The 57,671-nt window shown below is 66.2% G+C and carries 42 protein-coding genes (2 of these 42 cut by a window edge); 26 read left to right on the forward strand and 16 right to left on the reverse strand.

What is annotated here, in order from left to right:
- From ABD732_RS04390 to ABD732_RS04425, 8 genes are all read left to right on the forward strand, one after another.
- On the forward strand, positions 1-230 hold the 3' end of the coding sequence (locus ABD732_RS04390) for an ABC transporter permease (protein ID WP_344780968.1). 607 nt of this gene lie to the left of the window's left edge; only the last 230 of its 837 coding nucleotides appear in the window; the start codon falls outside the window, past its left edge; it ends in the stop codon at positions 228-230.
- On the forward strand, positions 227-1,057 hold the full coding sequence (locus tag ABD732_RS04395) for an ABC transporter permease (protein ID WP_344780970.1): 831 nt from the start codon (positions 227-229) through the stop codon (positions 1,055-1,057). The genes ABD732_RS04390 and ABD732_RS04395 overlap by 4 nt, the downstream gene beginning before the upstream one ends.
- A gap of 232 nt (positions 1,058-1,289) precedes the next feature.
- Complete coding sequence (locus ABD732_RS04400; protein ID WP_425552983.1) at positions 1,290-8,153, forward strand: amino acid adenylation domain-containing protein; 6,864 nt, start codon at positions 1,290-1,292, stop codon at positions 8,151-8,153.
- A gap of 13 nt (positions 8,154-8,166) precedes the next feature.
- Positions 8,167-20,697, forward strand: a complete 12,531-nt coding sequence (locus tag ABD732_RS04405) for a non-ribosomal peptide synthetase (RefSeq protein WP_344780974.1) — start codon at positions 8,167-8,169, stop codon at positions 20,695-20,697.
- Positions 20,697-20,933 carry an MbtH family protein gene (locus ABD732_RS04410; protein ID WP_344780976.1) on the forward strand — a complete coding sequence of 79 codons (237 nt, stop codon included), beginning with the start codon at positions 20,697-20,699 and terminating at the stop codon, positions 20,931-20,933. The genes ABD732_RS04405 and ABD732_RS04410 overlap by 1 nt, the downstream gene beginning before the upstream one ends.
- A 303-nt stretch (positions 20,934-21,236) precedes the next feature.
- Entirely contained in the window at positions 21,237-21,542 is a 306-nt protein-coding gene (locus ABD732_RS04415) for a hypothetical protein (protein ID WP_344780978.1), read from the forward strand.
- 149 nt (positions 21,543-21,691) lie between these two features.
- On the forward strand, positions 21,692-22,849 hold the full coding sequence (locus ABD732_RS04420; RefSeq protein ID WP_344780980.1) for an ATP-binding protein: 1,158 nt from the start codon (positions 21,692-21,694) through the stop codon (positions 22,847-22,849).
- On the forward strand, positions 22,846-23,937 hold the full coding sequence (locus ABD732_RS04425) for a hypothetical protein (protein ID WP_344780982.1): 1,092 nt from the start codon (positions 22,846-22,848) through the stop codon (positions 23,935-23,937). Before ABD732_RS04420 ends, ABD732_RS04425 begins: the two co-directional genes overlap by 4 nt.
- Before the next feature lie 39 nt (positions 23,938-23,976).
- On the opposite strand, the gene ABD732_RS04430 is transcribed toward ABD732_RS04425, so the two are convergent.
- The gene (locus ABD732_RS04430) at positions 23,977-24,495 is read right to left on the reverse strand and encodes an MTB12 C-terminal domain-containing protein (RefSeq protein ID WP_344780984.1); all 519 of its coding nucleotides are present in this window, start codon (positions 24,493-24,495) and stop codon (positions 23,977-23,979) included.
- A 61-nt stretch (positions 24,496-24,556) separates the two neighbouring features.
- Positions 24,557-25,312 carry an acetoacetate decarboxylase family protein gene (locus ABD732_RS04435; RefSeq protein WP_344780986.1) on the reverse strand — a complete coding sequence of 252 codons (756 nt, stop codon included), beginning with the start codon at positions 25,310-25,312 and terminating at the stop codon, positions 24,557-24,559.
- 252 nt (positions 25,313-25,564) lie between these two features.
- On the opposite strand from ABD732_RS04435, the gene ABD732_RS04440 reads away from it, so the two are divergent.
- The 10 genes from ABD732_RS04440 to ABD732_RS04485 all read left to right on the forward strand — a co-directional run bounded on the left by ABD732_RS04440 (position 25,565) and on the right by ABD732_RS04485 (position 32,023).
- Entirely contained in the window at positions 25,565-26,197 is a 633-nt protein-coding gene (locus ABD732_RS04440) for a response regulator transcription factor (RefSeq protein ID WP_344781278.1), read from the forward strand.
- A gap of 128 nt (positions 26,198-26,325) precedes the next feature.
- Positions 26,326-27,549: a sensor histidine kinase gene (locus ABD732_RS04445; protein WP_344780988.1), complete on the forward strand. Its 1,224-nt coding sequence runs from the start codon at positions 26,326-26,328 to the stop codon at positions 27,547-27,549.
- Positions 27,546-28,595: a hypothetical protein gene (locus ABD732_RS04450; protein WP_344780990.1), complete on the forward strand. Its 1,050-nt coding sequence runs from the start codon at positions 27,546-27,548 to the stop codon at positions 28,593-28,595. The genes ABD732_RS04445 and ABD732_RS04450 overlap by 4 nt, the downstream gene beginning before the upstream one ends.
- 326 nt (positions 28,596-28,921) lie before the next feature.
- A complete protein-coding gene (locus ABD732_RS04455) occupies positions 28,922-29,287 on the forward strand; it encodes a response regulator transcription factor (RefSeq protein WP_344780992.1) in 366 nt (121 codons plus the stop codon).
- Between the two features lie 232 nt (positions 29,288-29,519).
- The gene (gene rplN, locus ABD732_RS04460) at positions 29,520-29,888 is read left to right on the forward strand and encodes a 50S ribosomal protein L14 (protein WP_344780994.1); all 369 of its coding nucleotides are present in this window, start codon (positions 29,520-29,522) and stop codon (positions 29,886-29,888) included.
- Between the two features lie 2 nt (positions 29,889-29,890).
- On the forward strand, positions 29,891-30,208 hold the full coding sequence (rplX, locus tag ABD732_RS04465; RefSeq protein ID WP_344780996.1) for a 50S ribosomal protein L24: 318 nt from the start codon (positions 29,891-29,893) through the stop codon (positions 30,206-30,208).
- Between the two features lie 2 nt (positions 30,209-30,210).
- Positions 30,211-30,789, forward strand: coding sequence for a 50S ribosomal protein L5 (gene rplE / locus ABD732_RS04470; RefSeq protein ID WP_344780998.1), 579 nt, complete (start codon positions 30,211-30,213; stop codon positions 30,787-30,789).
- A gap of 1 nt (position 30,790) precedes the next feature.
- Complete coding sequence (locus ABD732_RS04475; RefSeq protein WP_105943221.1) at positions 30,791-30,976, forward strand: type Z 30S ribosomal protein S14; 186 nt, start codon at positions 30,791-30,793, stop codon at positions 30,974-30,976.
- A 146-nt stretch (positions 30,977-31,122) separates the two neighbouring features.
- Complete coding sequence (locus ABD732_RS04480; protein WP_344781002.1) at positions 31,123-31,350, forward strand: type IV toxin-antitoxin system AbiEi family antitoxin domain-containing protein; 228 nt, start codon at positions 31,123-31,125, stop codon at positions 31,348-31,350.
- Between the two features lie 64 nt (positions 31,351-31,414).
- Positions 31,415-32,023 carry a TetR/AcrR family transcriptional regulator gene (locus ABD732_RS04485; protein WP_344781004.1) on the forward strand — a complete coding sequence of 203 codons (609 nt, stop codon included), beginning with the start codon at positions 31,415-31,417 and terminating at the stop codon, positions 32,021-32,023.
- A 25-nt stretch (positions 32,024-32,048) separates the two neighbouring features.
- On the opposite strand, the gene ABD732_RS04490 is transcribed toward ABD732_RS04485, so the two are convergent.
- The 9 genes from ABD732_RS04490 to ABD732_RS04530 form a co-directional block, all read right to left on the reverse strand.
- Positions 32,049-32,885 (reverse strand): SDR family oxidoreductase, encoded by an 837-nt coding sequence (locus ABD732_RS04490; protein ID WP_344781006.1) that lies wholly within the window; start codon positions 32,883-32,885, stop codon positions 32,049-32,051.
- A 130-nt stretch (positions 32,886-33,015) separates the two neighbouring features.
- Entirely contained in the window at positions 33,016-33,255 is a 240-nt protein-coding gene (locus ABD732_RS04495) for a hypothetical protein (protein ID WP_344781008.1), read from the reverse strand.
- Positions 33,228-35,648 carry an alpha/beta fold hydrolase gene (locus ABD732_RS04500; protein WP_344781009.1) on the reverse strand — a complete coding sequence of 807 codons (2,421 nt, stop codon included), beginning with the start codon at positions 35,646-35,648 and terminating at the stop codon, positions 33,228-33,230. The genes ABD732_RS04495 and ABD732_RS04500 overlap by 28 nt, the downstream gene beginning before the upstream one ends.
- Positions 35,649-35,786: 138 nt before the next feature.
- Positions 35,787-36,116, reverse strand: a complete 330-nt coding sequence (locus ABD732_RS04505; protein WP_344781010.1) for a cupin domain-containing protein — start codon at positions 36,114-36,116, stop codon at positions 35,787-35,789.
- Positions 36,113-37,354: an MFS transporter gene (locus ABD732_RS04510; RefSeq protein WP_344781011.1), complete on the reverse strand. Its 1,242-nt coding sequence runs from the start codon at positions 37,352-37,354 to the stop codon at positions 36,113-36,115. The genes ABD732_RS04505 and ABD732_RS04510 overlap by 4 nt, the downstream gene beginning before the upstream one ends.
- Complete coding sequence (narI, locus tag ABD732_RS04515) at positions 37,351-38,100, reverse strand: respiratory nitrate reductase subunit gamma (RefSeq protein WP_344781012.1); 750 nt, start codon at positions 38,098-38,100, stop codon at positions 37,351-37,353. The genes ABD732_RS04510 and narI overlap by 4 nt, the downstream gene beginning before the upstream one ends.
- Positions 38,101-38,107: 7 nt before the next feature.
- Positions 38,108-38,803, reverse strand: a complete 696-nt coding sequence (narJ, locus tag ABD732_RS04520) for a nitrate reductase molybdenum cofactor assembly chaperone (protein WP_344781013.1) — start codon at positions 38,801-38,803, stop codon at positions 38,108-38,110.
- On the reverse strand, positions 38,803-40,479 hold the full coding sequence (narH, locus tag ABD732_RS04525) for a nitrate reductase subunit beta (RefSeq protein WP_344781015.1): 1,677 nt from the start codon (positions 40,477-40,479) through the stop codon (positions 38,803-38,805). Before narH ends, narJ begins: the two co-directional genes overlap by 1 nt.
- Positions 40,479-44,192: a nitrate reductase subunit alpha gene (locus ABD732_RS04530; protein ID WP_344781017.1), complete on the reverse strand. Its 3,714-nt coding sequence runs from the start codon at positions 44,190-44,192 to the stop codon at positions 40,479-40,481. The genes narH and ABD732_RS04530 overlap by 1 nt, the downstream gene beginning before the upstream one ends.
- Positions 44,193-44,267: 75 nt before the next feature.
- Between ABD732_RS04530 and ABD732_RS04535 the strand changes: the two genes are divergently transcribed.
- Positions 44,268-45,329 carry a tellurite resistance/C4-dicarboxylate transporter family protein gene (locus ABD732_RS04535; protein WP_344781019.1) on the forward strand — a complete coding sequence of 354 codons (1,062 nt, stop codon included), beginning with the start codon at positions 44,268-44,270 and terminating at the stop codon, positions 45,327-45,329.
- Here ABD732_RS04535 and ABD732_RS04540 read toward each other — a convergent pair.
- From ABD732_RS04540 to ABD732_RS04560, 5 genes are all read right to left on the reverse strand, one after another.
- A complete protein-coding gene (locus ABD732_RS04540; protein ID WP_344781021.1) occupies positions 45,316-46,098 on the reverse strand; it encodes a DUF2127 domain-containing protein in 783 nt (260 codons plus the stop codon). The genes ABD732_RS04535 and ABD732_RS04540 overlap by 14 nt on opposite strands.
- Before the next feature lie 41 nt (positions 46,099-46,139).
- Positions 46,140-47,252, reverse strand: a complete 1,113-nt coding sequence (locus ABD732_RS04545; RefSeq protein ID WP_344781023.1) for a glycoside hydrolase family 6 protein — start codon at positions 47,250-47,252, stop codon at positions 46,140-46,142.
- 86 nt (positions 47,253-47,338) lie between these two features.
- Complete coding sequence (locus ABD732_RS04550) at positions 47,339-48,373, reverse strand: glycoside hydrolase family 6 protein (RefSeq protein ID WP_344781025.1); 1,035 nt, start codon at positions 48,371-48,373, stop codon at positions 47,339-47,341.
- A 1-nt stretch (position 48,374) separates the two neighbouring features.
- Positions 48,375-50,360 (reverse strand): radical copper oxidase GlxA, encoded by a 1,986-nt coding sequence (gene glxA, locus ABD732_RS04555; RefSeq protein WP_344781027.1) that lies wholly within the window; start codon positions 50,358-50,360, stop codon positions 48,375-48,377.
- Between the two features lies 1 nt (position 50,361).
- Positions 50,362-52,746: a glycosyltransferase family 2 protein gene (locus tag ABD732_RS04560; protein ID WP_344781029.1), complete on the reverse strand. Its 2,385-nt coding sequence runs from the start codon at positions 52,744-52,746 to the stop codon at positions 50,362-50,364.
- A gap of 716 nt (positions 52,747-53,462) precedes the next feature.
- Between ABD732_RS04560 and rpsH the strand changes: the two genes are divergently transcribed.
- The 7 genes from rpsH to secY form a co-directional block, all read left to right on the forward strand.
- Positions 53,463-53,861, forward strand: a complete 399-nt coding sequence (gene rpsH / locus ABD732_RS04565) for a 30S ribosomal protein S8 (RefSeq protein WP_344781031.1) — start codon at positions 53,463-53,465, stop codon at positions 53,859-53,861.
- A 15-nt stretch (positions 53,862-53,876) separates the two neighbouring features.
- Positions 53,877-54,413 carry a 50S ribosomal protein L6 gene (gene rplF / locus ABD732_RS04570; RefSeq protein ID WP_344781033.1) on the forward strand — a complete coding sequence of 179 codons (537 nt, stop codon included), beginning with the start codon at positions 53,877-53,879 and terminating at the stop codon, positions 54,411-54,413.
- Positions 54,414-54,416: 3 nt separating this feature from the next.
- Positions 54,417-54,812 carry a 50S ribosomal protein L18 gene (gene rplR / locus ABD732_RS04575; protein ID WP_344781035.1) on the forward strand — a complete coding sequence of 132 codons (396 nt, stop codon included), beginning with the start codon at positions 54,417-54,419 and terminating at the stop codon, positions 54,810-54,812.
- 46 nt (positions 54,813-54,858) lie between these two features.
- Entirely contained in the window at positions 54,859-55,521 is a 663-nt protein-coding gene (rpsE, locus tag ABD732_RS04580; RefSeq protein WP_344781037.1) for a 30S ribosomal protein S5, read from the forward strand.
- A 3-nt stretch (positions 55,522-55,524) separates the two neighbouring features.
- Positions 55,525-55,710 carry a 50S ribosomal protein L30 gene (gene rpmD / locus ABD732_RS04585; RefSeq protein WP_246991849.1) on the forward strand — a complete coding sequence of 62 codons (186 nt, stop codon included), beginning with the start codon at positions 55,525-55,527 and terminating at the stop codon, positions 55,708-55,710.
- Entirely contained in the window at positions 55,707-56,150 is a 444-nt protein-coding gene (rplO, locus tag ABD732_RS04590) for a 50S ribosomal protein L15 (protein ID WP_344781041.1), read from the forward strand. Before rpmD ends, rplO begins: the two co-directional genes overlap by 4 nt.
- 241 nt (positions 56,151-56,391) lie before the next feature.
- Positions 56,392-57,671 carry the 5' portion of a preprotein translocase subunit SecY gene (gene secY / locus ABD732_RS04595; protein WP_344781043.1) on the forward strand. 52 nt of this gene lie beyond the right edge of the window, so the window shows 1,280 of its 1,332 coding nt (coding positions 1-1,280); it begins with the start codon at positions 56,392-56,394; the stop codon falls past the right edge of the window.

A 57,671-nucleotide genomic window follows, 5' to 3' on the forward strand; every position in this document is an offset into this window, starting at 1 on the left:
TGATCCTCGGCATGCTGTCGACGGGATTCATTCCGCTGGCGATGTTCCCGGAGTGGATCCGCGGCTTCGTCCGCAATCAGCCGATCTCGCAGATCACCAAGGCCATGCGGGAGGCGATGGAGGGGCGGCTCATCTGGGACGGGCTGGCGCCGACGGTGTGGTGGGCGCTGGGCCTGCTGGCCCTGGCGCTCGTGCTGTTCGGATTCGCCGCACGGGAGGCGAATCGATGACTATGCAGACAGCCGTCGGCGCGGCTGATATACCGAGGTCCTTGCCTGAGAGCTCAATAGGGGCGTGGTGGAGCCAGGCGATGATCCTGACTGGTCGCCAGTTGGCCGTCGCGTTTCGGGACCCGGCAACGCTGATTCAAGTGCTAATCTTTCCGATCCTCACCATGGTGATGTTCAAGGTGGTGCTCGGTGACATCATCGGCAGGGCGACCGGGCAGGACAGCGCTTACGGAACCGTGCCGCTCGTGGTGTTGACCAGTGCGATGTTCGGGTCAGTGGTCGCAGCCACGCGACTGAACCTGGAACGCAAGACGGGGCTACTCAGCCGGCTCTACGTGCTGCCGATCAATCGCGCCGCCGACTTCACCTCCCGAGTGCTGGGCGAATCGGTACGTGCACTTCTGACGACCATCGTGCTCATCGCCTGCGGATTCGCGATCGGCTTCCGTTTCACGCAGGGCGCCGGCCCGGCGATCGGGCTATTCGCCGTCGCGGTGGCCTATGCGAGCGCCTTCGCGATGCTGGCGCTGGCGCTGGCGGTCAACGCCTCCCCCGGGGCGCCATTAGTGCCCTATTTGGGGATGCTTGCGAGCCTGATGATGTTCTTCAACTCCGGATTCTCGCCTGTGGGTGCGTATCCGGGATGGCTGCAGCCGATCGTCGCGAATCAGCCGATGACCCCGGCCATCGACCTTATGCGTGCCCTCGCCGCTGGTGGTCCAATCCTCGGCAACCTGGTCAAGGTCGTCGTGTGGACCGTCGTGGTGATCAGTCTGACGACGTACCCGGCACTGCGCGGCTACCGGAAGGCGGCGGTGGGCTCGTGACTGGGGCTTCCGATAGCACGCACGTCGCATCCGTGCGGCTCGGTGCAGCAGAGCAGGGCGGGCATCGATTGGTGATCTTACGGCCAAGCGTGGTGCGCGGCAGTGGCGGCGGAGCAGGGCGACGATTGATGTCCCGGTCGATTAGTTCTTCTCCTCCGGGTCGACGAGGCATAAAGAGTTGTAGACGTACAACGATGACTAGGTGTAAGAGGGGGACCCAGTGACGCAGCAATTGGCAGACGTTAGTGGTTCCGGAGATGCGAGGAACGGTAGGGAGCAGAGGGACCTGTTCCCTCTGACTCCTGCGCAGCGTGGAATGTGGTTTGCCGACAAGCTCGCAGCGGACTATTCAGTGAACATCGCACAGTATATCGACATCCGCCACGAGCCTGGAGACTTGGATGTCGATCTTCTGGTCGATTGCAGCTATGCAGTCGGTCGAGAACTGGAGACACCATACATTCGACTTGCCATGGTCGACGGAGTCCCTATGCAGTACGTCGACTTTGAGTATGACCAGAAGATCGACCTCTATGACCTCCGTGCCCGAGAGGATCCGGTCAAGGCGGCTCTGGCCTGGATCAACAAGGAGTTTCGGCGACCGATAGATCTGATCAACGATCAATTGATCGTGGTCGCGATCATCAAAGTCGCCGACGACCACACGATTCTCTACCAGCGTGCGCACCATCTGATCGTCGACGGCTACGCCGCGTTGACCAATCTGCGACGGGTTCTCGAGCGTTACAACGCGATGCGGCGCGGAGAGGAAGTGGCGGCGAAACCGGTTGGCACTCTCGCCGACATCGTTGCCTATGAGGAGAGCTACCGGACTAGCACCCGACGCCAGACGGATCGGACCTACTGGCAAGTACGTACTCAAGACCTGCCCGAGCGCGTGACACTCGCGCAATCGAATACCGATGCTCCGCTGTCGTTCGACAATGCCGTCGCCGGCGGAACTCTCGCCAATGCCTTGCAGCGAGATCTGGAACTCGTGGCTCGAGAGATGAACAGTTCAGTAGCAGTGGTTTTGACCGCCGCCTTCAGTGCATTCCTCGCCCGGATGACCGGGGGAGATGACATCGTACTGAGCCTCGCTGTCAGCGGCCGGACCACAGCACGAGTCCGGAACTCCGGCGGAATGGTTTCTAACGTACTACCCATCCGCCTCGGTGGCGTCCGGGCGTCGACGGTGGCTGAACTGATCCGTTCCGCACAGTTGGAACTGACTGGTGCACTGCGCCATCAGCGCTACCGCACAGAGGATATTCGCCGCGACTCCGGCCTCGAGGATTCGTCGGTGGGCTTTGGACCAGTCATCAATATGGTGCTCTTCGACTCGCCCGTCGAGATTGACGGAGCAGACCTCGACTATCGAATATTGTCCTCGGGCATTCTCGAGGATTTGCTGATCAATCTGTACCAGCCCGGGCCGGGCGAACCCCTTGTAGTGGATCTGCACGGGAATCCTCACCTCTACACGAGCGAGGACCTCGCCGGCCATCACGGACGCTTCGTAGTGTTCCTCGAGCGACTCTTGAGTGACCTCGATCGAACGATCTCGGCGATCGAGCTGGTAGGTGCTGACGAGGGGATCCGGCTAGCCCAGGCCGAACGCGGTGCGCAGGCTGTGGACCTGGGCAGCCCAGACCTGCTGACGGCGTTCACCAGACAGGCGGCGGCGGCGCCTGAAAGTACGGCGTTGGTCTCGGGCGACCGGAGTCTTACGTATCAAGAGCTCGCCACGCGGGTCGAGGTGCTCGCCACCCTGCTACGTGAAGCGGGCGTGGGACCTGAGGTGGCGGTGGCGGTGGCCCTGCCTCCTTCGCTGGAATTGGTTGTGGCGACCTACGCGATCATCTCGGCGGGAGGACAGTGTGTCCCGATCGGTACAGGGGCGCCTGGTGATCGGGCCGCCCGGATCATGTCGATCGCCGATGCCCGTATTCTCCTGGTCCACGCCGACTATCCGGGTCTCGTGGCAGCTGCGTCGGCAGAGTATGCGTCGATTCCGGTGTGGAGAATCGACGCTGCAGAGGAGGTGGACCAGACTACCCGATTCGCCATTGTGGACGAGCGAGACAAACCTGTGCCGGAGTCGGCCGTCGGTACCTTCTTCGAGCCCGGATCGGCCTCGAGTCGGCGAGGGGTCATCGTTGAACACAGAGCTGTCCTGAACCAGTTGCACTGGGGCGGTGGCGAATTCGGGTACTCGGCTGATGACGTCGTCGTGCACGCGATGCCGCCCGCTGCAGGCGGCTCGGTCGTCGGCTTGTTCGCGCCGCTAGTGGCGGGAGCAACGATGGTGCTCCCGGACGGCGACGGGGGGGCCGATCCGCAGAGTTTGCTTGACGACATCGCCCGGACCGGAGCGACGTCGGTGTACTGCGATCCTGCGACACTCTCGACAATGGTCGAGATGAAGGCTGCGGATACCGCTCTCGACTCGTTGCGGTCGATCACGGTCAGTGGTGGGGAACTGACACCTGAGGTGGCCTCACAGGCTCGGCAAGCGTGGCGATCGATCGCTCTCCGCAGGATGCGTGGTTGGGCGGAAACAGCAGGTCAGATCATCCTTCGTGAGCCGGAGTTGGATGACCTCGACACCTCGGTGGCGATCGGCACCCCGGCATGGAACTCGACGGCGATGGTGCTCGACGAGCGTCTGAAACGTGTGCCGGTCGGAGTGCCCGGCGAGCTCTACCTTGGCGGAGCGCAACTGGCGCGCGGATATGCGTCACGGCCCGATGTCACCGCCGAACGAATCGTTGCCAACCCCCACGGACGTCGCGGCGAACGGATGTTCCGTACTGGTGATCGGGTCCGGCGCCTGTCCGACGGTCGACTGGAACTTCTCAGCCGGTCGATTCCCCGTGAATTGAAGTACTGGATCGACGAACTCGATGGGCTCGAAGGGGCGGACTACTTAGGGGTGCAGCGGCAGGAGGCATCGCGTACTGCCGAGTCCCGCAGTTCTATCGAGCGTCTGCTGCCCGGCGACGCCACAGCTGAGTTGGAAGCTCTGGCAGATCGACTGCGGGTCACGCCGTTCCAACTCCTTCATGCTGCGCTCTCGGTTGTGCTTGCACGGCTTTCTGGACGTTCCGATATCGCGGTGAAGGCGACGATCGCTGGCGAGATCAGGGCGACCGATGCGGTGCAGGCTCGGCAGTTCGACGATTGTCTGGTCATCCGCACTGAGATCAGTCCAAGTACCACTTTGAACGAGGTGATCGCGGCAGGTCGCGTGCAAGTGGCGAGGGCACAGCGCTACGCCGATATCACTTTCGAAGACGTCGATGCTGCGCTGGCGTCCACTGGTCGGACTCCGATTCAGATCATGAGTCGATGGCAGCGCCGAGGCGCACAGACTCCTGTCAGGCACCGGTCCGGCCATGGTGCGACTGCCGATGTCGAGATCACCTTCACCCAAATAGACGAGCCCGATAATACGAGTATCGGAATAGGGGTTAGCTATTCGCCGGGCTTTGCGGGTGTGGTGTCCATGGAGGCCCTCGCCGGCCAGATTCTCCGTGTCGTGACCGCACTGATGGCCCAACCCACAGCAGCGGTTGGGTCCGTGGACTTAGTGTCGACCTCCACGATCCGTGATCTGACGGAGATCCGACCTGTCGGCTCGCCCGGCACACTTCGCGATTTGATCATCGATCTCGAACACCGAAAAGATCGTTCACCGGTTGCGATCTCCGGGGCCCGCCGCGTGGAGCGACCTCACTTTGAGTCTTATACCAGTCAGCTCGCACGTGAACTGATCAGCCGAGGTGTTGGCCCTGGAGTGGTGGTAGCAATTGCGATCGCCCGATCGGCAGAATCGGTAATTGCAACGGTCGCAGTGGCAAAGACCGGCGCGGCATTCGTCAGTATTGACCCGCGCTATCCGGTGGAACGCCAAACGACGATGCTGTCCGACAGTGGCGCCAAGCTTGGGTTGTGCGCGTCAGCGGCCGGGGTGACGCTCGACACGGAGTCGTGGCCGGACATGGCCTGGATCGACCTCAGTGACCCGGATGTGGAGCGGCGGATAGCGGGATACTCCGTCGCGCCGGTCGAGGACGATGAACTAACCCGACGTCCGGATATAGACGACCTCGCGTACCTTATCTACACGTCGGGCTCGACGGGAGTACCCAAAGCGGCAGCCGTTCCGAACCGGGGACTCCGCAATTTCACCGCTAACCAACTGGACAAGTTCGGCCTCACGAGTGCCGACAAGGTCGTCCACGTAGCTTCGCCGAGCTTCGACGCCTCAGTGCTCGAATTGTTGAGCGCAATCGGGTCGGGGGCTGAACTCGTAGTGGCACCCGCCATGGTGTACGCAGGCGCCGACCTGGAGTCGCTGATCACGGAAAATGGTGCGACGCACATATTCCTGACGCCTTCAGTGCTCGCGACAGTCGATCCCGACAAGGTCCCCTCGCTGCGTAACGTGATGGCCGGTGGCGAGGCTCTCCCACAGGAGATCATGCGACGATGGGCGCGGGACGACTCGAGCGGGTCGCCCCGTCTGTTCAATTGCTATGGGCCGACCGAGAACACCATTTACGCCGTGTGGTCTGACGCACTGACCGATCCCGAGGCGCAGGTGCCTCTCGGCCGCCCGCTGGATGGAGTGCGAGCTTACATCCTGGATCTGTGTCTGCGTCCGGTACCTGACGGAGTCGCCGGCCAGTTGTATCTTGCGGGCCCTCAACTCGCGCACGGGTATCACAACCGTTCGGGACTGTCGGCGACTACCTTTATTGCCGACCCATTCGTACCTGGCGACCGTATGTATGCCACCGGAGATCGCGTAGTACGTGCAGGCGGTGGTGACCTGTTCTTCCAGGGGCGGATCGACTTTCAGCTCAAGATCCGCGGTCAGCGTGTGGAGCCGGGTGAGGTAGATGCGTTGCTCGGGCGCCACCGGGACGTGATCAACTCGGTGACAGTGGGAGTCGAGGGACCTGGTGGTCACACGGCCTTGGTGTCGTATGCACAGACGCGGTCAGCGTCGAAGGTGACTCCCGACGATCTGATCAACTATCTCGTACACCGGCTGCCGGGACACATGGTGCCGCAGCGCATCCTATTGGTCGAAGACTTCGCACTCACGGCCGTCGGAAAGATCGACAGACGTGCATTGCCGGACGTCGACCTCTCCACGAACCGTGAGTACGTGGCGCCCAGGACGCCTCTCGAAGAAGTGATCGCCGAGATCTTCGCTCGGATCCTCGGAGTGAATCGGGTGAGTGTCGATGTCGGATTCTTCGAAGCTGGTGGCGATTCGCTTGCAGCGGTGAAACTTGCGACTGCATTGGCTGAGGCCACTGGACGGCGCCTTGCGGTGGAGACCTTGCTTGAGGCATCAACGATTGCTCAGATCGCGGAGCATATGGAGACCATTGCGCACGATTCCGCTGTCGATTCGGCACTGACACCGCAGCCGCGGCCGGATGTGGTCCCTGTGTCCGAGGTCCAGCGTGGAATGTGGTTGCTGAACCGGACAGACCCGGATTCTCCGGCATACAACATTGCCTTCGCGCTGCGGCTCTCTGGGGAACTAGACCCGGATATTGTGAAGGCGGCCGCGACGGACCTGGTTGAACGACAGGTTGCGTTGCGCACCTATTACCCGATGGTCGACGGGGAGCCGGCACAGCGGGAGGCATCGGTCGATGCCGTCCTCGAGGGCCTTGAACTCGACCCGGTGGATGTTTCCGAATCGCCTCTCGAAATCGTCGCACGAACTGTCGGTCGCGGTTTCGACGTTACAGCGGAACCTCCATTTCGGATGGCCCTGTTGCGGACGGGAGTAAGTGAGCACATCGTTGTTTTCGTGGTACACCACATTAGTGCGGACGGGTCATCACTGAAGGTCTTGGCGAATGACTTCCTCGGTTCGGCTGGCATGCGAATGCAGGGCCGGGCGCCGGAGTTTGTTCCGCTGAGTGTTGACTATCTGGACTTCACCTTGTGGCAGCGTGACCGCCTGGCAGTCGTCACAGAGACTGGCGAAACTGAACGGCAACGTCAGCTTGCGTACTGGAGAACGAGGTTGACAGGGGCACCGGAACAACTGAGCCTTCCCGCAGATCGCCCTCGACCGCAGACTCCATCCTTCGTCGGTGCAAGCGTTGAATTCAAGATTCCCGCAGGGTTGGTCACCCGACTCGAATCGATCGGCCGTGGCCGGAATGCAACTATTTTTGATGTGGTGCATAGTGCCTACGCGGTGTTTCTCGGGCGTATGGCGAGCACCGACGACGTCGTCATCGGCACCGCGTACGCGGGCCGGGTGGATCCTGCGTTGGAGAACCTGGTTGGCATGTTCGTCAACAGTTTGCCGTTACGCTCACAACTACGTCGAGATGAAGGTTTCGACGCCCTGGTCAGCCGGGTTCACGCGGACAACTTGAAGGATATGTCGAATGCCGACGTCGCGTTTGAGTCGATAGTCGAAGCCACGGGAATCCGGCGCAGTAGTTCAATTAATCCGGTCTTTCAGGCAATGCTTCTATTCCAGAATTTTGAGTTCCCGGTCGTCGAGCTTCCCGGCTTAACGATAACGCTGGTAGATGAAGGGTTCACGGCCGCCCAAGTCGACTTGCAGCTCACGATCTACCCATCCGACCCGCTGCAACTCGGCGCACAATCGTCGGGCGAATCGATGCGGGCAGCATTCGTATACGCCACGGACCTCTTCGACCCTGCGACCATCGAGAAATACAGTGAGCGTTTTATGTCCGTGCTTGAGGCAGTCGCGGAGGAGCCGGAAATAGAGGTCGGCGATATTTCCATTGCAGGACATGCAGACCTTGTCACAGTCCCGGACAACAGTTCGGCACCGATTTCCCTCGTTCATTTCGTTGAAGAAAAAGCGGCTGTGGAGCCTAGCCGAGTAGCAGTCAGTTACTCCGGTACCGCAATCACCTTCGGGGACCTGGCGGCGATGACTACCGTACTGACTGCGTCGCTACCGGACGCTGATTCGGCGCTGGTGACTGCTTTGATGAGCCTGATTCCGGACCTGGCCACGGCAGGCGCCGAGGCACTCGGCGAAGTTATGGCCTCGATTCGCCAGAACGAAGCCTGATACCGACGAAATGATGGGAGCAGAGTTGAACTACGCCTTCGCCCGGTTGCTCGGTCCGGAACCGGCGACCGCCGACATCCTCGCATTCGCTGCAACTGTCGCTCCGGACTCCCTGGCATTCACTGGCCCGGGCGGTGGCGTCTCATTCGAACGACTCCATGCGCAGGCTGCTCCGCTCATGGCCGTATTCGAGGCTCAGGGGTTGGGTTCGGAGGCAGCGGTCGGGGCCGCTATCACCCCGCTGCTCGTCCAGGGGGGTGTAGCAGGCGCCGATGCGGGAGAGGCGACCTCCCGTGCCATCGCAGAGGTACGGCGAGCAGGGCTGGCGATCGTGGGGTCTGACGACCTGAGCTCGCTCCCGGGCGTCTTCCGCTCGATTGCGGCGCGATTCCCGGATCGACCCGCGGTGACAGACCAGGCGGGGACCACTCTGAGTTACCGAGAGCTCGATGAGCGATCGGATGTTCTGGCGACCGCCCTCATCGCAGGTGGTGCCGGCTCCCAAACGCGTATCGGGATCTCGATGGCGCGCCGAGTCGAGCTCATCGTGGCCCTCCTCGGGGTAATGAAGACCGGCGCTGCATACCTCCCGCTTGACCGGTCCCATCCTCGTGCGCGACTATCGGCGATCGTCGAAGATGCCCGCCCGCTGATGGTGTTGACCGATAGTGAGGCATCAGCTGAAGAATGGGCCGACGTCGCGGACCGCGCCGAGTTCGAGTTCAGGATCGCCACCCTCGCTGACAGTATCGCTGGAGTGGCCGGCGAGGCGAGTGTGCGGCTTCCAGTCAGGATCTCTCCCTCACAGTGCGCGTATGTGATCTACACGTCGGGCTCGACCGGCACGCCCAAGGGCGTCGCCGTCCCACATGGCGCCCTTGTGTCGCTGCTGTCTTCGATTGGGCTCGAATACGGTTTCCGCCACAGTGACGTTTGGTCGATGAGTCATTCATATGCTTTCGACCTGTCCGTTGGTGAGATCTGGACACCGCTGGCGACTGGCGGAAAGTTGGTGATTCTAGACACCGACACCACCCGTGACCCGGCAGCATTCGTCGAGGTTCTCGATCACGAGAATGTCTCAATCGTCAATATGACGCCTTCAGCGTTCTACCAGTTCGCGTCGGCCGTTCACGGAGCGAGGAGGCGCCCGCTGCCGCAGTCTTTGCGGTCGGTGATTCTCGTGGGCGAAGCTCTCGACTTCGAGCAGGTTCGTCGCTGGTACGCGGAGAGGCAGATCGAAGGAAACGGCCCGGGCCCTGAGCTGAACAACATGTACGGGCCGACTGAAGCCACCGTGTACATGACCCGTTGCCGACTGACGCCGGAGTTGGCCGCAAAGAGGACGGGCGACATCGGTGCCGCCTTGTCCGGGTCCCGGGTGTATGTGCTGGACTCGAGACTCTCCAAGGTTCCCGACGGCGTACCCGGGGACCTCTATATCGCCGGCGATCAGCTCGCACTGGGTTATGCGGGTCGATTCGGGCTGAATTCAACTCGCTTCGTCGCTGATCCGTTCGGCTCGCCAGGTGACCGGATGTACTTGTCCGGTGATGTCGCCCGCTTCCGTGACGGCGTCTTGGAGTACCTCGGGCGCGCCGACGACCAGGTGAAGTTGCGCGGTTACCGAATCGAGCTCGGAGAGGTCGAGGCGGCGCTACTGGCGACTCCGGGCGTCGAAATGGCTGCGGCAGCAGTCAAGAAGCGTCCAGGTATCGGCGATCAGTTGGTCGGCTACGTGGTCGGCGCCAGCCTCGAAGGGGAAGCCCGTTCGGGCGGAGCCATCCGTCGAGAGGCCGTGGCAAGATTGCCCGACTACATGGTGCCGGAAGCTGTCATGGTGCTCGACGGGCTTCCGCTGAACGTAAATGGAAAGCTCGATCGCCGAGCCCTACCCGACCCTGTGTTCGAGTCTCAGGTGGACTATGTGCCGCCCGCAAGCGCGATCGAGGTGCGCCTGGCGGCAATCTTCTCTGAGGTTCTCGGTATCGAGCGCGTCAGCGTCGTCGAATCGTTTCATGACATCGGCGGTACGTCGCTACTCGCAGCACGCATAGTCGGCCGGGTCAGTATGGAACTCGACGTCGAGTTGAACCTTCGGGATCTCTTCGAAGCGCCTACTATTCGGCAATTCGCGGCCCGCGCAGCAGACGCTGCGCCGTCTTTGCCGCCAGTGACTTCGGTCGATCCCCGCCCGGATCACGTGCCGTTGTCGTTCGCTCAGCAGCGGATGTGGTTCATCAACCGCTTCGACAAGTCGTTGCCGACTTACAACATTCCGGTAGTCCTGAGGTTATCCGGGGAAGTCGACGTAGCTGCGTTGCGCGCAGCGATGGCCGATGCCGTTGAGCGCCAGGATGTCTTGCGCACGACATTTCCATCGGTAGACGGCGTCCCGCATCAGCTGGTGTGGCCGGTCGAGTCGATCGACTCCAACCTGCCGTGGCGCGTAGTCGACTCCGACGAGGAGATGCGGAGTGCGATAGCGGAGGGTTTCGACGTCGCCGAAGAGTGGCCGCTGCGAGTCGTCATTCGAACAGTCGGCCCCGATGAACTGATCCTCGCGGTGGTGGTTCACCACATCGCAGCGGACGGAGAGTCGCTCTTTCCTTTAGTCAGCGACGTGCTCCAGGCGTATGCCGCGCGCCGCGACGGTCACAGTCCGAGGTTCACGCCGCTCCCGGTGCAGTTCGCCGATTTCGCGCTCTGGCAGCACGCGGTGCTTGGTTCGGCAGACGCTTCGGACTCCGTGCTCGGGCGGCAACTCAAGTACTGGCGGGAGACGCTCGCCGATCTGCCGGAGGTGCTGGAACTGCCTGCCGATCGGCCACGCCCGGCAGTCGCATCGCACACAGGCGCAGAGCGCGACTTCACCGTGCCTGCTGAGGTCGTTGCTCGAATCGAAGCGATCGCACGCCAATTGGACGTAACACCGTTCATGGTCGTGCATGCGTCGCTCGCCGCGCTGTTGGCGAGGCTGTCCGCCTCAGACGACATCGCAATCGCCGTACCGGTCGCCGGGCGCGGTCAGGTCGCTCTGGAGCACCTAGTCGGCATGTTCGTGAACACCCTCGTGCTGCGAACTGTAATTGACCCGGGAGAGTCGTTCACCGACCTCGTGCAGCGAGTGGGATCAGCGGACCTGGATGGGTTCGCGAATGCAGACGTCCCGTTTGAGAGCGTCGTGGATGCGCTGGACCCGGTGCGTAGCGAATCCTTTGCGCCACTGGCGCAGGTGATGCTCTCGTTTGATCCTGCTGCCGAGGCAACCAGGGTCGATGCGTCAGTGGCGGGGCTGCAAGTCGCCAGATGCGAACCGCCGTTTGTTCCGGCGCAGGTGGACTTGACCTTCCGTCTCAGCACCGGCGCAGCCGACGGAGGCTGGACTGGTGCGGTGCTGTACGCGACTGACTTGTTTGATGCGGCATCTGCCCACCGCTTCGCTGAACGTTTCGTCGACCTGTTGGCGCAGGTGAGCGCAGATCCCGATATCACCATCGGTGATGTTGGTGTTGCTGGTTCGGTGGAATTGTCTGTGTTGGGGGAGTTTTCGCGGGGTCCGGTGGTGTCGGTGCCGGGGGGGTCGGTGGCTGATTTGGTGGCTGCTGGTGTGGCTGCGGTGCCTGATGCGGTGGCGTTGGTTTTTGGTGATCGGGAGGTGTCGTACGCGGAGTTCGGTGTGCGGGTTGCGGCGTTGGCGCGGGAGTTGATCGCTGTGGGTGTGGGGCCGGATTCGGCGGTGGGTGTGTGGATGGATCGCAGTGTTGAGTTGGTGGTGGCGGTGCATGCGGTGGTGGCTGCTGGGGGGCGGTATGTGCCGGTGGATGTGCAGTCGCCGGTTCAGCGTGCTGCGGTGATGTTGTCGGCTGCTGATGCGGGTGTGGTGTTGGTGGCGGCCGGTGGTGTTTCGGTGCCGGTGGCTGATTTGGCTGGTGTGCGGGTGGTTGAGGTTGATGCTGGTGGTGGGGTGGATTGGTCGGTGGTGCCGGTTACCGATGTTGATCGGGTGTCGCCGTTGCGGGCTGATCATGGGTTGTACACGTTGTTCACTTCGGGGTCGACGGGTGTGCCTAAGGGGGTGACGGTTTCGCATGTGGCGGTGGCGAATCGGTTGTGGTGGATGGCTGCCGATTATGGCTTGGCTGGTGGTGAGCGGTTCTTCTTGAAGACGCCGTACACGTTTGATGTGTCGGTGTGGGAGTTGTTCTTGCCGTTGGTGGTTGGGGCGCGGTTGGTTATTGCTGCTCCTGATGGTCATCGTGATCCGGAGTATTTGGCTGGGTTGATTGATGAGCGTGGGGTGTCGGTGGTGCATTTCGTGCCGTCGATGTTGTCGGTGTTCGTTGATGTGTTGGGGGATCGGGTTGGGGAGTTGTCGTCGCTGGAGGTGGTGTTCACTTCGGGTGAGGCTTTGGCTCCGGCGGTTGCTGGTCGTGTGTTGGGTTACTTGCCTTCGGTGGCGTTGGTGAATTTGTACGGTCCGACTGAGGCTGCGGTTGATGTCACTGCGTCGAGGGTGTTGCCGGGTGTTGAGACGGTGACGATTGGTCGACCGGTGGCCAATACGGGGGCGTATGTGTTGGATTCGCGGTTGGGGATGGTTCCGGTGGGGGTGCCGGGGGAGTTGTATCTGGCTGGTGTGCAGGTTGCTCGTGGGTATGCGGGGCAGTCTGCGTTGACGGCGGAGCGGTTTGTTGCTGATCCTTTCGGGTCGGCTGGTGCTCGGTTGTACCGGACTGGTGATCTTGTTCGTTGGAATGCTGCGGGTGAGTTGGAGTATTTGGGGCGCAATGATTTTCAGGTGAAGTTGCGGGGGCAGCGGGTGGAGTTGGGGGAGATTGAGGCGGTGATCGCGGCTTCGCCTGGGGTGGTGCATGCGGCGGCCACGGTGGTCGAGTCTGGGGCTGGTGGACAGTATTTGGTCGGTTATGTGTCGCCGGCGTCGGTTGAGCTCGATGTGGTGGGTGAGTATGTGGCGGCGCGGTTGCCGGAGTACATGCGTCCGTCGGTGTGGGTTCGTTTGGAGGATGTGGTTCTGAGTGCGTCGGGCAAGTTGGACCGGCGTGCGTTGCCTGAGCCCGATTTCGAGTCGGGGGGTGATGAGTATGTCGCTCCAGATGGTGAGGCTGAAGAAGTTGTGGCGGCGGTGGTGGCCGATCTTCTTGGCTGTGAGGCGGTCTCGGTGACGAGTTCGTTCTTCGAGCTGGGGGGTAATTCGCTGGCGGCGATGCGGTTGGTGGCGCGGGTGTCGGAGGCCCTGGGCGTGCAGGTGTCGGTGCGTGATGTGTTTGATGCGCCGTCGGTGCGTGGGCTGGTCGCGGCGGTTGCTGGTCGTTCGGCTTCGTTGCCGCCGGTGACGGTGGTGAGTCCACGGCCGGACCGGGTACCGCTGTCATTCGCACAACAACGCATGTGGTTCATCAACCGGTTCGCGCCGCAGGATGCGACATACAACATTCCCGCTGTATTGCGACTGGTCGGGGAGCTGGATGTCGACGCGCTGCATGAAGCCGTCCGTGACCTGGTCGCGCGGCACGAGATCTTGCGCACGACGTTCACCGCCATCGATGGCGTGCCTCACCAGGTACTGCACTCCGCAGAAGTCGCTGGAGAGACAGTCGACTGGACTGTGACAGACGACGACGCGGTGATCGTTGCTGCGGTGACGACCGGTTTCGACGTGACCGCCCAGTGGCCGATGAGGGTCGCGCTGAGGCGGATTTCGAACTCTGAGCACGTGTTAGCCGTGGTGCTGCACCATATCGCGGCCGACGGCGAGTCCATCCGGCCCTTGGTGACGGACCTGGTTACGGCCTATGCGGCTCGGCGACAGGAGCGGGCTCCCGAATTCGAGCCACTCCAGGTGCAGTTCGCTGACTTCGCTCTGTGGCAGCAGCGGAACCTGGGACGCAATGACGATCCGGAGTCGATCGTCGGTAGGCAATTGGTCTACTGGCAGCAGAATCTGACCGGGCTCCCGGATGTGCTCGAGTTGCCATCCGATCGGCCGCGACCGGCGGTCGCTTCGGGACGCGGGGCGACGGTCGAGTTTGCGATTCCGGGGGAAGTGACCAGCCGAGTCGAAGACTTGGCCGTGGACCGCAACTCCACTCCGTTCATGGTCATGCACGCAGCTCTCAGCGTTCTGCTGTCTCGGCTCTCGACGTCACCGGACGTGGCGATTTCGACTCTGATTGCTGGGCGTGGACAGGCGGAGCTGGACTCGCTGGTCGGGATGTTCGTGAACACTGTTGTGCTGCGGATGGCGGTCGACGGTGCAGACTCCTTCATCCAGACCGTCGATCAGGCGCACCGTATCGATTCGGAAGCGTTCGCCAACGCGGAGGTGCCGTTCGAGGCAGTCGTGGAGGCTGTTGATCCGGTACGCAGTGAGGCATTCGCGCCCTTGGCGCAAGTGTCCTTGACCTATCGGCGAGCGTCAGATGAGGTCGACACGCGGACGATCGCCGGCATCGATGTGACGCTGGAGCCGATCGAAGAAGTTCCGGCACGACGCGACCTCAGCATCGAGGTCGTGGCGGATGATGGAGACTGGCAGGGGTCGATCGTCTTCGCGGTGGACTTGTTCGACCACTCGACCATCGACGAGTTCGCTCAGCGGTTCGTTGGACTACTAGACGAGTTGACTGCGAATCCTGGGCAAGCCGTTGGTGATTCGAACCTTTTGCTTGCCGGTGAAGCGGACCTTGTCGGTAATGGTGCTCCGGGGCGAAGTGCATGGACGCACGGTCCGTCGGTACGTGTGAACGCCCCGCTGACCGCTGTCGATTTAGTGGCGCAGGCGGCACTCCGGACACCGGACGCCACAGCGGTAATCGCGGAGAACGCAATCTGGAGCTACCGCGATTTTGCCGTCCGGGTGACTGCGCTAGCCCAGACGCTCATCACCGCGGGCGTGCGTACCGACTGTGCGGTCGGAGTGTGCATGGATCGTTCCGTGGAGCAATATCTTGCCGTACATGCCATCGTCGCGGCCGGTGGGCAGTACGTTCCGATCGCCCCCGACTATCCGGAGCAACGCGTTCGGGAGATCGTGGAGACTGCCGAGATCAGCCTTCTTCTGGTGACGTCAGCAGTTCCGCGCCGGACGATCGTGGCCGCCGGAGTGGAAACTCTCACCATCGATTCAGAGGAGCCGGTAGGCGCGGTCACGGTTGAACGGACTGTCGGGGTGCATCCCGGTAACGCCGCTTACACCATCTTCACGTCGGGCTCGACGGGCCGCCCCAAAGGCGTTGTTGTCACGCACGAGGCGCTCGTCAACATGCTGAATTGGTTCACCGAGTCGAATGGCGGCGGTGACCACCGCTTCCTGCTCAAAGCCCCATTCACATTCGATGCCTCCGTCTGGGAGTTCTTCGGTCCGGTCTTCGTCGGGGCGCCGGTCGTGATCGCGGCTGCCGACGGGCACCGCGACCCGCGCTACCTCGCCCGTCTGATCGCAGAGCACGCGGTTACCACGGTGAAGTTCGTGCCGTCTGTGCTGGCAGCTTTCGTCGACGCGACAGTTGCTACGGATACCAGTGACCTCGCCTCTCTCCGCCGCATCTTCTCCGGGGGTGAGGCACTGACGCCTGCCCTTGCAGACCGCTTGCGTTCTCAGCTCCCCGACGCGCAAGTGATCAATCAATACGGTCCAACGGAAGCCGTCGTCGATATCACCTACGAACAGGTCGACGATCCGACGGCTCTGATAACGATCGGAAGACCGGTCTGGAACTCCGCGACGTATGTCTTGGACGAACGATTGCATCCCGTACCGGTCGGCGTCGTGGGCGAGATGTACCTCGGCGGATGCCAGTTGTCTCGTGGATATGCAGCGCGCCCAGGGGAGACTGCGAGCACCTTTATCGCGGACCCATTCGGCGAACCCGGGAGACGTTTGTACCGAACCGGTGACCTGGCTCGTTGGACGCCTGACGGCCGTCTGGAGTATCTCGGGAGGACCGACTTTCAGGTGAAGCTGCGGGGCCAGCGTCTGGAACTAGGCGAGGTCGAGGCCGTACTGGCTTCCGCTCCTGGTGTGTTGCTTGCCTCGGCCGACGTGGCAACTGCTCCCGCGGGTGGAGAGCACCTGGTCGCATACATTACGCCGGAGACAGTTGATATCGATTCGGTGCGCGACGTGGCGAGAGCAGCCCTGCCCGTTTACATGCAGCCGACGGTGTGGATTCCAGTGGCGAAGTTCTCGTTCACGTCGTCTGGGAAGATCGATCGCAAGGAACTGCCGAGCCCGGATTTCAGTGTGCTGGATTCCGAGTACGTAGCTCCTGACGGGGACGCAGAGGAGATCGTCGCCGCTGTGTTCGCCGATCTACTCGGTGTCGACCGGGTATCGGTTACGGAATCGTTCTTTGACATCGGGGGCACTTCGCTATCGGCGATGCGCCTGGTCGCCCGGGTGTCTGAAGTACTGGGGGTTGAGGCCGCTGTTCGCGACGTCTTCGACGCGCCGAGTGTTCGGGAATTGGTAGCCGGACTTGCAGGTCGGGAGACCGGCACGCCTTTAGTCGAAGCCGTCGATCCGCGACCGAGCAGGATCCCGCTGTCGTTCGCACAGCAGCGCATGTGGTTCATCAACAGATTCGACCCGAGTGCTGCGACATACAACACGTCAACAGTCCTGCGGGTATCGGGAGCGCTCGATGCTCGAGCTCTGTTCCAAGCGCTGGCGGATGTTGTTGTGCGGCACGAGATTCTGCGAACCGTATTCCCCGCTATTGACGGTATTCCGTACCAGCTCGTGATGCCGGCAGACGCGGTACGCGATCGCATTGATTCCTTGTGGGAGGAGGTCGATTCAGAGGCGGGTGTGGAGTCGATTCTCTCCAGGGGATTCGATGTCACCGAACAGTGGCCGTTGCGCGCATGCCTGTGGCGTATCGACGACAACGAGGCAGTAGTGGCATTGGTCGTGCACCACATCGCTTCTGACGGTGAATCCCGTCTGCCGTTGATCACCGATCTCGTGACCGCGTACGAGGCGCGCGCTGCGGGCGCGGTGCCGGTCTTCGCTCCGTTGGCGGTTCAGTTTGCCGACTACGCAATCTGGCAGCATGAAGTCTTGGGATCGACTTCCGACCCGAAATCGATTCTGGGTGAACAACTGGAGTTCTGGAAGCGCAGGCTCACAGGCGTCCCGGATGTGCTGGAGTTGCCTGCCGACCGTCCGCGTCCGTTGGTCGCTTCGAACCGGGGCGAGGTCGTCAGATTCAGTGTCCCGTCCTCGGTGGCCGATCAGATAGTGAGTCTCGCACGCGCTCACCGCGTGACCCCGTTCATGGTGTCGCACGCGGCGTTCGCGGTGCTGCTTGCGCGACTTTCAAACACCGATGACATCGTTATCGGCACGCCGATCGCGGGCAGAGGGCAGGAACAGCTGGATCGGTTGATCGGGATGTTCGTGAATACGCTGGTGCTGCGGACCCATGTTGATCCGAACCAGGCCTTCGCAGAGCTGCTCTCTCGGGTTCGATCTACGGATCTAGACGCCTTCGCGCATGCAGATGTGCCGTTCGAGGCGCTCGTTGAGGCCGTGGATCCGGTGCGGAGTGAGGCGTTCTCGCCGTTGGTGCAGGTGATCTTCTCCTTCGATCCAGCAGCCTCGGCAACCAGCGCTGGAGTGGAGGTCGCGGGACTGTCTGTGACGCCCATACAGAGCACCGACGTGCCAGCACAGCTCGACTTGAACGTGACGTTGTCGACTGCAGGGCCGGGCGAAGACTGGTCAGGAGTCATCGTCGGCGCGGCGGATTTGTTTGATGCTGGGTCGTTGGCGTTGATGGGTGATCGGTTTGTGGCGTTGTTGGGGGCGTTGACTGGGGATCCGTCGTTGGCGGTGGGGGATGGTTCGTGGTTGTTGCCTGGGGAGTGTGATCGGGTGCTGGCCGTGGGGTGTGGTTCGGAGCGGTCGCGGTCGGTGTCTTCGTTGGTTGATGCTGTGGATGAGCAGGTGGGGTTGGTTCCGGATGCTGTGGCGTTGGTGTTTGAGGGTCGCAGTGTGTCTTATGCCGAGTTCGGTGCGCGGGTGGCGGTGCTTGCTCGTGAGTTGATTGCGGTGGGTGTGGGGCCGGATGTGCCGGTGGGTGTGTGTATTGACCGGTCGGTGGAGATGGTTGTGGGTATTCAGGCGGTGCTTGTGGCGGGTGGCCAGTATGTGCCGATTGATGTGGGGGCGCCGGTTGATCGTGTCGAGTACATGGTTGTGACCGCTGGGGTGGGTCTTGTGTTGGTGGCTGCTGGTGAGCCGGTGTCTGAGGCGTTGGTGGCTTTGGAGGATCGGGTGGCGTTGTGGCCGGTGGATGCCTCGGGTGAGGTTGGTGTGGATGTTGAGCCGGTTGCGGTGGCTGAGCGTCGGGGTGTTCTACGTCCGGAGAGTGCGGCGTACACGTTGTTTACTTCGGGTTCGACGGGGCGGCCGAAGGGTGTGACGGTTTCGCATGGGGCTGTGGGGAATTTCCTGGCTTGGTTCGATGGGCTGGTTGATTTGCCGGCGGGGCAGCGGTTGTTGTTTAAGACGCCGTACACCTTTGATGCTTCGGTGTTGGAGTTGTTCTGGCCGTTGGTGTTTGGGCAGACGATGGTGATCGCTTCTCCGGAGGGGCATCGTGATCCGGCGTATTTGGCGCAGGTGATGGTGCGGGAGCGGGTGTCGGTGGTTCAGTTTGTGCCGTCGTTGCTGTCGGTGTTCCTTGAGACCGTTCCCGGTGGTGAGGCGTTTGCGTCGGTGGAGCGGGTGTTCTGTGGTGGTGAGGCGTTGTCTCCGGCGGTGTATCGGAGGTTGGTTGAGCGGGTGCCGGGTTTGTCGGTGGTGAATCTGTTCGGTCCGACGGAGTGTGCTGTGTATACCGAGTCTGCGGTGTTGCGCGGTGATTCTGCGGTGGTGCCTATCGGTGTGCCGATGCCTAATACGTCTGCGTTGGTGCTGGATGGGCGTTTGCGTCCGGTTCCGGTGGGGGTTGCTGGTGAGTTGTATTTGGGTGGTGTGCAGTCTGCTCGGGGGTATGTCTCTCGTTCTGGGTTGACTGCTGAGCGGTTTGTTGCTGATCCCTTCGGTGGGTCGGGTGCTCGGATGTATCGCACGGGTGATCTGGTGCGGTGGAATTCAGCTGGTGAGTTGGAGTATTTGGGGCGTTCGGATTTCCAGGTGAAGTTGCGGGGGCAGCGGATTGAGCTTGGTGAGATCGAGGCGGTGCTGGTTTCGGTGCCGGGTGTGGTGCATGCGGCGGCTGTGGTGGCCGGGGCTGATGGTGATGAGAGTTTGGTTGGTTATGTTGCGCCGTTGACGGTTGATCTTGAGGTGTTGGGTCGGGCTGCGGCTGCTGTGTTGCCGGGGTACATGGTGCCCTCGGTGTGGATGCCGGTTGATGAGATGCCGTTGAACAGTGCCGGGAAGGTTGATCGGCGGGCTTTGCCGGAGCCGGTGTTCGGTGACCGGGCACGGGAGTATGTGGCTCCGGTGGGTGAGGTTGAGAGCACGGTGGTGGCGGTGTTCTCCGATGTGCTTGGTGTGGACGGGGTCGGCGTGAACGACTCGTTCTTTGAGTTGGGTGGGAGCTCTCTGGCGGTAGTTCGCGTTCGGGCGCGACTCGCTGAGTCGGGCCACGAAATCGAACTCCCGTGGTTGTTCAGCGATCCGACGGCGAGAGGGCTGGCGAACAGGATCGCCGGCAACGATCAGTCGACGGGAGGCGTGCTGCTACCGCTGCGGGCCGAAGGGGCGAGAGCACCGCTCTTCGCAGTGCATCCGGCCGGCGGACTGGCCTGGTTCTACGGTGGTCTGGCGCCATATCTGGCGGATCGTCCGATCTACGGTTTGCAGGATCCGCATGTGGCGACGGGTGAAGAGTCTGTGTTCGACGCCCGCGAACTCGCCGCTAGGTACATCGAGGAGATCCGGAGGGTCCAGCCGTCTGGTCCTTACCATTTGCTCGGTTGGTCGCTCGGCGGCTACGTCGCGCAGGCGATGGCCACGCTTCTGCAGGATGAGGGTGAGTCGGTCGTCTACCTCGGTCTCCTGGACACAGGGGTTCCGGGGCTCGCTCCATCCGAGGACTCCGAGGGCGAGCCTGTTTCGGACGAAGCTCTCGATGTCCTCGGCCAGTGGCGAGAACTATTCGACATCGACTCGTACATCACCGCAGGCGATGCGGACGAAGTGGTCGCTATCATCCGGCAACAAATAGCCGACATGGACCTGTTCGCCGAAGAGCAGGTCCAACGGATCATGGAGAGCTTCGAGTCGGCACGGGTGATCGCCGAGTCCTTCGAACCGCAAGAGTTCTCTGGTGATCTCCATGTCTTCACCGCCACAGCCGACAAGGACGATCCCGCCATCATCGCTGAGAGCTGGAGACCGTACGTCGACGGCACGATCCACAACGTGGATGTCGATACCCACCACCTCGGTATGGCAAGTCAAGAATCACTTGATGTGATCGGCCGGGCGATCGAAAGAAGGCTCGCCTTACTCGACGATCAAGGCGTGAGAGAATCTGACAACAAGAGAGAGGAACGCAACTGATGACCAACCCCTTCGACGACGAGAACGGTCGCTTCTTCGTCCTGGTGAACGACGAGAACCAGCACTCGCTGTGGCCGACCTTCGCCGACATTCCGGCCGGCTGGACCAAGGTCTTCGGCGAAGACAGCCGTGAGGCGTGTCTGGCGTACGTGGAGGAGAACTGGACGGATCTGCGTCCCAAGAGCCTTATCGAGGCTATGGAACGCGATGCAGCCGAGCGGAACGCGAACGGCTGAAAGGTGGCACGCGTCGCCGCTGCTCGAATATTTGGGCGGCGGCGACAGCGTGCTTCGGTTGAAGAGGATGATCCCCAGTCACAGGGGGATCACGAATCGGCGCCGATCCCGCACGTCCCTTCGGTCTCAATAACATCACCTGCCACACTAGATGTGGAAACAGGTCATAACCGGATGGTGATCTTCAACACACTGAAAGTCAGCTATTCGTATGACGCCGGGCTTCTGGCACACTCGCTGCTGGGCCTTCAAGAGAAGGCAGACGGGTGAGGTCCGGCCCAGACGATCGACGGGTGAACGACCATGAACGCACTACTTGCACACATCGAGCAACGCGCCGAAGCCATGCCTTGGCTGGCAGCAGTGCGCTTCGACGGCCAGGTCATCACCTACGGCGACCTTCGAGAGCGAGTCGGAGACTACGACCCGGTCACTTCCCGGCAAGGTTTGTCCGCGAACGCGGCGCTATCCGCGGCCCTCGTCAGCTTCCTGCCGGACTCGGTGCGTGCGCTTGAGCCCGCCGATCAGGCCGCGTGGATCTCACAGTCGATCATCTGGCTGAGCCGCGGTCTCGATGATTCCTCTGGTCCGCTCAGTTCCGCCGTCTGACATCGATGTGGCCCTCACCGGGCCGTCTCGACGAGCAACATCACCGGTGTTGGCTTTGGCGACCTGCGGAGGAAGTTCCGGCATCCCTGGGTAAACTCCCCGACGATGAACGCCGCAGACGCCCGTCGTGAGAGACGGGGCGTGACCCCGTGAACACCTGGCGGATTCAGCGCGCGGCCGCGGTGTGTATCGGCATTCTGCTGCTGATCATGCCGGTGATGCAGTTGAGTCCGCTCCTGCGCAATACCGAGATGACCCGCCCGTGGTGGACTCCGGTGTGCATCGCCTTGTTCACGGTGTCGGGCGCCGCCTTGCTCGCCACCGCCACCGCACGGTTCCGTCGATACCTTCCTACCGCCGGTCTCGCGGCCGCTGCGGTGCAGATGGCGGTGCTCGTGCTGTGGTTTCCAGCGTGGACCGGAGCGCCCGCCGCGCCCGATGACATCGCACCGGTCTGGGTCACGGGCGGGACGGCACTCGTGGCCGTCGGAATCGCCGCCACAGTCGGGTATCTCGCGTCTCTGGCGTACACGGCGGGCACGCTGACCCTGCTCGTCTTCGTCTACAGCTACGCCCATTCCGGTCACTTGATCCTCGCCGAGGTCTTCCGCATGACCATCAGCGGTGGTCTGATCGGCGTCTTCCTCGCCGTGATGCGCGCGGGGATGATCACCGCCCGGCGGGTCGACGCCGACCGCGAGCGCGTCCTCGCGACCGCCGCGGCCGCTGCGGCCCGGACCGCTCGCGGACAGGAACGGGACCGCCTCGACGCCGTCGTGCGCGACGAGGTGATCACGGTCCTGCGCACCGTGCGGGTCGGGGAGCCCGCCCAGGTGCAGCGGGACCAGGCCGCCGTCGCCCTGGCCGCGCTGGACGACAGCGCAGCTGCGCGACCGTCGGTGATCGAGCCGTGGCAGGCGCAATTGCGGCTGCGCGAATCGATCGTCGCGCTCAGCGACGAGATCGCCGTGGCGGTGGACGTCGATGACCTCGACGCTGACTACGACTATCCGATGGAAGTGATCGACGCACTGGTCGACGCCACCGGGGAAGCGGTGCGCAACAGCCTCGAGCATGCGGGGGCTCTCGCCTCGCAGGCGGTCGTCGGACGACTGTCCGCGGAGGGCATCCGCGTGCGGGTGGTCGACGATGGCGACGGCTTCGATCCCGGCCGGATCCCGCCGGACCGGATGGGCGTCGCGATGGGCATCCGCGGCCGCATGGCGCGCTTGCCGGGCGGTGCCGCACAGGTCGAGAGCGAGCCGGGCGGCGGCGCGATGGTGTCCCTGGAATGGCGGCGGTCGTGACCGTCCGCGAGCCGGACCACCCCGGCGACCCGTCCGAGGTGCCCGATCTGCCGACACTGCTCGGACTGCGGTCACCCCTGGTCGGGTTCTCCATCGCCGTGCTGGCCGTGGCGTACGTGGTCACCGTGATCGGCACGTCCGGCCCCATGACGGGGATCGCCTGGGCCGGTCAGGCGCTGGCGTTCGTGCTGGCGCTGGCCTGCATTCACACGGTCGTGGCGATCCCCGCCGACCCGCTGCCGCGGTGGGCAGCCGTGGTGATCGGGGGAGCCTCGCTTGCGGCCCTGGGAATCGCGTGGTGGCTGGCGCCGGCAGGCTCGCAGTGGTGGGTTCAGGTGACCGCACCGCCGGCGATGACCGCGGTGGTGGCCGGGGTGTTCGCACTGCGCGGCCGCGCGGGTCTGGCCTGGCTCATGGTGCTCGGCACCATGGGGGTGGCCGCAGCGTGGGCATTGGCCCACGGCGAGAACATCGGCCTCATGATGATGATGAGCAACCGGGTGCTGAGTACCGTGCTGCCGGCCACCATCATCGCGCTGATGGTGCGGCCGATGCTGCAGCTGATGGGTGCGCTCCGCGACCGGGAGCTGGCGGCGGTCCGATTCGCCGCTGCCTCCCGAGCCACCGCCGACGAACGGAACGAGCGACTGGACGCCTTCGCCGGGGAGGTGCGGCCGATCCTGGAACGGATCGCCGCCGGACAGGAGTTCAGCGAGGACGAGGCCATGCGCGCCCGGCTGCTGGAGAGCACTCTGCGTGACGAGGTCCGCGGCCGCGGCTGGGACAGCGAGGGGGTCCGGCTGGCGGCCGCGGCGGCGCGCTCGCGCGGGGTCGCGGTCCAGCTGTTCGACGACGGCGGCGTCGACCTCGATCAGCTCACCGCGATCGACGCCGAGCGCCTGCGCGGGGAACTGATCCGGGTGCTGACCGCGATTCCGGCCGGCGCGGTGACGGCGCGGATCCTGCCGCCCGGCCGCGACCACATCGCCGTGATCAACGCCGTGGGCGATGACGTCCGCCGACGCCGAGTCTATCGGCCGGGACCGACCGGCCCGCGCTGGTACGACGACGCCGCGCCGACCACCTGAGGCGGATCGGCGCGGCGTGCGACGGGACTACCGGGCGGGTCAGCGACCGCCGGACATGCCGGCGAGCTGGGTCACGGCGTCACCGCTGAGCTTCCAGTCGCCGTCGATCTCGACGTAGGTCAGGGTGATGTCGACCGGCTCCGGGGTGTGCGGGGACGCGACTGCGACGGTCACCGTGGCGGTGTCGTTGCCGTCCACCTCGTCACCGGCCGCGACCGACTTCACGCTGTAGACGTCCGGGGTGTAGCCGCCGGCCGAGGAGCCCTTGGCGTAGCCGATGATGGCTGCCTGGGTGGCCGGGTTGCTGGTGTCGACGACGTCGGGGATCTTGTCGGCCGGGGTGTCCGGGTTGACGGCCGTGCGCAGGATCTCCTGGGCCTTGTCGTTGCTGAGTCCGTCGACGGTGGCCTTGGCCTGGTCGGTGGCCGACGCGGCGGCGCTGGCGACCGAGCTCGCGGTCGAGTCGTCCGAGTCGCTCGAGCAGCCGGTGAGAGCGATGGCGGCGCCCGCGGCGAATGCCGCGACGGCCAGAACGGGCTTGCGCAAGGTCTTCTGCATGATCTGGGTCCTCCTTTGGACGGTCAGGTGAACCTAACCTACATCGGAGGCCCGGGGTGGACTATGCCGAGTCCGGATCCAGCACGATCGACGGGTCGAAGGTCATCGCCAGGTCGGCGACCGAACTGCTGGTGAGTGCGTGGCGGGAGAGTCTGAGCGCGCGCAGCTGATCGGCGATGGGGTGCGTGCCCAGGCGCAGCGTCGCACCGCCGAGCCGGGTGCGGGTGCCGCTGGTCGACTCCAGACGCCACGGCGTGCGGCGCGTGCGGCCGTCGAGCTGCGAGTACGACTGCAGAACCGCGGTCGAGGCGCTCGAGGGCATCGGGATCCCGGGCCTCACCGTCAGGTCGGCGATCAGTCGGCCGTCGACCGATACCGCACCGTGTTTGGTCGCGCTGTCGTGGTCGACGTCGAACTCGGCCATGATCTTGGGAAAGCCCCAGATGCCGCGGCCGGCGGCCAGCGTGAACTCGCCGTCCACGGGCAGCTCGTGGATCAGCGCGTGGGCGTCGCCGCGGGCCAGGGCGCGCAGGGCCGCCGTCCGGGACGAGGTGGGGGCGGCGGGGTCGTCGAGCAGGAAGCAGACCCCGAACTCGTGGTAGGGGCCCAGGTCCCCGTCGAGGTACTCGACGAACACCAGCATGCACACGGCGCGCTCGGCGCGGATCCGCAACGGTTCGAGCCGGACGTCGCCGCGTTCGGCGATGGCGTCGCGCACGGCCCCGGCGTCGGCGGTGAAACCGGCGACGAAGCAGCGTGCGGATCGGATGCGTACGGGAAGCTCGACGGTCTGCCCGGCGATCAGATAGGAGTCCACGGTTCCTCACCCTAGGGTCCACGGCCGCAGTGGGGGCTTTTTCGGTGCCGATCATGGGATGTTCCCGGGACGAAGGCCCCGTCCGAACCGCGGAACCGGGTTGCTGTCGGTGGTGAGCACTAAGATGTCCAATGAATGCAGCGAAGTTGCGAGAAATGGCGACGACGCGCGTTTCGCGGCAGGAGCGTGAGGGGTGTGACTGTGCAAGATGACGGGGCGACGGGGGAGCCGGGGAGAATCATCCGGGTCGGCATGGTCGACGACCATCGGGCTCCGGTGTGGGGGATCGAACGCATCCTGGAGCGCCAGGACGATTTGAGTCTGGTCGCCTCGGGGACCACCGTGACCGAGCTGCTGGAGCAGACCACCGATCTGGATGTGGTGATCCTGGACCTGCGTCTGGGGGACGGCACCACGCCTCGCGAGAACGTGGCGCGGCTGGCCGAGCGCGGTATCGGGACCGTGGTCTACACCTCTGGTGAGCACCCTGACCTGCTGCGTTCGGCCGCACGCGCGGGCACTCTCGGGGTGGTGCTCAAGTCGGCCGACGAGGAGGAGATCGTGGGTGCGGTCCGCGCCGGCGGTCTCGGCCAGGAGTCGCTCACCACCGAATGGGCCGCGGCCATCGACGGCGACCCCAATCTGGACGCGGTGGAACTGAGTCCGCAGTTGCAGCGCGTGCTGGCCCTGTACGCCTCCGGCGGGACATCGATCAGCGTCGGGCACGAGCTCGGGGTATCGCCGGACACGGTGAACGAGTACCTCAAGCGGATCCGGCAGAAGTACGCCGATGCGGGACGGCCGACCCGGACGAAACTGGATCTGTTCAAGCGGGCCGTGGAGGACGGCTGGCTGCCGATGCCGGAGCGGCCACGCCCGGAATAGCGTTCGGAGACGGAATTACTCCGAAATGAGGAATTCGGCGCCGTTCCCGGGACATTCCGGGCAACAGGCGCTATGGCTTGATTCGTCTGAACGGGACCGACGCGCCGTGGCTTGAAGGGGGGCAGGGGATGGGGCCGACCGCGGTGAGCGGTGATGCCGAGACCAAGTTCTCCTCCCATCGGGAGCGCGAACGGATGCTCACGGTGATGGCGCGGTTCGTCGGTGTCGGCTATCTCGCGTACTTCCTGGTCTCCATCCCCGACTTCGGGCTGTCGTCCGAGTTGGTCGCCGGCTGGTACCTGCCGCTCGCCGCGGCGCTGGCCTTCGGCCCCGGCTTCGCGCTGCTGGCGGCGACCTTCCTGCCTGGGGCGCCGCGGACGGCCGTTCCGCTGGCCTATCTGTGCGCGGCGGGCTATCTCGCGGCCGGGCTGCTGTGGCTGGTGGCCGTGCGCGGCACGCCGGCCCCCATCGACCACGTGGCGTGGCTGACCGGCTTCGCGGGTCTGCCCAGTCTCGCCGTCGTACTGCACCGACTGCAGCCCGCCGTGCTGGTCCTGGTGCTGTGCGACGGCGTGGCCGGCCTCATGACCCTGGCTGCCGGGATTCCCGGGACCGATACGGTCGACGTCGCCTACCAGACCGTCTGGAACGTCCTGTTCACGTCCCTGTTCCTGCTCGCCATGTACACCGTGGTGCGCGCGGGCTGGATCCTCGACCGCACACGCGCCGGTGCGGTGCGCGCCGCCGCGGACTCGGCGACGGCCGCCGCCCGCAACTCCGAGCGCTCGCGCTTCGACGCGCTGATCCACGATCGGGTGATCGCGACGCTGCTGGCCGCGAAGCGGGACCCCGAGGACCCGCGCCTGCCCGACCACGCGCAAGCGGCCCTGGACGAGTTGGCCGCGCTGGCCGACGGCCCGGTCGCCGACGGGACCCGGCTGAGCGTCGCCGAGACCGTCGCGCGGCTGCGCACCCTCGCCTCGTCGATCGAGGCGGACGTCCCGGTCGGCTCGGTCGCCGACGGGGACCTGGACGTGGGTGCGCCCCGCTATCCCGAGGCCGCGGTCCGGGCGGTGTCGGAGGCGATGGGGGAGGCCCTGCGCAACTCGGTCCACCACGCCGGTGACACCGCCGAGCGCGCGATCCTGGTGGAACCGGGCCCCGACGGGCTCCTGGTGACGGTCGCCGACAACGGCGCGGGTTTCGACGTGGCGGCGGTCCCACCGGAACGGCTGGGCATCGAAGTGAGCATCCGCTCCCGCCTCCAGGAGTTGCCCGGTGGCAGCGCGCACGTGCGGAGCGCGCCCGGCTCCGGGGCCACGGTCCAGATCCGGTGGGAGGGCGCCCGATGACCGGAGTGCACTGGTGGCAGTGGTGGCGGCACCCGCCGCGCAATGATGCGTCCACCATCATCGGCATGCAGACGCGCGGGGCGGCCGTCCTCGCCGCAGTGGTCGTGGTGGTGCCCGGCGTGCTGGGCTGGGCGACCGGAGACGTCGGCCGGCCGTGGCTGTATCTGCTGGCGATGGTGCTGATCGCCGGGGCTGCGCTGGTGCTGCTCGCGGCCCCCGGTGATCCGTTGGACCGGCGTGCCACCGCCGTGGCCGTGCTGGTCCCGTCGGTGGCCCTGGTGGCCGGGGTGTACAGCGCGGCGTCGTCGTCGGCGCAGGCCGGGACCGCCGTGATCGGCAATCTGGGCGGGATCGTCCTGGCCTTCGCCTGCATCCGCGGCCGGGTGGTGACCGCGTGGGCCGGCCTGGCCCTCAGCGCCGTGGTCACCCTGGTGGTCGACGGGCTGGACGGTCCGCAGCCGGCGATGGTGGAGACCGTCCTGCCGAACGTCGCGGTGCTGGTGATGGCGACGTTCTTCGCCACCGTCGCCTGGCCGCGCGCCAAACAGATCTACGCGCTACGGCACCAGACCGAGCGGCAGAGTGCCGCCGAAGCCGCGGAGCGGGCCGCCATCGCCGTCCGCGCACAGCAGCTGGAGTATCTGGACGAGCGCGCGCGGCCCCTGCTGCTGCGGATCGCGGCCGGCCCGATCGATACGCAGGTCGTGGCCGAATGCGGTCTGGTCGAGGCGGCGCTGCGCGACGGGATCCGTGCTCCCGCCCTGGACGTGCCGATAATCACCGAGGCGGCCTGGGCGGCGCGTGCCCGCGGTGCGCGCGTGCTGCTGCTCGACGATCGCGCCCCTCGCGGCGGCGACGGCGCCGAGCCGCTGGAGGCGCTGCACGCCGCGGCCGTGGCCGCTCTGGACCGGGCCGGCGCCGGCTGCGACGTCACGGTACGGGTGCTGCCCAGCGGCCGCAGCCGCTTGGCGACGCTGACGGTCGACCGCGGAGACGGCTTGCAGCGGTGGGAATTCGGGCACGACGGCCGTTTGCTGACCGGGTAGACACTCGGCAGAGGTGCGCTCTCGCACTCCGGGTCGAGATCTGGATCACCTCGTCTGATTTGTCCACGATGTGCCCCGCCGCTGCCGTCATCCTCCCCTTGCGACGGTGACCAGCGGATACGCGGATGTCGACTGATCGAGTGATTGACATTCGGCGGGGTGCCGTGAGTTCCGGTGTCCCCCGATCTGGGTCTATACCGTTCACACATGGTGCTCATAGCCTGAGAGGAACCTGTGTGGGGGAGGCGTCTGGCGCCGAATCCACCTGGCGGAATCGGAGCTTTGAGGGTCGGGGAGACCTACTAGGGGGAAGTATTGTGACGGCGATGGCAACGGAGGTCGTGCCGGTCTCTGTGAACCGTGTCGATGTCGACATCCGGACCGGCGATGGCACCGCGACGGCCGGACTGAACACGACGGTCGCCGAGTTCGCGGACTTCCGCGGTGCGGATGTTCCGCGCCTGGTCCGTCCCGCGCTGTCGCGCCGGGAGGTGGAGGTACTGCTGGCGTGGCTGGCGGCCGATTCCAAGGAGGTCGCGGCCGCGAGCCTGTTCATTTCGGCGTCCACGGTCAGCACGCACATCTCTCGGATCCGGGCCAAGTACGCCGTCCTGGACCGGCCCGCGCCGACCAAGGCGCACCTGCTGGCCCGTGCGGTGCAGGACGGATACACCACCATCGCCGAGTGGTGAGGACCGAGTGGTGACGCTGCGGCCGCTGCGCTGATTTGGCGCTGGCCTGCGTGAACACCTACACTGAACCGGTTGCCTGCGGTGCGTGCACCGCGAGTCGGCTCGCGAACCCACTGGGATCTTCCGCGTCACGCGGAAAATGCCAGGCAGGCGCGTGTTCCGGTGGCAACAGGCCGAGTGCGTCGGGTCGGCAATCCGGCGTACATACAAGTCCAGGTCAAGGAGACCAGCAGTGATTCAGCAGGAATCGCGCGTGCGGGTCGCCGACAACACCGGTGCCAAGGAGATCCTTTGCATCCGAGTGCTCGGCGGGTCCTCGCGACGCTACGCCGGCGTGGGTGACGTCATCGTCGCCACCGTCAAGGACGCCATCCCCGGCGGAAACATCAAGAAGGGTGAGGTCGTCAAGGCCGTCATCGTGCGCACCGCCAAGGAGCGCCGTCGCCCGGACGGTTCGTACATCAAGTTCGACGAGAACGCGGCCGTCATCCTCAAGAACGAGTCCGAGCCGCGCGGCACGCGCATCTTCGGCCCGGTGGGCCGTGAACTGCGCGACAAGCGCTTCATGAAGATCGTGTCGCTCGCACCGGAGGTGATCTGACAATGAAGGTTCACAAGGGTGACACCGTGATCGTCGTCGCGGGCAAGGACAAGGGCGCCAAGGGCAAGGTCATCGAGGCCTACCCCAAGCGCGAGCGTGTGCTCGTCGAGGGCGTCAACCGCATCAAGAAGCACACCCCCTCGTCGGCCAACGAGCGTGGCGCCGAGTCCGGCGGCATCGTGACCCAGGAAGCCCCCATCCACGTCTCGAACGTGATGGTGGTCGATTCCGAGGGCAACCCGACCCGCATCGGTTACCGGATCGATGACGAGACCGGCAAGAAGGTCCGCATCTCCCGCAAGACCGGGAAGGACATCTGATTATGACCACTTCTGAGAAGGTCCAGCCGCGCCTGAAGACTCGCTACCGCGAGGAGATCAAGGACCAGCTGAACAAGGATTTCGCCTACGACAACGTGATGCAGATCCCGGGTGTCGTGAAGGTCGTCGTGAACATGGGCGTCGGCGACGCGGCCCGCGACGCCAAGCTGATCAACGGTGCGGTGTCCGACCTGGCGCTGATCACCGGTCAGCAGCCCGAGATCCGTCGTGCCCGCAAGTCCATCGCACAGTTCAAGCTGCGCGAGGGCATGCCGATCGGTGCCCGCGCCACGCTGCGCGGCGACCGCATGTGGGAGTTCCTCGATCGCCTGGTGTCGATCGCGCTTCCGCGTATCCGTGACTTCCGAGGCCTGAGCGACCGTCAGTTCGACGGCAACGGCAACTACACCTTCGGCCTGAACGAGCAGTCGATGTTCCACGAGATCGATATCGATTCGATCGACCGCCCGCGCGGCATGGACATCACCGTCGTCACCTCGGCCACCAACGACGAGGAAGGCCGCGCACTGCTCAAGGCGCTGGGCTTCCCGTTCAAGGACTCGAACGCGAAGGACAACTGACATGGCAAAGAAGGCTCTGCGGATCAAGGCCGCCAAGAAGCCGAAGTTCGCGGTGCGTGGCTACACGCGCTGCAACAAGTGCGGTCGCCCGCACTCGGTGTACCGCAAGTTCGGCCTGTGCCGGATCTGCTTGCGCGAGATGGCGCACGCCGGCGAACTGCCGGGCGTGCAGAAGTCGAGCTGGTGACCCACACCTGACCGACGCGGCGCCTCCGGGCGACCGATGACGTCTGTGCCGCACCCCCGCCTCCGATCCGGAGGCGGGGGTGCGGTGCATCCCGGCCCGCGCCGCGCGTCGTGGAACCGCCCGGGGAGACGGTGCGTCTAAGAGGCATGGGGATAGAGAACGGGGTGTTCAACCGGAACGACCTGGCGCGGATGGGGGTGAGCAAGACCGAGTTGCGGCGGTACCTGCGCGACGGCGCGCTGATCCGGCTGCGGCGCGGCTGGTACGTCCGGGCGTGCGCGCACGACCGCGCGGCCGCCGCCGCAGTGCGCAGCTTGCCCGTCCGCCACCGGTGGGCCTCCTGTGATTCGCGGCGGCTCGCCGACGGTTCCTGATCGGGCCACGCTCGGGAGACCACTGAAAGTAAACTAGCCCTCAGTATCTTTCAGGGAGGGTGCGGTGAGCGAACCGAAGCGGTCGCCGGGACGGCCGAAGGCGGCTGAAGGCCTGGACACCAGAGCCGAACTCCTCGCCGTGGCGCGGGCCCTGTTCTCGGCGAAAGGTTATGCGGGCACCTCGGTTTCCGAGGTCGGCAAGGGCGCCGGGGTGAGCGTACCGGTGATCTATCAGCGATTCGGCAGCAAAGCCGGATTGTTCGTCGCGACAGGCGAGGACGTCTACGACGTCGGGCTGGCGCGGTTGCAGGCCTCGATCGACGGGCTGGAGGATTTCGATGCGGCCCTGGAGGCGGCGCTGCGCGAGTTCGTCGCGATCTCCCGTACCGAGCCGGATATGACCGGCATGGTGGTGATGGTCTTGATCGAAGCCGAACGCAGCCGTGAGCTGGCCGCGGACCTGAAGCCGATGCTGCGCGACTTCCGGGCGTTCTGCAGCGCCATCGCGGCGCTCGCCCCCGAGTCCCGCGCGCCCGGGACGCGCGGGCAGCGGAACCTCGCCCTCGCCCTGGAGTCGATGTTCAGCGGGCTGATGGTGTCGTCGACGCTGTCCAAGCCCGCGGACTTCCGGGCCCTGGTCGACGCGATGCGCCACCTCGTCGCCCCGTCCTGACCCTCGCTGATCGGTGGACCCGAGCTCAGGCCGGCGCGGTCGCTCCGGTGCCGAGGTCCATCCAGGCCCGGTGCAGCATGCCGAAGCCGGCGAGCCCGAAGCCGCCGTCGACCTGGATCCGGCAGCCGCTGACGTAGGCGGCCAGGGGCGAGGCGAGGACGGCGGCCATCACGCCGACCTCCTCGGTGGTGCCGAAACGTCCCAGTGGCACCGCGCGGCGCCATTCGGCGGCGCCGACCTCCGCGGAGAGCCGCTCGACACCCAGGGTGCCGGCGATCGGTCCCGGCACGATGGTGTTGGCGCGGACACCGCGCGGCCCCCACTCCAGCGCCAGGTTCTGCATCAGGTTCTCGATACCGGCTTTGGCCGCGCCGGCGTGCACCTGGTTGCTGGTCGGCGCATAGGCCTGCCCCGCGGAGATGAAGGTGATCGAGCCGGAGGTCTCGGCGAGTTGCTCGAAGGCGGCGTGCGCGGCGTTGAAGGCGCCGAGGAGGTCGATCCCGACCACGGTCGCGAAGCCGTTGGCGCTGATCTTCTCCGCGGGGGCGTTGAAATTCCCTGCGGCACCGGCGATCAGCGTGTTGATCGGTCCGACGGCGTCGGCGGTGCGCTCCATCGCCGCGGCGAGTGCGTCATGGTCGCGGACGTCGGCGACACAATGGACCACCCGGGCGCCGAGTTCCTCCAGTTCGGTCGCAGCGCGCTGGAGCTTGGCGCCGTCCCGCCCGCAGATCGAGAGGTTCGCGCCCAGTGCGGCGAAGACCTTGCCGATCCCCAGATTGATTCCACTACCGCCGCCGGTGATGAAGGCGGTGGTGCCGTCCAGCAGCGTCGGCGACAGATTGCTCAGCAGATCGGACATGTCAGCTCCTCACTAGTTAATGAGCGCTAATTTATAATAGATCGGCCGTCGGGTCCAGAGCAGCGCCGATGTGCGGCGCGCAGAGCGGTGCCGCCGGGGCGGAAGAACAGTGGGGCCGGTCGGGCCGGGGTCAGCCGGCGGACAGGTCCTTCTTGCGGCCCACCAGCAGGTACGCCGCGGGCAGGACGCCCATCGAGCTCACCGTCGCCAGGGCGGCCGACCACAGCCACTTGGGGCCGTTCACCTGGTCACCGGTGCGTGTCGACAGGTCGCGGCCGGCCCACAGCCGCAGGCCCGCGTCGACGGCCGTCGCGGCCACGAGTGCACCCTTCTGTCCGTCGGTCAGTTCGGCCCACTTCTTCTTGGCCATGGTGCGGTCTCCTCGGGTCGGTCGGCAGTCGAGTCCACGGTATCGCGTTCGCGGCCGCCGGTGAGGTCGGCGATGAGCGACGGCCAGATCGGCTCTCGCATGTAGTTGCTGTGACCGCGGCCGAACGGGTAGGCCTGGGCCAGTGGCGGATCGGGCAGCCGGCGCTCGGCGCCGATCGCCAGGACGCGGGTGCGTGTGCCGCCGAGGAACTCGCCGGTCGCCGGCTCGGCGCCGTGCGCGGTGAGCATCGTGCCCTCGACCGGTGTCCCGGCGGGGTCGGGCGCCGACAGTCCCCACGAGAGCACGGGGCCGCCGACCGGGTCGGTGAACCGGATCAGATTGATCCAGCGGCCGTCGAGGGCACCGGTCAACTGCACGTGCGAGTCGAAGTCCAGGTAGTCGGGAAAGGTTCGGCCGTAAGCCCATTGGAGTTGTGAGCCGTAGGACAGCAGTGCCAGGCCGGTGACCGGCTCGGCGGTCTGCGTCAGGCGCTGCGCGGCGGCGTACATGATGAGCGATCCCTGACTGTGGCCGCACAGGACGATGCGGGTGCCCGGGTGGCGGGCCACCTCGTCGCGGACGCGCCGCACGATGTCGGTGATCACCACGGGCGCGTATGCGGGCGGAACCACCGGATGGCCCTCTCGGGGCCAGAACGAGGCCACGTCCCAGAGCACCCCCAGAGTGCGGCCGGCCCCGTCGGGATTGTTGATGGCGCGCTGGATGAGGAACCCCAGGCCGAGGACGAACGCCAGCAGCGCGAAGGCGCCCAGGACCCGGAGCGGAGCGCCGAAGTGATCGGGCGCGATCGCGGCGACGAGCGCGGCGACGACGGCGGCGGAGAAGAACCCGGCGATCGGGTACTGGACGTACCGGTTCAGGGTCGCCAGCCACACTCGCCGACGCAGGTTCCAGCGCTGCACTCCGGACAGCTCGCCGGCGCGCGACCCGCCCGGCCCGACCTCGGAGAGGCATTCGGCGATCGGGTTGCGTCCCCACCACCAACTGGTGGCGACCCCGACGGCGAACCCGGCGAGCGCCGCGCCGAGCAGCACGGTGACCAGCCCCCATTGCAGTGCGATCGTGTCGTAGACCCGCGGCAGCACGACGACCGGCGAGCCGCCCCGGCCGGCCAGGCCGATCAGGCGTGCCAGGCCCGCCCCGAAGCCCGCGCCCAGCATCACGCCGAGCCCGGTGAGCAGCAGCGGGGTGGCCCCGAACAGCCACGGCCGGTACGGCTTCGGAAGGTCCCGGCGGCGGCGGAAGGACCCGGTGAGCAGGAGCGTGCCGCACAGTGCCAGCCAGGAGAACGCGCACACGACGAGCGCGATCCAGACGGGTCCGTCGGCGCCGGCGAGCGCCCTCGCGCCGACGTCGTCGGCCGGTCTCTCCAACTGGTCGGGCAGCCGTACTCCGGCGACGGCGAAGACGACGGCGTTGGCCGCGACGACCGCACCGAAGCCGCCGATCCGCAGCGCCCACTCTCCGGCCGGGGTCCCGAGATGCGCCAGCTTCTCCCGGGGCCAGAGGTCGACGATGAGCAGCACCGCCCCCAGTAGCCCCAGCACCGCGACCGGGATCGGCCAGTACTGCGACGGCGCACCGACGACGAGGATCATCACCGTCACCGCGGTCGGTGCGGCGATGCCGTGCACCGTGCGCAGGATCGGGGCGGTGACGTCACCGTCGTAGAAGTCGGCGCGGGCCAGACCGGCGCGGGCTCCGGGATGGTCGGCCTGCTCGTCGGGCCGCAAGGCGCCCCGGGTGTCGATGTCGGAGATCCGGGTGACCAGGCCGCCGATCATCAGCACCAGCACGACGACGCCGGTGGCCGCCCAGGCCAGGGCGGTCGGGTTGTGCCGCAGGTGGTCGTCGAGGCCGAGGGGCGTCAAGCACGCCGTCTCACCGGGTCGCGCGGCCGGACCGAGGCACTGATAGGCGAGGATGTCGTAGGCGACGAGCGACAGCTGAAGGGTGAACACGACGGTCAGCGCGACGCCGAGAAGGTGCACAGCCCAGCGGGACAGGCGCGCCGACCACGTGTCGTCGTGGGCGGGCAGCATCGCGTAGGCGGTGTTGATCAGGGCGAACGGAACCAGGACGGCCCACAGGGCCTTCTTCCAGCCGCCGGAGGTCATGCGGCCCCAGTGGTAGGCCCAGACGTGATGGTTCGGGTCGTCGCCGACGGGCACCGGCTTCCGGTGGGCGTCGACCCGGTGCACGAACCCGCGGTCGGGGCTCAGCGAACCCGGTACGGCGACGACGTCCCCCGGCGGCATGGCGCCGATCTCGTCGGCCAGCACCTGCTCGGGCGGCGTGCCGCTGACGCCGTGGGTGCGGATCTCCAGAATCCGCGGCGGCACGGCGCCGGTCCGGCTGCTGTCGTGCGCCACCGGTCACCTCCGCCCGTGCGTCTGGCGAGGACGTCAGCGTACGTCCGGCGCCCGGGTCGCCGCCGCGCCTCCGGGCGATCGTGAGCACTCCGTGACCGGTGATCCCGACCGCGCTCGATCAGGTGCCGGCGGGGCGCGTCAGAGAGCGACGGTGAGGAGGACGACGGCGTCGGTGTCGGCGGTGAGGCCGTGGCGGACCCCGGGGACGTCGGCCAGCTGGCCCGCGCGCAGCGCCATCTCGGATGCCCTGTCCGGCACGGTGATCCGCACCTGCCCACGCAGCACCTGGATGGTGGCCTCGCCGGGACTCTCGTGGTCGCTGAGCTCCTGGCCGGCGACCAGTGCGATCACCGTCTCCCGCAGCCGGTCGGCGTGCCCCCGGACGGTGGTCGAGGAGCGGCCGCTGGCCTGCCCATGAGCCTGGGCGAGCAGGTCGTCGCTCAGGGCATTCAGGTCGGACACACTCATGGTGCGGATCCTTCCGCTTTCTCCGCCGGGCGCCGCGCGATCCCGAAGATGGTGAACAGGCAGGCGACCGCGGCGAAGGCCACCAGGAGGGCCAGGCCCACCGTGTACGAGTGCGCGGCCTCATCGTAGGTCGCGCCCATCACCAGCGGCGGGAAGAAGCCGCCGAGACCGCCGGCCGCACCGACCAGGCCGGTCACTGCGCCGACGCGGGCCGGCGGGGAGGCCACCGCGACCCACGCGAAGACCGAACCGGCCCCCATGCCCATCATCACGGCCATCAGCAGGAAGTCGGCGCCGGCCAGCCAGGGCATCGACGGTTTGAAGATCATCCAGACCGCGAGCACGGCGGCGCCGCCGCACGAGATCGCGGTGATCAGCCGGGGTCCGAAGCGGTCCGACAAGGCGCCGCCGATCGGCCGGGCGACCACCGCGGCGATGGCGAAACCGGCGGTGCGGGCGCCCGCCGACTTGAGGTCGGTCATCTCGTAGACGTCGTTGAGGTAGGTGGGCAGGTAGGTGGAGAAGGCCACGAAGCCGCCGAAGGCCGCGGCGTACAGGAACGACATCTGCCAGGTGATCGGCAGCTTCAGCGCATCCACCAGCTTCGGCACGGCCGGGTCGGTGTTCGGCCTGAACTCGGGGGAGTCGCGCATCCACAGCCAGCACATCGCCGCGACCACCAGGAGGGCGACGGCGATGATGATGTGCGTGGGGAAGTAGCCGAACCACTCCCGGAACCGGGGAGTGAAGAACGCCGACAGTGCGGTGCCGCCCATGCCGGCACCGAAGACGCCGGTCGCGAAGCCGCGTCGGTTGGCCTCGTACCAGTTGTTCACGAACGGGATGCCGGCGGCGAAGCTGGTGCCCGCGATGCCGAGGAAGAAGCCGACGACGATCATCATCGGGTACGACTTCACCGTGCCGGCCACGGCCACCAGGATCACGAACGGTGCCGACAGCACCAGCAGGCCGGTGAACATGACGCGGCCGCCGTACCGCGGCGTCATGACGCCGACGACGATCCGGCCCAGCGAGCCGACCAGGATCGGTACGGCGATCAGCACCGATTTCTGGGACGGAGAGAGAGCCATCTCACCGGGGCCCGCGTAGAAGACGGCGAGCGGCCCGATGAGGTTCCACGCCCAGAAGCTGATGGCGAAGGCCAGGGTGGCGAGGAACAGGTTGCGGGACTGCGCGCTCTTGGTGATCCCGGGGGGCGGGGCGTGGGTGGTCGTCATTTGTCACGGTCCTCTGTGCCGACCGGGGCCCACGCGCGGGACTGCGGGCTCGCGCCCGGAGCCTTCTGCACGTCACGGCTCCGGTACACGATGTACGGACGGAAGAAGTAATGCAGCGGTGCGGTCAGGATGTGCACCAGACGGGTGAACGGCACCAGGCAGAACAGCGCCAAGCCGATCAGCACGTGCACGTGGAAGCGCAGCGGGGCCGCAGCCATGGCGTCGATGTCCGGCTGCAGGATGAAGATGGACCGGAACCACGGCGCCACCGTCGTTCTATAGTTCACCCCCGGTCCGTCCGGATCGATCATGCCGATGACGGTGATGTAGGTGCCCGCGACCAGCGCGGAGACCAGCACCAGGTACATCAGTTTGTCGTTGTTGGTGGTGGCGGCGAAGACCGGGCCGGTGGTGCGGCGCCGATAGATCAGGATCCCGACGCCGATCAGCGTCGCGATCGCCGCGACGATCCCGCCGTACGCGGCGAAGATGTGGTACCAGTGCTCGTCGATTCCGATCGCGTTGGTCCACGACTCGGGGATCACCAGGCCGATGACGTGCCCGGCGATCACCGCCAGGATGCCGTAGTGGAACAGCGGTGAACCGATCCGCAGGAGCTTGGACTCGTACAGCTCCGAGGATCGGGTGGTCCACCCGAACTTGTCGTACTTGTACCGCCAGATGGTGCCGCCGATCAGCACCACCAGTGCCACGTAGGGGATCACCCCCCACAGAAAGATATCCATGCTCGCTTCACCTTCCCCGGGGGCCGCGCGCGGCCAGTTCCGTCGTCGTGAACAGCGGGAGTAGTCGTGGATCGCCGGGCTCGAGGCCCACGCGTTCGACAGTGGGCGAACTGCCCCGCAGCGCCAACGCCGCCGCCTTGTCCGCGGGGGACTCGCCCGGCAGCGTCGCGCAGAGTGCGACCAGCACGTCGGCGTAGACCGAGTCCCGTTCGGCCAGCGCCAGCCGGATCAGCTCGAGGGACGGGCGGTGCTCGATCAGCAGTTCGCGGCCGCCCGCGGGATCGGCGCGGGCAGCGAATTCCAGGACCATCGGCAGATAGTCGGTCAGTTCACCGCGGGTGTCGACCAGGAAGTCCGACTCCCGGTAGAGCTTCTTGAAGGCGCCGAGGGCGCTCCCGCGGCGCCGGGTGTCGCCGTCGGACCAGTACGTCAGGTACAGCGTCTGCTTCCGCGACAGGTCGAAGACCTCGACGTAGGCCTGGCGGAGTGCCTCCGGATCGCCGGCCGACAGGTGATCGGTCACGCGCAGCAGGGCCCGCGTCTCGGGGCGGTCCGGCTGCTCGGTCAGCGCCGAACGCACAACGGGCAGACGGGTCAGCAACTCGGCGTCCGGGTACGACAGCAGCCACGAGGCCGCCTGGTAGACCACCCGGTCGTCGACCTTGGGCCGGCGGGACAGGGTGGCGGCGATGCGCCCGCGCATCAGCTGTCCTTCCCCGGTCCGGCGGAGGTGGTCGGGAACATGCCCTCGGGGGCGCCGTTGCCGTCCCAGTTCAGCAGGTTCACCCGACCGCGCAGCCGGTGGTCGTCGGTCGCGGTGTCGGTGGTCTGGCGCTGCTTGAGCGCCTGGAAGGTCTCCACCGAGACCGGAGTCGGAATGCCGCTGGCCTCACCGAACGGGCCCGACTCGTACATGCCGGGGCCGTCGTCGTAGTCCAGCGAGCAGGCCATCTCCTCCAGCCGGTGCCCCTGCTCGGTGTGCGCGGTGGGGATCACGTAGCGGTCCTCGTACTTGGCGATCGCCATCAGGTGGTACATCTCCGAGATGGACTCTTCGGTCATGCCGACCGCGGCCGGGATGGACGCGTCCGGTTCCCGGCCGAGGGCGACGTCGCGCATGTACGCGCGCATGGCCGCCAGCTTGTGCAGCACCCCGTCGACCACGGAGACGTCGCCGGCGGAGAACAGCTCGGCCAGATACTCGATGGGGATCCGGAGGGTGTCGATGGCGCCGAACAGGTTGCCGGCGCTCTCGCCGTCGTGCCCCTGCTCGGTCAGCAGGTCCACGATCGGCGACAGCGGCGGCACGTACCAGACCATCGGCATGGTCCGGTACTCCGGATGCAGGGGCAGCGCCACCTTGTACCGCTTGGCCAGTGCGTACACCGGGGAGCGGCGCGCGGCGTCCAGCCAGTCGTCGGGGATGTTGTTCTTGCGCGCCGCGGCCAGCACCTCGGGGTCGAACGGATCGAGCATCAGATCCAGTTGCGCCTCGTACAGGTCGGTGTCGTTCGGCGTGGACGCCGCCTCGGTCACCTTGTCCGCGTCGTACAGGAAGATCCCGATGTAGCGCAGCCGGCCGACGCAGGTCTCCGAACAGACCGTCGGCTGTCCGACCTCGATGCGCGGATAGCAGAACGTACATTTCTCGGCTTTGCCGGTGCGGTGGTTGTAGTAGATCTTCTTGTACGGGCAGCCGGTGATGCACTGGCGCCAGCCGCGGCAGCGGTCCTGGTCGACCAGCACGATGCCGTCCTCTTCGCGCTTGTAGATCGCCCCCGACGGGCACGACGCCATGCACGACGGGTTGAGGCAGTGCTCGCAGATCCGCGGCAGATAGAACATGAAGGTCTGCTCGAAGGAGAACTTGATCTTGTCCGAGGCGTCCTTGCGGAGCTTCTGCAGGATCGGGTCCAGCTCGGCGGTCGCGGCGCTGCCGCCGAGGTCGTCGTCCCAGTTGGCCGACCACGTGATCTTCATGTCCTCACCGGTGATCAGCGACTTGGGTCGGGCCACCGGGATGTCGTCGCCCAGCGGCGCGCTGATGAGGTTCTCGTAGTCGTAGGTCCAGGGCTCGTAGTAGTCGGCGAGCGTGGGCTGGACGGGGCTGGCGAAGATGGTCGCCAGCTTCTGCAGACGGCCACCGGTGCGCAGCCGCAGCTGCCCGCGCCGGTTCAGCGTCCAGCCGCCGCGCCACTTGTCCTGATCCTCGTAGCGCCGCGGATACCCCTGTCCGGGCCGCGTCTCGACGTTGTTGAACCACACGTACTCGGTGCCGGCGCGGTTGGTCCACGCCTGTTTGCACGTCACCGAACACGTATGACAGCCGATGCACTTGTCCAGATTCATCACCATCGCGACTTGAGCCATGACACGCATCAGTAGGTCACCTCCTGGCTGCGCTTGCGGACCACCGAGACGTTGTCCCGCTGGTTTCCTGTGGGGCCCAGATAGTTGAAGGCGTACGACAGCTGGGCGTAGCCGCCGATCAGGTGGGACGGCTTCACCAGCACCCGGGTCACCGAGTTGTGGATGCCGCCGCGTTTGCCGGTCGCCTCCGACTTGGGGACGTCGATGGTGCGTTCCTGTGCGTGGTGCACATAGGTGACGCCCGCCGGGATCCGGTGGCTGACCACCGCGCGCCCGACGAAGACGCCGTTGCTGTTGACGCACTCGATCCAGTCGTTGTCCACCACGTCGATGGCGGCGGCGTCCTCCGGAGACAACCAGGCTGTCGGCCCACCCCGCGAGAGCGACAGCATGAACAGGTTGTCCTGATACTCCGAGTGGATGGACCACTTGTTGTGCGGAGTCAGGTAGCGGACGGTGATCTCCTTCTCGCCCGTGGTGCCCAGCACCGGTTCGCCGAACAGCTTGTGCATGTCCAGCGGCGGCCGGTAGACCGGCAGCGCCTCGCCGATGTCGAGCATCCAGTCGTGGTCGAGATAGAAGTGCATGCGCCCGGTGAGGGTGTGAAAGGGTTTGTCGCGCTCGATGTTCATGGTGAACGGGGCGTAGCGGCGGCCGCCGGTCTCCGAGCCGGACCATTCCGGGGAGGTGATCACCGGCTGCGGGCTGTCCTGGGTGTCGGCGAAGGTGATCCGCTTCTCCTCCGAGCCGGACGCGAGGTCGACGAAGGTCTTTCCGGTGCGTTCCTCGAGCTTCTCGAAACCGTCGACGGCCAACTCGCCGTTGGTGGTTCCGGAGAACATCAGCACGGCTTCGGCCATCTTCACGTCGGTGTCGATGGCGGGCCTGCCGTCGGCCTTGCCGCCCAGCATCACCCCGTTCTTGGCGGCGAGCTTCGGCAGCTGCGAGGCGATGTCGAAGGTGACGTTCTTGACGGTGAAGCCCAACTCGTCCGCCAGCGGTCCGACGGTCGCGAGCTTGTCGGCCAGCGCCGTGTAATCGCGTTCGACGACGGCGAAGTTCGGCAGGTTCTTCCCGGGGACCCCCGGGGAGTCGGTGCCGTACCAGTCCTCGACGATGCCGTGCGGGTTGGCGGCCTCGGCGGGGGTGTCGTGCTGGTTGGGCACGATCACCAGATCACGCACCGTGCCCAGGTGGGTCTCCGACTGCCGGGAGATCTCGCGGGCCAGCAGATGGAACAGGTCGAAGTCGCTCTTGGCCTCCCACGGCGGATCGATCGCCGGGGTGAAGGCGTGCACGAACGGGTGCATGTCGGTGGAGGAGAGGTCGTGCTTCTCGTACCAGGTGGCCGCCGGCAGCACGATGTCGCTCATCAGCGTGGTCGAGGTCATCCGGAAGTCCGCCGACAGCAGCAGGTCGAGTTTGCCCTCGGGGGCCTCATCGTGCCAGGCCACCTCCTTCGGGTGCGGCACCTGCGGATTGTCCGGAGCCATCACGTTGCTCTGGGTGCCGAGCAGATGCTTGAGGAAGTACTCGTCGCCCTTGGCCGACGATCCCAGCAGATTGGAGCGCCACAGCACCAGGGTGCGCGGCCAGTTCTCCGGGGCGTCGACGTCGCTGATCGCCGGCTGCAGGTTGCCGTCGAACAGCTGCTGCGCCACATAGTCCCCGGGGGACGACGCGGTGCCGGCGTCCACCGCGGCCACGGCGTCCTCGGCCACCTGCAGCGGGTTGGTGGAGAACTGCGGGAAGAACGGCTGCCAGCCCATCCGCGCGGACTGGGCGATGGCGTCGGCGGTGTGGTCGTGGTCGAGGGTGCCCTTGGTCAGCGGGGACGACAGCGAACTGGTGGAGTAGCCGTCGCCGCGCCACTGATCGGTGTGCATGTACCAGAACGACGTGCCCGGCTGGGTGCGCGGCGGCCGGGCCCAGTCCAGTCCGTTGGCCAGGGAGATCCAGCCGGTGATCGGACGGCACTTCTCCTGGCCGACGTAGTGCGCCCACCCGCCGCCGTTGCGCCCCTCGCAGCCGGTCAGCATCAGCAGCGCCAGGATGGCGCGGTAGGTGGTGTCGGCGTGGAACCACTGGCAGATGCCCGCGCCCATGATCACCATCGAGCGTCCGCCGGATTCTCTTGCGTTGGTGGCGAATTCGCGTGCGATGCGGATCGCCGCCTCGGCCGGAACGCTGGTGTGCTCCTCCTGCCAGGCCGGGGTGTAGGGCGTGGTGACGTCGTCGTAGCCGGCGGCCCAGTCGCCGGGCAGGCCGTCGCGGCCGACGCTGTACTGGGCCAGCATCAGGTCCAGCACCGTGGTGTAGAGCTTGCCGCCGATGCGCCGCGCCGGGACGCCGCGCCGCAGCACCGAACCGCTGCCGTCGGGCTCGTCGAAGGCGGCCACGCTGATGGCGACGCGCTCGCTGTCCGGGTCGTCGTACAGGCTCAGCCGCGGGGTCACGCCGTCCAGATCCAGGTTCCAGGTGCCCACGCCGGAGTCGGCGTAGCGGTGACCGATGGAACCGTTGGGCGCCACCAGTTCTCCGGTGGCGTCGTCGATCAGCACCGTCTTCCATTCGTCCTCGTCGGCGCTGCCCAAACCCACCTGGTCGGCGGTGAGGAACTTGCCGGGGACCAGTGTCGGCGCGCCGTCGTACTCGAATTCGTCGAGGCCGATCAGGAACGGCAGATCGGTGAACTTGGCGACGTAGTCGTTGAAGAACTCCGTCGAGGTGTCGACGAAGAACTCCTTGAGGATCACGTGGCCCATCGCCATCGCCAGGGCGGCGTCGGTGCCGGCCTGGGCGGGCAGCCATTCGTCGGCGAACTTGGTGTTGTCGGCGTAATCGGGGGAGACCGCCACCACCTTGGTGCCGCGGTAGCGCACCTCGGCCATCCAGTGCGCGTCCGGGGTGCGGGTGACCGGGACGTTGGAGCCCCACATCATCAGGTAGGTGGCGTCCCACCAGTCGCCGGACTCGGGGACGTCGGTCTGATCGCCGAAGACCTGTGGGCTGGCCACCGGAAGGTCGGCGTACCAGTCGTAGAAGGACGTCATCACGCCGCCGAGGAGCTGCATGAAGCGGGTGCCGACGCAGTGGCTGACGATCGACATCGCCGGGATCGGCGAGAAGCCGGTGCAGCGGTCGGGTCCGTAGGTCTTGATGGTGTGCACGTGCGCGGCGGCGGCCATCTCGATCGCCTCGTCCCAGCTGACGCGGATCAGCCCGCCCTTGCCGCGGGCCCGCTGGTAGGAGCGGCGGCGGATCGGGTCGCCGGTCACGTCGGCCCAGGCGAGCACGGGGTCGCCGAGACGCGATTTGGCTTCGCGGTACATCTCCACCAGGACCCCGCGGGCATACGGGTGGCGAACGCGGGTGGGGGAGTAGGTGTACCAACTGAACGCGGCGCCGCGCGGGCAGCCGCGCGGCTCGTACTCCGGACTGTCCGGGCCGACGCTGGGATAGTCGGTCTCCTGCGTCTCCCAGGTGATGATGCCGTCTTTGACGTACACCTTCCACGAGCACGAACCGGTGCAGTTCACCCCGTGGGTGGAACGGACGATCTTGTCGTGGCTCCACCGGTCGCGGTAGAAGATGTCACCCTTGCGGCCCCCGTCGCGGAACACCGCGCGCTTGTCGTCGGACTCGTCCCACTTGGTGAAGAAGCGCCCGACGTCGAGCAGTGTCTGTGCCGCAGTGCCTTGCGTTCTCGGTGTGCCGCCCATGCCCTGACCCTAGGCTGGATTTGACGGCAAGAATGCTCATTTAAAGCATACTCCCTGCAGCCATTGGAGAAGAACATGACAGTTCAGGTCGGAAGTCCCGGGGTGGGCTGGCGCGCACTGAGACTCGAGCATTTCACCTTCGTCATGGCGACCGGGATCGTCTCGACGGCGATCGCGAACACGGGCGCGAAAACGCTGTCGCTGATCATCTTCTGGATCGCGCTGATCGGCTACTTCGTGTTGGTCTCCGGTGTGCTGGCCGGACTGGTGACCGGCGTGCGGACGGCGCGGGGGGAACTGCAGGATGCGACGGTGCGCACCCTCGCCTTCGTCGCCGCCGGCGGTGTGCTGGCCGCGCACATGGTGGGGATGGGATGGCACACCTTCGCGTTGGTGCTGATCATCGTCTCGGCGATCGCCTGGGTGGTCCTCCAGTACGGGGCTCTCGGCGTGGTGCTGGTGACCTCCAGCGGAGGCGAATCCGCGGCGGGCGGGGCCGGTGACCGGCTCCGGCTGTTCAACGGCACGTGGTTCCTGGTGGTGGTCTCCACGCAGGCGCTGGCGGTGTCACTGGCGGCGTGGGCCAAGGGCGTCGACTCCGACGTGGCCGCCACCCTGGCGGTGCTGGCGTGGGGGCTCGGCGTGCTGCAACTGAGCATCGTCGCCGCACTGGTGGCGGCGCGGCTCCTCATCGTCGGGGTGGCCCCGGCCGACGAGGTGGCTCCCTACTGGGTGTTCCTCGGTTCCGGCGCGATCAGCATCCTGGGTGCCGCCGAGGTGCTGGGCACCGCGGAGGAGCAGATCGTGCTGCCGCGCGCGGTGGTGGGCGCCGTGGCGATGGCGCTGTGGGCCTTCGTGACCTGGATGATTCCCCTGACCATCGCCCTGCAGGTGTGGCAGCGGCTGCGCCCCGGATCGATCCACGGCTACCGCGCCGCCCTCTGGTCCATGGTGTTCCCCATCGGCATGTACGGGGAGTCCAGCCGCCAGCTCGGCTTCGTCCGGCACACCGACTGGCTGGAGGAGGTGGGCACCTGGGAGGCCTGGGTCGCGCTCGCCGTCTGGGGCGTGGTGCTGGCCGGTCTGGTGGTGGCCGTGATCCGCAGGTTCGGCGGACGGCCGGTCACTCTCTCCTGACCGCGCCCGCGTTCGCCCGGGTCGCGCTCTCCAGGGTCAGCAGACTCTCGGCGCTGTGTTCGGCGTGGTAGGCGACCGCGCCGCCGCGGATCCCGAACAGTCGTTTGCGCCAGACCAGCCAGACCACTGCGGCCACGTTGATGGCGAGCACCAGGAGTTTGAGCACCGTCACCCGCTCGGTGAGTTCATAGATCTCCATCGGGACGAAGGCGCTGGTGACCACCACGGAGAAGTACTCGCCCCAGCGCTGCATCAGCCACAGTCCGACCGCCTCGACCAGGTGCAGCGCCGCGTAGACCAGGATCGCCGCGCCGATCCAGGTGATGACGGTGGGCGAGAGGGTCAGCGACTTCTCGATGAGGGCGACGCTCCGCGACTCGGCCAGCGTCCAGCCGAGCTGCGCGGCGATCGGTTCGAGGAGGGGCAGTTCACGCTCGAACGCGCGCTCGATCGACTCCTGGCTGTGCCGCAGCCCCAGGATGAACAATCCGGCGACGAGGAGGACGACTGCGTGCAGCAGCCGGTCCAGGGCCAGCAGCCGCATGATCACCATGTCGCGCAGTACGGCACCCCGCGCCACCACCGGAGCGTCCTGGACCGGACCGCTCGCAGCGGGCTCGCCGGTGACGAAGGTGCCACAGCGCAGGCAGCGCCACGTCAGTCCGGCCGCCGTCTGGACGTGCAGCTGATCGGCCAGGTCCGTGTCGTCGGGCCGGTACGTCGCGTGCCCCCGCACACCGCAGGCGAACAACTCGACGTCGAGCTTCATGGCGGCAGGCTACCGTGCGGGCATCGCCGCCGCCCGGGGAACTAGCGCGCGGCGGAGGCCAGCCCGAGCTGAAGCATGAGGAGGGCGTCGTCGAAGACGCCGGCCGCCTTGCTGCTGACCCCGCACACGCCGTCGGACTCGCCCGGAGTCTTGATGAACATCTCCTCGACCTTCGCCTGCGCGTCGAAGACGTTGTCGGCCAGCGTCCCCAGCCGCTGGCCGTCCGGATTGCACCAGCCTTCGGGGACCTGCGCCGCGCCGTTGCGGGAGTTGTCGACCATCACCTTGAGCGGCTTGCCGTAAGCGCCGGCGATCTGATCGGCGTAGTCGACCGTGGTCGCCTTCGATTTGAAGTTCGAGACGTTCAGGCTGATCCCGTCGATGGTGGCGCCGTTGGCGGCCACCTTCTTCAGGTCGGCGGCGGTCTGCGCGACCGTGCGCCACCCGGCGGTGCCCGCATCGAGGTAGACCGTGGCGTTGGCGTTGCCGCCGAGCTTCTGCAGCGCGTACGCCAAGAGCTGGGCGCGTTCGGTGGCCTGGGCCGCGGTGAGTTCGGACATCTGCGGGAGGGCGTCGGGCTCCAGGATCACCACCATCCGGTCGCTGCCGATCCGCGAGGACACCGAGTCGATCCACTGCTTGTACGCCGCGGCGGTCGCGGCGCCGCCGCCCGAGTGGTTGCCCAGGTCGCGGTGCGGCACGTGGTACAGGACGGCGACCGGAGTCGCGTTCTTGGCTTTTCCCTCGGTCACCAGCCGGGTGATGTCGTTCAGGCCGTCGCCGCCGACCCATTGCGCCACCGGGACCGCGGCGAGGTCGTTGATCGCCTTCTTGACCGGGTCGGGGGCGGCGGCGGCCATCCGCTGCAGGTTGGCGTAGTAGCTGGGCCGGGCACCGACCAGGTATGAGGTGTCGGTGCCGGGCAGCGGAATGTCCGGCACGGACGGGGTGCCGCCGAGGCTGCTGTTGCCGCCGTCCTCGCTGAGCTGAGGGACCGCGAAGCCGGGGAGCGGCAACTCCGGGAGGGCGGCGGCGTGGCCGGCCCCCAGCGGGGCCCCGACCAATACGGCGGCGGCGAGCGCACCGGCGGCACGCCTGCGGCGCCGGGCAGCTCGAGTCACATCAACCACATTGGTCACTTTGGCACCAGTCACGCTCGTGAAGCTACCGAACCGATCTGCTCAGACCAAGACCGTGGTTCGGGTCGTTACCGGATCGATAACGCCGCTACCTGCCTACTTCAGGTCACCAGCTGGTCCTCGCCCAGCAGCCGCCACAGCAGCATGGCGTCGAAATCGCCCGCTCGGGCCTCGCTCACTCCGCAGACGCCGTCGGACTCGCCGGGGCGTTTGATGTACAGCTGCTCGAACCGCTCCTGCGGATCGAAACGGTTGTCGATCGTGGTGCCAGTGCGGGCCCACCGCGGATTGCACCACTGCCGATTGGCCGCGCCCGCGCCGTTCCGCGACTCGTCGATGATCGTGTACAACGGTTCGCCGTAGGCCTTCGAGATCGCCTCCGAGTAGGCCCGCGAGTCGGCCTCGGACTGGAAGTTGGAGACGTTCAGGGCGATGCCGGGAATCGTCGCGCCCTTCGCGGAGACCTGCTTCAGCAGATTCGACGTCTGCACCGGAGTCAGCCATGCGCTGTTGCCGGCGTCCAGGTAGACCGCGGTGTTCGGATTGTTCTCGGCGAAGGTGTTCAGCGTCCGCGCCAGCAGTGCGGCGCGCTGGTCGGCGGAGTACTCGTCCATCTCGGTCATGTGCGGCAGGGCGTCTGGCTCCACGATCACGACGGCGGTGTGGGCGCCGATCGCGCCGCTCACCGAATCGATCCACGTGTAGTACTCGCCGGCGAGCTCGGCGCCGCCCGCCGAGAACTGGTCCAGGTCGCGGTCGGGGATGTGGTACAGCACGAACACCGGAATCGACAGCCCGGTGACGGCCAGCGTCCGCCCGATCGTCTCCGGTCCGACGTCGCCGCCGATCCATTCGGCGACGGGTTGTTGACGCAGTTCGTTCAGGGAGTCCAGCGAGCCGTCGGGCAGAAAGTCGCCGAAGTACGACTTCATCTCGTCGGCGGCGGTGTCGAGCTGCTCGAAGTACTCGGGGGTGGTCGCCAACGAGTACGGCGCCTCGACGGGCGCGATGCGGCCGGGCGGCGGCTGGTTCGGCGGCCGCTCGCTCTCACCGCCCCCGCCGCCGCAGGCGGTGAGCGCCGCGGTCAGGGCGACGGTCAGCGCCGCCGCGACGGCGGCACGGTCCAGGCGCGGCATGTCAGTAGACCTCCCATTGCGGCGGCGGTGGCGGCGGCGGAGTGATCTTCACCCAATGCGCGGCACTGTGCAGCCCCTGGTCGTCGTTGATGTACACCATGTAGTTCCCGTGCGGCATCAGGTCGGTGCTGTCCGGGAGGGTGACGTTCACCCGGTTGCCGGCCTGCGTGAACGGGATGTCGACCGACCGCTGGTTGGTGTCGGTGATGTGCGTGACCGATGCCGGCACCATCATGCGCACCGACGTCACCTCGGTCGGGGTGTTGTGCTCGGCCAGCGTGAAGACGCCCCGGGAACCGAGCGGCATGGAGGTGGGGCCGTCGACGATCTCCGGCCTGTTCAGCCCCCGCTGCTGGGCGCGCACGTGTTCCGGCGGGGTGAAGATCTCGAAGCGCTGATCGAACGTGCCGGGCTTCTGATTCTTCTCGTCGGAGAACAGCGGATCCGAGCCGGTCGTCAGGATCTGGCCGCTCGGCAGCAGCATCGCCGTCGAGTGGTAGTTGCGGCCCACCTTCGGATCGGCGATGGTGCGCAGCTTGCCGTCCTGGCCCAGGATGTAGGCGCGGTGCAGGTCGCTCTTGAACATGCCGCGGTACTTGCCTGCGCCGTTGGTGATCAGCAGATCGCCCGACGGCAACGAGACCAGGTTCGGGTAGCGGGTGGCGTCGGCCAGCTCTGCGAGCGGCTCGAAGTGGGGCCGGGGCGCCTTGAGGTCGATGACGTCGATCCGGTTGGTGGACTCCAGCGAATCGCCGACGCCGCCCCCGCCGACCACCACCATCCGCTGGTCGTTGACCGGTCCCAGCCATCCGGCCGAGCCGGTCTCGAGCAGGTGGGGGTCACGGATTCCCGGCACCGGGACGAAGGTGTTGTCGTTCAGGTTCCAGAAGCCCGGTTCCCGGGCCTTGGTGGCCGGCCCCCAGCCGGTGCTCGGCCCGGCGAAGAAGAGCCGTCCCGGCTGCGTCGTGGAGAAGATCGCGGGATAGGTGGGGAAGTACCGCTTGAACTCCGGGCGCTCGGTCCACTTCCGCGTCCGCGGATCGTAGGTCTCGATCTCGCCTTCGAGGATGGAGCCGGCCCCGTCGAGGCCGGAGATGGCCATGACCCGGCCGCTCGGCAGTGTGGTCAGCGTCGGGTACCAGCGGCCGTACTCCATCGAGTCGACCCGCTCGTACTCTTCGGTGCGCGGATTGAACTCGAAGGTGTCCGGGAGGCCCTGGTACTCCTTCTTCTCCATGGTCAGGCGCGGCGCCCAGGCGTGGACGTTCGCGTCGGGGCCGCCGCGCAGGGCGACGTTGAACGCGTGATTGGTGGTGAGCACCCCGTCGGCCCCCTCCACCTCGGACGAGACGTACACGCGGCGTTCAGTCGGGGTGACCGTGTAGTACCACGGGTCTTTCTGCGCCGGTGGCAGGGTGACCGCCGAATCCGAGCGGTACCTGTTGCCGTTGGTCGTGGAGGTGAAGACGGTGCCCTCGGGAATGGTGTAGCCGGCATCCGGGTTCTCGTTGACCACCGTCATCGGGCCGCCCGCGTTGGTCATGTTGACCCCCAACTTCTCGTACCCCTGATTGCCGCCGGCGACCAGGATGTTGCCGTTCGACAGGTGGGCGTGCCCGGCGCAGAACATGTCCACCGGGGTGGGGACGTGCTTCACGTCGCCGGTCGCGGGGTCGTACACGATGGTCTTGTACGTGCCGGCCTCGAACATCTCGACGTCGTTGCCCGATCCGGCGATCAGCAGCACCTTGCCGGTCGGCAGCATCGTGGCGTGGATGGCGTTGATGCGCTCGGACTCGGGCAGCTCGATCACGTCCCACCGGCCGAACTCGGCCTGATACTCCGGCGAGTTGATCAGCCGTTCGTGCGCGATGTTCCGGATCAGCATGGCCGCCGGCGGCGCCGTGATCGTCAGGGCGACGCCCAGCGCCACCAGAATGACCGGTATCCGCCACCAGCGGCGCAGCAAGCGTTCCGTCTTCGTCATCTCATCCGTCCTTCGCGGCGATCGCCACCAGCGCGGTGTCTTCGGCCGGGGTTGTCGCCGGCCCGGGATCGTCGGCCCGGCGGCGACGGCGACGTGGGGTGCCGGCGAGCCAGATCACGACGGGGGCGAGGGAGAGGAACAGGGCGATGGCCGGCCAGGTGAGCGTCGCCACCGACCCGTATCCGGTGGTGATGATCCGCCAGGCGATCACCACGTAGAGCACCGCCCAGAACAGACTCAACCGGAAGGTGAACAGCGAATCGCGGTTCGCGGCGGTGCCGCCCTTGGGAGTCACATCGAACGTCGGGTTGGAGGTGACCAGCGACTTGAGGAGGGCGGAGACGTAGATCGGGGCCGCGGCGACACTCATGAACATCCCGTAGACGCCCCAGGAGTTGGCCGATTCGTACGGGCTGACGTTGTGTCGCCGTGCGGCGATGAAGATGGTGACCTGCGCGATGATGGTCCACGTGTAGAACAGCACCCAGTGGCCGGGATCGACCACGGTGCCGCTGCCGCCGCTCAGCGCGAAGAGGCCGGCGTTCACCGCGCCCAGAATCCAGGTGACCGCCATGACCGGATAGAAGGCCATGAGCAGCGAATAGTGCAGGACGCGGCGCGGGCTGTGCCACGTCTTCATCATCTGGAAGATGAACGGTCCGGCGATGACGTGCCGGATGGCGCCGGTCGCCCAGCGGTTCTGCTGCTTGAAGTAGGCGCCCCAGGTGTTCGGGCCCTCACCGTGTGCGAGCACGTCCGGGGTGTACACGGCCGTCCAGCGCCGCCCGGTGTCCGGGTTGCGGTTGGAGAGGGCTTTCAGGCCGGTCGCCAGGTCTTCGGTGATGGACGGCTGGGCGCCGTCGATCTGCTCGAACACCGACGTGCGGAGCGCGTAGTTGGTGCCGACCAGCATGGGGCCGCCGTAGGAGTTGGCGGCGGGCTGGATCAGCGAGTGGAACACGAACTGCTGCGACTCGGCGAGCTTGGCCACCACGTGGACGGTGGAGTTGGCGTACGCCTGCGGCGCGGCGACGTAGGCCACGTCCGGGTCGTTGAAGTAGCCGCACAGACGGCTGGTGAGCTCGGGCATCGGGACGTGATCGGGATCGAGGCCGATGAGCACGTCGTACCGGGGGTACTCCGGGTTCTCCCGGATCATCTCGTACGCGGCGTTCACGTTGCCGTGCTTGGTCTTGGTCGCGAACTTCTTTCCCCGGTGATACTTGCCTATGCCGTAGCGGCTGACCCGGTGGATCCGGTGGCCCGGCGACGCGTTGAGCCGGTCGATGGTCTCCTGCACCGCGTGGGGGTGGTCGGGGTCGCCTTCGTCGAGGACGAAGATGTCGATCAACGCGGGATCGTCATCGTCGCCGGCCTGGGTGCCGTGCGGCACCTCGAGCCGCTGCGCGGCCCGGAGCGTCTCGTCCAGCATGGTCAGCGACTCCGAGATCGGGACGAAAGTGACGAGGACCGCGACCTTGAGGTTCTTATGGGGTTTGACCGGGACCGGTTTGCGCACCAGCGACGTGGCCATCGACAGCATGCCGATGAGGAGGAGGCGCAGCACCTCCACGGCGAGCGTGGCGACCACCACGGCCGCGGCCGCCAGGCCGGCGGCCCGCAGGATCCGGTCGCCCAGCGGCGGGCCGGACCGGAGCAGCCAGACGGCGTAGGCCACCGACAGGCTCAAGGTCACGAGGGCGAGCAGCCACGACCACAGGGTGCCGGGGATGCCGGACATCCGCCGGAACCGGACGGTGGAACCGGCGTCGTCGACGACCGGACCGGAGGTGGCGGACTTGGTGTGAATCAGCTGTTCGGTGAACTCGTCGATGACAGCGCAACTGGGGGCGGTGAACACCGGTGCCGAGTCGCTGCCGGCAGACGGCTCGTCGGTCTCGGAATCGGCGCCCGGTGCGTCGTGCTCGGCCGTCTGGTCGTCGGCAGCGACACCGTCGCCGACGGTCTCTGCGTCGTCGCCTGCCGCCTCGTCGGCGGCAGCTTCGTCCTCGACTGCCTCGTCCTCGACTACTTCGTTCTCGACTGCCTCGTCCTCGACTGCCTCGTCCTCGGTAGCAGCCTCATCGCCGGCCGCTTCGCCGCCGTCATCGCCGCCGTCATCGTCGATGGAATCATCGGTGTCGGACGCGTCGGTCGCGGATTCGTCGACCTCCACGGACTCCTCGACGTCCTCGACCTCGGAAGAGACAGAATCTGCGGCCCCGTCGCCGGTGTCGGCGTCGGGTGAGGGGGCGTCGTGGGACGGCTCGGTCTTCTCAGCGGGGAAACCAGGAGCCGGTTCATGATCGGTCTCCGGGGCAGCCACCGCTGCCGCCTCCCCGACCTCGACGACCGGAGTGTCGTGCACCTGCGTCAATCGAGCCAACCCCCTTCCTATCCTTAACACCGGAAGAGTCAACCTTACTGTGAGAGAGATAAGAGCGTTGGACCGTCCTCCAAAGGGAGGACCCCCTCGTGTCGGCCGAAATGTGCTGCTCCACGCGGCTCGTGGAACGCGCTGGGATCGTCCGACGCGAACGGGCTCCGAACCCATGCTCCCTCGTCTGCAGTATCGGACGCAGGCGACTCGCGGGGTGCGGAATCGGCGATTATCACTCCGAAAGACCCTTCGGTGGCGTCGAGCTGAGAACGGCGGGAACCGACGGAATGCCGAAGCGGGTCGGCTCAGCTGGGAGGGGCCGCGCAGGGGGCGAGTTCGAAGTCGCTGACCGGCCATCGTCGTCGGTCATCCGTGTCGCCGGGATCTTCAGCGCGTCGCTGCGGAGAGGCGTGGTGACACGAGAAGACAGCGACGATGCCGTTCGGCAGGCGTCCGCTCCCAGCAGCGTCGATTTGGTCATCGGGCCCCCGGTTTCCTACACTTGAGCGGTTGCCCGGGTGAACTGTGCCCCCGGGAGCCACAACTTCATACCTTTTCCGGTCCCGGCGAAAAGCCAATGGAACCGGACAGGGTCGCGGAGAGAGCGATCGATCCGCAGAACCTTGCACAACTATCCACTTCGTGGAAGGCCCACCGGAGTCGCGGGTACGCCCGCTTCACCGTTGCATGGGAACCGCTACGAGAAAGGTTGACGGTCAACCATGACCATGACTGACCCGATCGCAGACTTTCTGACGCGTCTGCGTAACGCCAATTCGGCGTACCACGACGAGGTGACTCTGCCCTCGTCGAAGATCAAGGTGAACATCGCCGAGATCCTCAAGCGTGAGGGCTACATCACCGACTTCCGCGTCGAAGACGCCGAGGTCGGCAAGAAGCTCATCGTCACCCTCAAGTACGGCCCGAGCCGGGAGCGCAGCATCGCTGGTCTCCGTCGCGTCTCGAAGCCCGGCCTGCGGGTGTACGCAAAGTCCACCAACCTGCCCAAGGTGCTGGGCGGCCTCGGCGTGGCCATCATCTCCACGTCGTCGGGCCTGCTCACCGACCGCCAGGCAGCCAACCAGGGCGTGGGCGGCGAAGTCCTCGCCTACGTCTGGTAGGGGAGCGCAAAAACTATGTCGCGTATCGGTAAGAACCCCATCGAGATCCCCGCTGGTGTCGAGGTGACCATCGACGGCCAGGACGTGAAGGTCAAGGGCCCCAAGGGCGAACTGAACCTCACCGTCACTGAGCCCATCGAGGTGGCCAAGGAAGACAACACCATCGTGGTGAGCCGGCCGAACGACGAGCGCCGCAGCCGCGCTCTTCACGGCCTCAACCGCACGCTCGTCAACAACCTCGTCGAAGGTGTCACCAACGGGTACACCACCAAGATGGAGATCTTCGGCGTCGGTTACCGCGTGCAGGCCAAGGGCCGGGACCTCGAGTTCGCCCTCGGCTACAGCCACCCCGTTCCGATCGAGGCTCCGGAAGGCATCACCTTCGCGGTGGAGTCCCCGACCAAGTTCTCGGTCTCGGGTATCGACAAGCAGCAAGTCGGCCAGATCTCGGCGAACATCCGCCGCCTGCGTCGCCCGGACCCGTACAAGGGCAAGGGCATTCGCTACGAAGGTGAGCAGATCCGCCGCAAGGTCGGAAAGACGGGTAAGTAAGACATGAGTGAAGCAATCGACCGCACGCCCATCGGCAAGGACGCGTCGACCCGTCGCCGCAGTGCGACCAAGCGTCGTCACTTCCGTCTGCGCAAGAAGGTCAACGGCACCGCGGCGCGTCCGCGCATGGCCGTCAAGCGCAGCAGCCGCCACATCCACGTTCAGGTGATCGACGACCTGAGCGGTCACACCCTGGCCGCGGCCAGCTCGATCGAGGCCGACGTGCGCGGGCTCGACGGCGACAAGAGCGCCCAGGCCGCCAAGGTCGGCGAGCTCGTCGCTCAGCGCGCCAAGGCCGCCGGCATCGAGACAGTCGTCTTCGACCGCGGCGGCAAGGCCTACCACGGCCGCATCGCCGCACTGGCCGATGCCGCTCGTGAGGGAGGCCTGGCGTTCTGATGACGAAGATGATCGAGACCATGACCAAGACCGGAGGGAACCTCTGATGCCCGGACGTCAGCGTGACGGCGGTAACGGACCCGCCGGCGCAAACAACAACAGCAACGACAATCGCGGCGGCGGCCGCGGCCGCGGTGATCGCCGCGACAACCGCGGAGGCCGCAACGAGCGCGAGGAGCGCAATCACCTCGAGCGCGTGGTGACCATCAACCGCGTGTCCAAGGTGGTCAAGGGCGGACGCCGCTTCTCCTTCACCGCGCTCGTGGTGGTCGGCGACGGCCAGGGCATGGTCGGTGTCGGCTACGGCAAGGCCAAGGAAGTTCCGGCGGCCATCCAGAAGGGCGTCGAGGAGGCTCGCAAGAGCTTCTTCCGCGTTCCGATGATCGGCGGCACCGTGACCCACCCGGTTCAGGGTGAGGATGCGGCCGGCGTGGTCATGCTGCGCCCGGCCAGCCCGGGTACCGGTGTGATCGCCGGCGGCGCCGTGCGCGCCGTCCTCGAGTGCGCGGGCGTCACCGACGTCCTCGCCAAGAGCCTCGGCTCGGACAACGCGATCAACGTCGTGCACGCCACCGTCGCAGCCCTCAAGTCGCTGCAGCAGCCTGAAGAGGTCGCTGCCCGACGGGGTCTGTCTGTGGAAGAAGTCGCACCGGCAGGCATGCTGCGCGCTCGCGCCGCCGCGGCCGCTGCTGCGACCGAAGGGAAGTAAACCATGGCACAGCTGAAGATCACCCAGATCAAGGGCACCATCGGTACCAAGAAGAACCAGCGTGACAGCCTGCGCACCCTTGGTCTCAAGGGCATCCGCAAGACGGTCACCCGCGAGGACACGCCGATCAACCGCGGCCTTGTCAAAGCCGTGCGGCACCTCGTGACTGTTGAAGAGGTCAACGAATGAGCGCTATCAAGCTGCACCACCTTCGCCCGGCTCCCGGGTCGAAGACCGACAAGACCCGCGTGGGTCGCGGTGAAGGCTCCAAGGGTAAGACCGCCGGTCGCGGCACCAAGGGCACCAAGGCCCGCAAGAACGTGCCCGCCGCGTTCGAGGGCGGCCAGATGCCGATCCACATGCGGCTCCCGAAGCTGAAGGGCTTCAAGAACCGCAACCGGGTCGAGTACCAGGTCGTCAACGTCGGCGACATCGCCCGCCTGTTCCCGGAAGGCGGCACCATCGGTGTGGCCGACCTGGTCGCTGCGGGTGCCGTTCGCAAGAAGCGGCTGGTCAAGGTTCTTGGTGACGGCGAACTGAACGTCAAGGTGGATATCACCGCCGACAAGTTCACCGGTGCCGCCAAGGAGAAGATCACTGCGGCCGGCGGAACCTGCACCGAGCAGTAGGTCTGCCGACTAGATGGACACCGAAGACGCCACCGGTCAGGTGTGCCCGACGCGATTCCTGTCAACGGATGAGCCGACGGCGCACCTGACCGGTGGCGCATGGTGACTGTTACAGTTTTTGTTCTGTGGGGTCTTGGGCCCCATACGGTGTCCGCGTCAGCGGTGCGCCACGCACTTTTCGATGAGTAGACAGCCGAGCACCGCTCGCGGTCGACAGACTGCGCGGTCGTAGGAGGAGTTAGTGCTTTCCAGCCTCGTGGCGACCTTCCGGACGCCTGATTTGAGGAAGAAGATCTTCTTTGTCCTCGGCATCCTCGTGCTGTACCGCCTGGGTGCGACGCTTCCGTCGCCCGGCGTGGACTTCGGCGAGATCAACCGTTGTGTCGACGCCGCCAGCCGCGGTGACTCAGGGCAGATCTACTCACTGATCAACATGTTCTCCGGCGGTGCGCTGCTGCAGCTGTCGGTGTTCGCGATCGGCATCATGCCGTACATCACGGCGTCGATCATCGTGCAGCTGCTGACCGTGGTGATTCCGCGCTTCGAGCAGCTGCGCAAGGAAGGCCAGTCCGGCCAGAACAAGATGACGCAGTACACCCGCTACCTGACGGTGGCGCTGGCACTGCTGCAGTCCACCGGCATCGTCGCGCTGGCCGCCAACGGCAACCTGCTGCCGTCGTCCGGTGCCGACTGTGACCCCGAGGCGATCCTGCACGACAAGTCGATCCTCGGCCTGACCCTGATGGTCCTGGTGATGACCGCCGGCGCCACGCTGGTGATGTGGTTCGGTGAGCTGATCACCGAGCGCGGCGTGGGCAACGGCATGTCGCTGCTGATCTTCGCCGGCATCGCCGCTCGCCTCCCGGCCGAAGGCCGCACCATCCTGCAGTCCCGCGGCGGCCTGATGTTCGGCCTGGTCTGTGTGGCGGTGCTGATCATCCTGCTCGCGGTGGTCTTCATCGAGCAGGGCCAGCGCCGAGTGCCGGTCCAGTACGCCAAGCGCATGGTGGGCCGCAAGATGTACGGCGGTTCGTCCACCTACATCCCGATCAAGGTGAACACCGCAGGCGTCATCCCGGTGATCTTCGCGTCGTCGCTGCTGTACATCCCGCAGCTGATCATCAGCGTCACCCAGGGCAGCTCCGAGGTCTCCGGCTGGCAGCTGTGGATTCAGGACAACCTGGTGGATCCGGGCAGCTGGGTGCACATCGCCGTGTACTTCCTGTTGATCATCTTCTTCACCTACTTCTACGTCGCCGTGACCTTCAACCCGGAGGAGCGCGCCGACGACATGAAGCGCTACGGCGGGTTCATCCCCGGCATCCGTCCGGGCAAGCCCACCGCCGACTACCTGAGCTTCGTCCTGAGCCGCATCACGCTGCCCGGTTCGCTGTACCTGGGCATCATCGCCATCCTCCCGAACCTGTTCTTGGAGATCGGCAACAGCAGCAGTGTGGCCAATCTCCCGTTCGGCGGTACGGCACTTCTGATCATGGTGGCCGTCGGCCTCGATACTCTGAA

It is taken from the genome of Gordonia caeni, assembly GCF_039537105.1.
Classification (GTDB): Bacteria; Actinomycetota; Actinomycetes; order Mycobacteriales; family Mycobacteriaceae; genus Gordonia; species Gordonia caeni.

Bases quoted from the DNA above. Each gene is read 5' to 3' on its own strand.
- ABD732_RS04395 (WP_344780970.1), top strand. From the start codon at position 227: ATGACTATGCAGACAGCCGTCGGCGCGGCTGATATACCGAGGTCCTTG.
- ABD732_RS04405 (WP_344780974.1), top strand. From the start codon at position 8,167: ATGGGAGCAGAGTTGAACTACGCCTTCGCCCGGTTGCTCGGTCCGGAA.
- ABD732_RS04410 (WP_344780976.1), top strand. From the start codon at position 20,697: ATGACCAACCCCTTCGACGACGAGAACGGTCGCTTCTTCGTCCTGGTG.
- ABD732_RS04415 (WP_344780978.1), top strand. From the start codon at position 21,237: ATGAACGCACTACTTGCACACATCGAGCAACGCGCCGAAGCCATGCCT.
- ABD732_RS04430 (WP_344780984.1), bottom strand. From the start codon at position 24,495: ATGCAGAAGACCTTGCGCAAGCCCGTTCTGGCCGTCGCGGCATTCGCC.
- ABD732_RS04440 (WP_344781278.1), top strand. From the start codon at position 25,565: ATGGTCGACGACCATCGGGCTCCGGTGTGGGGGATCGAACGCATCCTG.
- ABD732_RS04445 (WP_344780988.1), top strand. From the start codon at position 26,326: ATGGGGCCGACCGCGGTGAGCGGTGATGCCGAGACCAAGTTCTCCTCC.
- ABD732_RS04450 (WP_344780990.1), top strand. From the start codon at position 27,546: ATGACCGGAGTGCACTGGTGGCAGTGGTGGCGGCACCCGCCGCGCAAT.
- ABD732_RS04455 (WP_344780992.1), top strand. From the start codon at position 28,922: ATGGCAACGGAGGTCGTGCCGGTCTCTGTGAACCGTGTCGATGTCGAC.
- rplX (WP_344780996.1), top strand. From the start codon at position 29,891: ATGAAGGTTCACAAGGGTGACACCGTGATCGTCGTCGCGGGCAAGGAC.
- rplE (WP_344780998.1), top strand. From the start codon at position 30,211: ATGACCACTTCTGAGAAGGTCCAGCCGCGCCTGAAGACTCGCTACCGC.
- ABD732_RS04475 (WP_105943221.1), top strand. From the start codon at position 30,791: ATGGCAAAGAAGGCTCTGCGGATCAAGGCCGCCAAGAAGCCGAAGTTC.
- ABD732_RS04480 (WP_344781002.1), top strand. From the start codon at position 31,123: ATGGGGATAGAGAACGGGGTGTTCAACCGGAACGACCTGGCGCGGATG.
- ABD732_RS04490 (WP_344781006.1), bottom strand. From the start codon at position 32,885: ATGTCCGATCTGCTGAGCAATCTGTCGCCGACGCTGCTGGACGGCACC.
- ABD732_RS04495 (WP_344781008.1), bottom strand. From the start codon at position 33,255: ATGGCCAAGAAGAAGTGGGCCGAACTGACCGACGGACAGAAGGGTGCA.
- ABD732_RS04505 (WP_344781010.1), bottom strand. From the start codon at position 36,116: ATGAGTGTGTCCGACCTGAATGCCCTGAGCGACGACCTGCTCGCCCAG.
- ABD732_RS04510 (WP_344781011.1), bottom strand. From the start codon at position 37,354: ATGACGACCACCCACGCCCCGCCCCCCGGGATCACCAAGAGCGCGCAG.
- narI (WP_344781012.1), bottom strand. From the start codon at position 38,100: ATGGATATCTTTCTGTGGGGGGTGATCCCCTACGTGGCACTGGTGGTG.
- narJ (WP_344781013.1), bottom strand. From the start codon at position 38,803: ATGCGCGGGCGCATCGCCGCCACCCTGTCCCGCCGGCCCAAGGTCGAC.
- narH (WP_344781015.1), bottom strand. From the start codon at position 40,479: ATGCGTGTCATGGCTCAAGTCGCGATGGTGATGAATCTGGACAAGTGC.
- ABD732_RS04530 (WP_344781017.1), bottom strand. From the start codon at position 44,192: ATGGGCGGCACACCGAGAACGCAAGGCACTGCGGCACAGACACTGCTC.
- ABD732_RS04535 (WP_344781019.1), top strand. From the start codon at position 44,268: ATGACAGTTCAGGTCGGAAGTCCCGGGGTGGGCTGGCGCGCACTGAGA.
- ABD732_RS04540 (WP_344781021.1), bottom strand. From the start codon at position 46,098: ATGAAGCTCGACGTCGAGTTGTTCGCCTGCGGTGTGCGGGGGCACGCG.
- ABD732_RS04550 (WP_344781025.1), bottom strand. From the start codon at position 48,373: ATGCCGCGCCTGGACCGTGCCGCCGTCGCGGCGGCGCTGACCGTCGCC.
- glxA (WP_344781027.1), bottom strand. From the start codon at position 50,360: ATGACGAAGACGGAACGCTTGCTGCGCCGCTGGTGGCGGATACCGGTC.
- rpsH (WP_344781031.1), top strand. From the start codon at position 53,463: ATGACCATGACTGACCCGATCGCAGACTTTCTGACGCGTCTGCGTAAC.
- rplF (WP_344781033.1), top strand. From the start codon at position 53,877: ATGTCGCGTATCGGTAAGAACCCCATCGAGATCCCCGCTGGTGTCGAG.
- rplR (WP_344781035.1), top strand. From the start codon at position 54,417: ATGAGTGAAGCAATCGACCGCACGCCCATCGGCAAGGACGCGTCGACC.
- rpsE (WP_344781037.1), top strand. From the start codon at position 54,859: ATGCCCGGACGTCAGCGTGACGGCGGTAACGGACCCGCCGGCGCAAAC.
- rpmD (WP_246991849.1), top strand. From the start codon at position 55,525: ATGGCACAGCTGAAGATCACCCAGATCAAGGGCACCATCGGTACCAAG.
- rplO (WP_344781041.1), top strand. From the start codon at position 55,707: ATGAGCGCTATCAAGCTGCACCACCTTCGCCCGGCTCCCGGGTCGAAG.